The following is a 57,671-nucleotide window of genomic DNA, read 5'->3' on the forward strand; positions in this document are numbered from 1 at the left end:
GGCAGGCTTTCTGCGCAACGCGCTGCACATTTATACCGATGAGTTTCCGCTCGGCCAGGTACAGAACCAGGCCTACGGTTACCTCTTCCCCCAGGGCCCGTTCTTCTTGCTGGCGGACTGGCTGCACGTGCCGGATTGGGTCGCGCAACGCATCTGGTGGGCGCTGCTGTTATCCATCGCATATTCCGGCCCGCTGGTCTTGGCTCGGCGCATCGGGATCACCGCGACACTGCCGGCCGTTACCGCCGCGGTGCTCTATGCGCTGTCGCCGCGCATTCTGACCACGCTCACTGCGATCTCGTCGGAGGCGTGGCCGGTGGCGCTGGTGCCCTGGACGCTGGTGCCGTTGGTGGGTAAGCGCCCGAACGTTGCCGCGGCTGTAGTTCCGGTCGCGCTGATGGGCGGGGTGAACGCCACCGCCACTATCGCGGCGTGCGCGCCGGCGGCGGTGTATCTGCTCGCGCGGGGGAAGTTTGGCAAGCTGTGTTGGTTCACCGCTGGAGCGATGGTCGTGTCCGCGTGGTGGATCGGGCCGCTGTTCGTGCTCGGCGCATATTCGGCGCCATTTTTGGATTACATCGAGTCCGCCACCGTCACCACCACCTGGCTCAACTCCGTGGAGATCCTGCGCGGCACCACCAGCTGGGCACCGTTCGTGGAAACGGAGCGTCTCGCCGGTTTCCTGCTCGTGGCGGAGCCGACGTTCATCATCGCTACCTGCGTCGTCGCCGCGCTCGGGCTGGCTGGCCTCTCCCGCGCCGACTTTCCGCAGCGCCGCGCCTTCATATCCATCTTCGCGGTCGGGTTCGCGCTGCTGGCCAGCGCGCATTTCCTGGTCCCGCTCTACGACACCCTGCTCGCGCCGTTTCGCAACCTGCACAAATTCGATCCCTTGGTGCGCCTACCGCTGGTGCTCGGCGTCGGGTGGCTGCTTAGCGTCAAGCACGCCGCGCCGAAAACCACCGCCGCCCTGCTCGCCGCGGCCATTGCGATCGCCCCCGCGTGGTCGCTGCGGCTTCTACCCCAGGGCACTTGGGACGAGATCAGCGACGATTGGATCGCCGCAGGCGAGTGGCTCGACGAGCACGCCGCAGGTACCCGCACCCTCGTCGTCCCGGCTGCCCCTTTCGCCCGCCAGGAGTGGGGGTGGACCCGCGACGAGCCGATTCAGGCCCTCACCAGTTCCCGCTTCGCCTTCCGCGACGCGATCCCGCTGGTGAATCCTGAAGCGATTCGGGGTCTGGATGGGCAGGTGGAAGTCGTCGATAAGCAAGCCCTGCTTTCGATCGGTGTGGGGGCGGTCGTGGTGCGCCGCGACCTCGAGCACCAGACCCCCACGCCGAGCCTGGGCAAGCCGACCGCGAGCTTCGGCGACGTCGACATCTTCATGCTGGATACGAACCGCGACATGATGATCACCGCCGATGAACCGCTGCGCGCCCAGGTCGGCGGGGAGGGACTGCCGCTGCTGTGGCGCGAACTGGGCTATTTCCCGGTGATGCTGGACCGCCGCGATGAAAACCCGCGCCACACGATCGTCACCGATACCCCGGCGCTGGCCAACCGTAACTACGGCAACGGCGCGCAGTCCGCGCACCTGGCCACGCCCGAGGAAGACGAGAGCGTGCACAACGCGGCGAAGGACTACGTCTCCCAGAGCCGTCGCACCAAGGTGCATATGGAGGGCGAGGCGCGCGCGTCCTCCTCCGCCGCCGACTCAGGCACCTTCCGCACCGATGCATCGAAATCTCTCACCGCCGCGTTCGACGGACTCGAGGACACCGCATGGTGGCCCGCCCCCGGCGACACGGACACCTACATTGAGTTCACGCCGCAAACCGACACCTTTTCCATCACCGCCACCGCGAACACCGAGGTCATCATCTCCGGCGATGGCCCGGATCGCACCGTCTCGCTCGTCGGCGGGCAGCCGCGCACGCTGGCGACCAACGGCGCGCGCCGCATCACGCTCACCGAACCCGTCGGCATCACCGAAATCGACGCGGGCATCTCCCGCATCGTCGATGTCGACCGCCCCGGCGACGCCTACTTCTTCCAGCGCATCTTCCCCGCGACCGAGGTGCTGCAGCGCCGCTTCGTCACCGACATCGACGCCGAATGGACACTCTCCGCCCCGGCGCGCATCGACGGCCGCGAGGTCGAAGGCACCGTCTTCCTCCCCGCAGGCCAGCACGAACTGGTCACCAGCGCCGAAACCATCATGCTCACCCACGCCCCACTCGTCCTGCCGAGCTGGGAGCCGTTCGCTGGTCAAGCACAAGCAGCCGACACCGACCGCATCATCCTCACCACCCGCGCGTTCAACAACGGTTTGCGGGCAAGTGTCGGCAGCACGGAGCTCGAGCCTCTGCTTATCGACGCCGGCGCCCAGGCGTTTCGCCTCCCCGCCGGAACCAGCGGCGAGTTCACCATGTGGCACGAAGGAGACCAGCTTTACCGGCGCACCCTCTTCTTTGGCGGCGTGTTCTCGCTGCTCGTGCTGGCTGCGTGTTTGTGGCTGCCACGGCGCCGACACGAGCGATACGAATCTGCGACATCAACATTTGCAGCCTTGCCACTGCTCGTCGTGGTTGTTGCGAATCCGTTGATTGGCGCCGCGTCCGTCGCGCTTGCCTGGACCGTGCGCCGGTTCACACTGATTCCGAGTAGTTGGCTGGCCGGCGGCGCGATGACGTTTGCTGGGCTGTGGCTGGCGCGCGCCCCGTGGCCGAACCCGAACTACGCAGGCGATACGTGGCTGCTCGCGCTCGCCGGTTGCTTTGCCGTTGCGTGCCTCGCTTTTCCAGACCAGCCGGATAGCACCAACCGAGCCCCCGGCACCTCCACCAACTCATAAGAGACGTAGCCGACCGCCGCGCTGACTACAGCTGTGAAAACCCAAGTCGGGATAAAGGGGGCGTCGAAAAGCGAAAGCCCCAAGACTGGAAACGCGAAGTAGAGCACGGACATGTGCCACAGGAATATGGAGTAGGACCAGCGACCGAGGGTGACCATGGGGCGCGAGGAGAGGAACGTGCCGCTGAGGCGCGGGCCGAGTGCGAACGGCGCGACGAAGCACGCGGCGAAGATGGTGCCGCAGATGACGCGGGCGTTGAATTCTTGCGGGGTGGGATGGACAAGTCCCGGCGGGCCGATGAGGCCCGCGAACCAGGCGACGCCCAGTCCGATGAGCGGGAACGGCCAGCGGGGGCCGGTGTAGCGCACGTTTAATTGTTCAAGTTCGGCGAGGACGAGGCCGACGGCGAACCAAGGGGCGAACGACGGCGGCCAGATCTGAAGGTTGAGGACGGCGGGGTCGTAGAACGGCCAGACGAGCCAGGGCCAGCAAAGGCCGAGCGGGACCGCCGCCATAATCGTGGCCCAGCGCCCGCGCTGCCCGAGTTTCAAGTACAGCGGCAGGACCAGGTAGAACGCGACTTCGACGCAGAGCGACCAGATGTGGGTGAGGCCGTCGATGAGCCCTCCCGGCACGTAGATCTGCACCATGGCGAGGTTGGCTGCGGCTTGGCTTGCTGTGACCGTGCTCAGCGACGGCAGCGTCACTAGCACCACAGCGACGCAGACCAGGTACGCGGGCGCGATGCGGGCGACGCGACGGCGGTAATAGCCCGGGCGCTGGCCGCCGCGTGCGAGGAGGAACGCGGAGAGGGCATAGAAAACGGGTACGAAGAAATCGAAGCGCTCCAAGAACGGCGAGCCGGTGCCGGCCTGAAACGCGACGTGCGTGGTCAGGATCCCGAACGCCGCGACGGCGCGCAGCCCGTCCAGCTCAGGGAGCACAGGGAGCACAGGGGGCGTGTGGGTCTTTCCGTTAGTCTTTCCGATGTGGTCAGTATACGAGCCGTTGTGGGCGTAGACGCAGGGCTCAAGGCCTATGGCGCGCTGCTCGTGCTGGCTGTTACCTGGCCGTTTCTGGTCCCGGCGGGCGTTGGCGAGGCGTTCGCGCTGCGCGACATGCTGGTGTTTGACCAGATGGCGCTCACGCGGGCATCGTTAGGCTACGGCGATCTGGCCGCCCGCAACGTCCCGCAGGACGCGCTGCTCGGGATCGTGCCGTGGCCGATGCTCGCGCTGCGCATGATCATGGTTGGCGCAGCTATCGCCGCGGCTGTGAGCGCGTACCGGCTCGGCCGGTCTTCTCTGGGCAAAGCAGCCGCGATGACGGTGCTGCTGTGGAACCCGTTCGTTATCGAGCGCCTGCTTCAAGGCCACTGGTCGCTCGTCGCCGCCGCTTGGCTGCTGCCCGCGGTCGCGCTCGCGCCGCCCGCCCAAGCCACGTTGGCGCACTGGCTCGCCTCGCTCACACCCACCGGCGCGATCGCCGCCGCTACCTTTGCGCGCGGGTGGCGCGGCCTCCTCACGACGACGCTGACCTGCGCACCATGGGTGGTTGCCGGCCTATTAACCCCAGCCGCCGCCACCTCGAGCGCCGCCTCTGCCGCCCTGTTCGCCCCCCGCGCGGAGACATTCGTGGGCACCCTCGGCGCGCTGCTCGGCCTCGGCGGGATCTGGAACGCAGACGCCGTGCCGGAGTCGCGCAACCTCGGTTTCGCTCTGTTCGGCATCGGACTCTTCGCCATCTTGGCACTCGGCTGGCGCGCCGTGAACACCCGCTGGCTTGTGCTCGCCGGCATCGGCTTTGCCATCGCGCTCGCGTCGTGGGCGGGCCTGCTCGCCCCCCTCATCGAGACCGTCCCCGGCGCCGGCCTGCTTCGCGACTCCCAAAAGTGGCTCATCCTCACCCTCCCCGCCTGCACCGCCGCCGCCGGCGCGCTCACCCCAAAACTCGCTGGCACTGCGCTGTTAATGGCGCTCCTCCAGGTCCCTGACGCACCGCTCGCGCTGCGCGCCCTCACCCCCACTGCCATCGAGTTCCCTGCAATTGATCACCGCGGCCGGGACGTCTTCTTCGCCGATCGCCCAGCGCTGATTGACATCGGCGGCAGAGTGGTCGTCGACCCCGCCCCCAAAGTCATGAACGCGGTCGAATCGGGGCTTTTGCTTGTCGACGGCACCGTTGCCGATCCTCCCTCGCCCCGGTGGCTCGCGGCGCAGCGGGCGCAAAACGATCTCGAAGCACTCAAATCCTTGGGCATTGGAGTGGTGGTGTACCCGGATGGAGATCTTCTAGAAACCGGTGCCGAACAACGGGGTTTACCACCCCTCGGCATCGCGCTTTTCGCCCTCTGGTGCGCCGCCCCGCTTTTTGGTGTGACGAGGATCACTCTTAGGAAATATTAAGTCTTTTAGGCCTCTGACCTGCACGTTCATGCAACTTAGTTGCTTTTAACCCATTAATGGCGAGGTCCAATGATGGACGCCCTTGCATGGCCCACCTGCCACTTCTAAAGTGAACTCCAGATGAACACAAGGTTACGCAATTGAGCGTAGCCGCAGTTAGAGAAAGGAGGCCACCCCGATGCAATTCGACGCAGACAAGTTTGATGACGATCGCCTTGAAGAAATGGCGCTCGCATACTTCCTGGCCTTCGGCAGGTCAGATCGCTAAACATCACCGAACATCACTGAACATCACCGAAAGGAAACAACACCATGCGCAGCTACACCGACATAAATAACATTGACTTCTCCATCATCCGCGAGCGCGTCCTGCGCAACATCCGCCAGGATCTGTACCAGGAGCACGGCTACAAGTTCGACGAGGTCGAATTCCACGACGCGTTCGATGCCGTCGTGCGCAAGCACAACGCCAACGCCGTGATCGAGGATTTCGTTCCCCTGCTCGTTGAGGCAGAGATGAAGGACCGCCTGGCCAAGGGCGAGCTCTTCCCCAACCAGGCCGCTTAAGCCCTGCCTGGTATCTTTACCCGTTAGTCGGTAACGCGCGAACTTAGCGAACGTCAACCCCGCCCCGAGGGTAAGAGGGGCTCATGGCGCCCTGGTGGTCGCTCGGGGCAGAGAGGTTCGAGACCTACTTCTGCACAGAAAGCGACCGGCACGGAGCACATCAGCACAGCGCAAACCCCAACCAACTCTCTGAAGTGGTGGGGTGCACAGTGCACTACCGCGACGTTGGAAGTTCCGCGCGTGAGGGTGGGCTCGGGGACTGATACCAAGGAGGTTGTGCCATGTTGTTGGCGGAAGCGCTCGCGCGCCGTTCTGAAGCGCAGGACCGGCTGAACAAGCTGCAGGGCCGACTCAACGCAGTCGCGCGCGTCCAGGAAGGGGATACCCCGTCAGAAGACCCCCAAGCATTGCTCAGAGAAGCAGAACAACTCCTCGAAGAGATCGAAATCTTGGTTCGCCGGATCAACCACACCAACGCGAACACTCCATTCGACGAGGGTATGACGCTTACCGACGCCATTGCGCGACGCGACGGGTTCTTGCGCGCTCGCCGGATATACACCTCCGTTGCCGATGCCGCCGCCATCCGCGGCGATCGCTACAACCGAAGCGAGATCAAGTTCGTGCCCACGCTTGATGTCGGGGAGCTGCGCCGCAGCGCCGATCAGATGAGCAAGGATTTCCGCGCGTTGGATATGAAGATCCAGCAGCTCAACTGGACCACCGAGCTGCTTTAAGCACGCTCAAGAACTTCCGGCCGGTCGCTTCCCAGGAGAACTGCGCCGCAAACGCGCGCGCCGCGTCTGCCATGTCAGCGCCAAGCGTCTCGCGCACCACGGCCGCGAAGTCCTCGTCAGCGCGCACCAGTCTGCCGGTCTCTCCGTCCCGGATCGACTCGTTCACCCCGCCGGCATCAGCAAACCCCACGGTAGGCACCCCGTGCTGAGCCGCCTCAATTACCGCGATCCCCCAGCCCTCCTTCGCCGACGGCAAGAGGTGCACCCGGGCGCGTTCGAGCAGCGCGTGCTTGTGCGCCTCTGAGACATGCCCGTGGAAGACCACTTTGTCGGACGGGTACCGCGCCGCGTACTCGCGCAGGTTGTCCTCCCACCAGCCGGAACCCACCACATCCAGCACCGCGCCGTCGATCTGCGCCGCGGCATCGATAGCCAGCTCGATCCGCTTGTGCGGAACGAGTCGGGACAAGGTGATGAGGTGGACACGTCCGTCGTCGTGAAGCAATGGCCCGTCAAGTGGCACCTCGTCGACTCCATTTTCCACGATTTCAATGTCGCGCCCGCGCACGCCCAGCGCAACCAGGTCGCGCTTCGAGGCCTGCGAGACCGTCACGTACTGGGCGCCTCGGTACACGCGCGGCGCGACCCGCGATTCCAGGAACCAACCCAACCGCCCGATGATCGGGCCTGCCACCGGCCACTGCTCGCGGTGGCAGTGGTGCGTAAGCAGCACCACCGGCCGGCGTGTGAAGAGCCTCGCAAAGAACGGGATGCCGTTTTGCGTATCCACGATAATGTCTGGCCGGTTGCGCCAGATCGACAGCGGCGCCAGCACGTACACGCCGTATTTCCCGCCGGCGCGCTCGTAGCGCACGCCATTTCGGCGCGAGCGCCGCGGCGCATCCGTGTGCTTCGCCGTCCGGTAAATAACCTCGTGGCCCTCGCGCGCCAAGTACTCGCCGACGCGCTCGAGGTAGCGCTCCGAGCCACCGCCTTGCGGGTGGGTGGTGTCGCGCCAGCACATCAGCAGTATCTTCATCGCTATGTACCGTACCCGCCGCCTTGCCACGCTTCGCCGTTCGCTGCGCTTGCTCCGCTCGTTCGGCTACGAGCAGTTCCGGCCGCGCATTTTTTACGAAGGTTTGGCGCGGGACACACATTTGCTTATCGACGCCCTGTTGCGCGACCTTACCGGCACCCCTCTCCGCGGCCGCAGCGTGCTCGATGTCGGGGGCGGCCCCGGGTATTTCGCCGAAGCATTCGCAGACACTGCCTATATCGGCCTCGAGCCCGACGTGTCCGAGATGTCCGCGGCCGGCATCACCGGCTACGGCGCGGTGCGCGGCGACGCTCGTGCGCTGCCGTTCGCCGACAGTGCCTTCGATATCGTGTATTCCTCAAACGTCGCGGAGCACATCCCTGGCTGGGAGCAGATGGGCGACGAGATGCTGCGCGTGGCCAGGCCCGGTGGGTTGATTGTCCTGAGCTACACCGTGTGGCTCGGGCCGTTCGGCGGACACGAGACTGGGGTGCTCCCCCACTACATTGGCGGTAATTTCGCCCGCCGCCGCTACGAGCGCATCCACGGCCGCCCGCCGAAGAACGTCTTCGGCGAATCGCTGTTCAACGTGTCCGCCGCGGAAGGGCTGCGCTGGGCTGAATCCACCGGCCAGTTTGCGTTCGCGTTCCCGCGCTACCACCCACACTGGGCATGGTGGCTCACTCGCGTACCTGTTCTCCGCGAGTTCGCTGTCTCCAACCTCGTGTTAGTGCTGGTCAAGCACTAGTTCGCGCTGGCACCCTTCGCTGCGGAACGTGCGCTGCGCTCATCGGAGATCGCGGCGGATACTGCCTCGGCGATCTGGTCTTCCATTTCGCGGCGAACGCGGGTAGCCACTTTGATGCGGCCGGACAGGAGGTCGAGTTCGTCGAAAATCTCCTGCGGTACGCGGGCACCCAGCTCCTCGAGGTACTGACGCGAGTCGCGGAGATCCTCACGCCACAGCGCCGGCTCTGCAGTGAGCGCCTCCCGCACGTCCTCGATCGGCGTATCAAGGCCCTCAAGATCAAGGTCCTCAGCGCGGGCGGTGTGGCCCACGACAGTCTCGGTTGCGCCTACGCGGCCCTCGATGCGGTCCACGATCCACTTCAGCACGCGCGAGTTCTCGCCGAAGCCCGGCCACAGGAAGCGGCCGTCGTCGCCACGGCGGAACCAGTTCACAAGGAACACGGCCGGCATGCGGTCGCCACCGCGGCGACCCATGTCGATCCAGTGCTGAAAGTAGTCGCCCACGTTGTAGCCGATGAACGGCAGCATCGCCATCGGGTCATGGCGCAGGGTTCCCACCTTCGCCTCCACAGACGCCGCAGTCTGCCCAGAGGACAGCATCGCACCGATCATGGTGCCGTGCTCCCAGTCGTAAGCCTCAGTCACCAGCGGGACGGTGTCCGGGCGGCGCCCACCGAACAGGATGGCGTCGATCTTCACGCCCTGCCAGTCGTTGAACTCGGGAGCAGCGTTCGGGCACTGTGCAATCGGCACGCAGTACCGGGAGTTCGGATGGGCCGCCTTGCGTTCGTCGTCAGGCGTCCACTCCTTGCCGCGCCAGTCGATGAGGTGCTCCGGAGCGTCGCCGTCCATGCCCTCCCACCAGACGTCGCCGTCATCGGTCAGCGCAACGTTGGTGAACAGGGTGTTGCCCGGCTCCATGGCACGCATCGCGATCGGGTTGGACGCGTAGTTCGTGCCCGGCGCGACACCGAAGAAACCGTTCTCCGGGTTCACGGCGTACAGGCCGTCGTCGCGAAGCTTGAGCCATGCGATGTCGTCGCCGACGACCTCTGCCGACCAGCCCTCGAGGGTCGGGGTGATCATGGCGAGGTTGGTCTTGCCACACGCGGACGGGAACGCGCCGGCGATGTGGTAGGCCTTGCCCTCCGGAGAGGTGAGCTTGAGGATGAGCATGTGCTCCGCCATCCAGCCCTCTTCCTTGGCCATCACGGAAGCGATGCGCAGTGCGTAGCACTTCTTCGCCAAGATCGCGTTGCCGCCGTAGCCCGAGCCGTAGGACCAAATTTCCTTGGTCTCCGGGAAGTGGGAGATGTACTTCGTCTCGTTGCACGGCCACGCGACATCTTCTTCGCCCTCTTCAAGCGGCGCGCCCACCGAGTGCAGGCACGGCACGAAGTTGTCGCCCTGGATCTTGTTCAGTGCCTCGGTGCCCATGCGCGTCATCACACGCATGGACATAACCACGTACTCGGAATCGGTCAGCTGTACACCCAGCTTCGGGTCCGGATCGTCGATCGGGCCCATGCAGAACGGCACGACGTACATCGTGCGGCCCTTCATTGCGCCGTCGAAGTGCTCGAGCATCTCTTCTTTCAGCGCGTCCGGGCGCATCCAATTGTTCGTGGGACCCGCGTCCGCCTGCTTGTGGGTGGAGATAAAGGTGCGCGATTCCACGCGAGCCACATCCGACGGGTTCGAACGGGCCAGGAAGGAGTTCGGGCGCTTTTCCTCATTGAGGCGGATCAGCGTACCTTTTTCCACGAGGTCGGCGGCCATGCGATCCCACTCCTCGTCGGAGCCGTCCGCAAACACCACACGGTCCGGGTTGAAAATGTCCACGGCGTTGTTGATCCATTTGATCAGCGCCTCATTGTCGGTGGGCAGCTCGCCTTCGAGTCGCTGGACGGTGGTGCTCTCGGTCACTGTGTCTCCTTGTGCCAGGGCTAGGCCAATTTGTGCGTCGGCCCCAGCCTAACCAACTCCACCCACACCGGGCAGGAAGTTGCATCACCCCAGCACAAACCTGTGAACAAATGGGGGTACGCACCAAAATTCCAACGCGGCGCAAGAGGCGCGCCCATTTGGCATCCGCGCACGTCACGTGCACAATTGTCGCAATGAATAATCCTGATTCCCCAATTCAACGCCCGGGCACCGGCGAATTGCCGCATGGTCGCCCACTCCAAACGGAGTTCGACACCGGGCTCGACTACCCCCGCCTCGGTTCCGTCACCTTCCGCCGCGGCACGCTCACCGACAACCAGGAGGCCCTCTTCGAAGAGCATTGGCCCAAGTTAGGGCTAGTGCTTAACGACGAACAGTTAGACGTCGATTCCTGGTTCGGACGCCACGCAAAGACGGTCTTGGAGATCGGCTCCGGTACCGGCACATCCACCGCGGCCATGGCACCGCTTGAACCGGACACCAACATTATCGCCGTGGAGCTGTACAAACCCGGCCTTGCCAAGCTGCTCGGATCGGTAGTGCGCGCCAACATCGACAACATCCGCATGATCCGCGGCGACGGCGTCGAAGTGCTCGCCCGCATGATCGCGCCCGAATCCCTTGACGGCGTACGCATCTTCTTCCCGGACCCGTGGCCGAAGGCGCGCCACCACAAACGCCGCATCATCCAGTCCGGCACGTTGAACCTGATTGCGACCAGGTTGAAGCCGGGCGGAGTGCTACACGTGGCCACCGACCACGCCGACTACGCCGAGTGGATCGACGAGCTGGTCAACGTTGAGCCACAACTCACCTACAAGGGCTGGCCGTGGGAAGACGCGCCGTTGCTCACGGACCGCCAGGTGATCACTAAGTTCGAGGGCAAAGGCATGGATAAGGACCACGTGATCCGCGAGTACCTGTGGGAGAAGAAATAGGGATGGATCTGCACGAAATGACGCACCCGTACACCCCCGGGGCGACGCCTGGCCCGGCCAGCTACCTGCTGGTGTGGGACGCGCCGAACCTGGATATGGGCCTGGGCGCCATCTTGGGCGGTCGCCCTACCGCCGCCTACCGTCCGCGTTTCGACGCAATCGGCCGTTGGCTCCTCGGCCAGGCGAGCGAACTCAGCGAGACCACCGGCGAGCGCGTTGAACCGGAAGCCACGGTGTTCACCAACGTCTCCCCCGCCGGCGCCGACGCAGTTCGCCCCTGGGTCGAAGCGCTGCGCAACGTCGGATTCGCGGTCTTCGCCAAACCGAAGAGCGACGAAGATTCCGACGTTGATCAGGACATGCTCGCCCACATCGAACGCCGGTCTACCGAAGGCGTGCTTCGCGGCGTCGTTGTGGCATCCGCCGACGGGCAGAACTTTCTGGAGCCAATCGAGGAGTTAGCTGCGCAGGGCATCCCGGTCACGGTGCTCGGTTTCCACGAGCACGCCTCTTGGGCCGTGAACTCGGAGTGCGTCACGTTCGTCGACCTCGAGGACATCCCCGGGGTGTTCCGCGAACCACTGCCGCGTATCAACCTCGACCAGCTTCCCGAAGGCGGCGCCTGGCTGCAGCCGTTCCGCCCGCTTGCAGCGCTGCTCAACAACACCCGAGGAGAGTAAGTGTTCTACAGGTGGGGCCACTTCGCCTTCCGCCACCGCAAGATCATTCCTGTCGTGGTGGTGGCGATCATCATCATCTTGCAGGTGCTCTTCGGCTCGAAGCTCGGTGAGCGGCTCTCCCAGGAAGGCTGGGAAGACCCGGGCGCGGAATCAACCGCTGCAGCCGTCATCGAGCAGCAGACCTTCGGCCGCGACAACTCCGGCGATGTCGTGCTCATGGTCACCGCCGACAACGTCAACGACCCGGCAGTGTTCCACGCTGCGAACGAGCAGATTAACGCGCTCAAGACCAACCACCCCAACGAGGTCGACGCGATCCGCAGCTACTTCGCAGCGCCGAATTCGCAGCAAATGAGCCCGGACGGCACTAAAGCCTTCGCCGCGATTGGCCTAGTCGGCGACGGCGAGCAAACGCTCAAAGACTTCCGCACCATTAAGCCCGCGCTTGAAGCGATCGACATCCCGAACGCAACCGTCCAGATCGCCGGTGCCACGGCAGTCGCCGACGCGCTGGATACCGGCATGGCGAACGACATCGCCCGCGCTGAGCGCATCGGCCTCGTGTTCGTCGCCATCATCTTGCTCTTCGTCTTCGGCGGTGTGGTCGCCGCGGCAATGCCTTTAATCGTGGGCATCCTGTCCATCGTCGGTTCGCTGTCGCTGCTGGCAATCCTTGCCCAGTTCCAGCAGGTCAACATCTTCTCCCAGTCCATCATCACCCTGCTGGGCCTGGGTCTAGCCATCGACTACGGCCTGTTCATGGTCTCGCGGTTCCGCGAGGAGCTGGACCGGGGACTCGATACGCGCGAGGCAGTTGCAGTCACCACGACCACCGCCGGCAAGACCGTGTTCTTCTCCGCGCTCATGGTTGGTGTGGCCCTCTCCGGCCTGTTGATGTTCCCGCAGGCCTTCCTGAAGTCGGTGGCCTACGGCGCGATCAGTGCGGTGGTCCTCGCAGCGATCATCTCCGTTGCGGTGCTGCCGGCGCTGTTCGGCATGCTGGGGCGGAACATCGACAAGTGGTCCGTGCGCAGAACACGCCGCACCGCACGCCGGATCGAGGACACCATCTGGTTCCGCATCCCGGCCTGGGCAATGCGCCACGCGAAGACCGTTGTCGTCGGTGTCTCAGCGCTGCTCCTGCTCATTACCGCGCCAATGGTCGGCATCACCTTCGGTGGCATCAACGAGACGTACCTACCGCCTAACCAGGAGACCCGCCAGGCGCAGGACAACTTCAATGAGACCTTCCCCGCGTTCCGCACCGACCCCGTAAAGTTCGTCGTCACCGGCGCGGACAGCCAGCAGCTTGTAGACATTGTGATGCAGACCCGCTCCGTCGAAGACCTCGCCGCCCCGCTTGCGCCTGCGCACCCGACCGAAAACGGCACCACCGTGCTGTCCGCGCCGCTCTCGGACCGCAACGAGGGCCAGATGGTCATCGACCAGTTGCGCGCGATTGAGACGCCGGAAGGCGTGGAAACCTACGTCGCCGGTACCCCTGCCATGGAGGTCGAATCCATCGAGGCGCTCCTCCAGCGCCTGCCGTGGATGGCGCTGTATATGGTCCTGGCCACGTTCCTGCTCATGGCGTTGCTCTTCGGCTCGATCATCCTGCCGGCGAAGGCCGTGATCATGAACATCCTGGGCATCGGTGCCACGCTCGGTTTCCTCACCCTCGTGTTCGTGGACGGCATCGGCAGCGGGTTGCTCAACTTCACCCCGGGCCCGCTCATGAGCCCCGTGCTGGTGCTCATCATTTCCATCCTTTACGGCCTGTCAACGGACTACGAGGTCTTCCTGGTCTCGCGCATGGTGGAGGCCCGGCACAACGGCGCCTCCACGGACCAGGCCATCAAGTACGGCACCGCGCACACCGGCGGCATCATCACGGCCGCAGCAGCGATCATGATCGTCGTCGCCGCCGCCTTCGCCATGAGCGACATCGTGATGATGAAGTACATCGCCTACGGCATGATCTTCTCGCTCGCCCTCGACGCGACAATCATCCGCCTCCTCCTCGTACCTGCGGTTATGCACCTGCTTCACGAGGACAACTGGTGGGCGCCGCCGTTAATCAAGCGCGCCTACGCAACGCTTGGCGAAGGTTCGAGTGAGAAATACGTTGGGCAGGTCGTCGATAAGCAAAATGCTTTTGGTGGTGAGATCCGGGTGCGGGATACCGTCGTGGACACCCAGCCGTACCGCTCCGGGGTGAGTGTGAACGATGACGAGCGACTGGTGCCATTCAACGAGCTGATGACCCAGCTGAGGCAGCGTGAACGGTTCCGTGAGCTCGAGCGCTAAGCAGTGGCTGCGATGGCTGGCGCCGGTCGCGCTGATTGCCATTCTGCTCCTGGTTTTTCGCGACGAGCTGCCGTTTCTCGGCCAAGCCTGGGAGGCGCTCGGGAGCTCCGAGCCTTGGCCGCTTCTGGCTGCAGTTTGTACAGCCAATCTCGCGCTCGCGGCGATGTCCGGGGTGATGCAGATTCTGCTGAACACTGGGCAGAAAATTGCGAACCCGGCCAACACCAACGCGATTGTTTACGCCTCGAATGCCTGGTCAACGACGGTGCCCGGCGGCCCGGCGATCTCGGCGTGGCTGACGTTTCATGTGCACCGCTCGTGGGGCGCTTCGGTGGGGCTGTGCGGCTGGTTCTTCGTCATCTCCGGCGCGCTGTCGACGGTGTGGATGGGCATCATCGGCCTCGTCGCCGTGCTGTTTTTGGGTGCGGACCTTTCGGTGCGGACGCTGCTGGCAAGCTTCGCCATCGCCGCCACCACTATCGCCGCGGTGTTCTGGGCGACCCGCAACCCCGCCGTGCTGAAGCGCTGGGTTGGGTTCCTCCCCGACAAGGTGCGGGTGCGGATTGAAACGGTGGTCGACCAAGTCGCGGCAATTCGCATGGGCGCTGGTTCATTCGTCGCCGCGGCTACGTTGTCGCTGCTCAACCGGCTGTTCGATCTCTGCACCATGCTGCTCGCCGTTCATGCAGTCGGCGGGCAAGGCGACATTTCCGTGATGGGGGTCGCGCTCGCGTACATCGTGACCAAGCTCGCCGGCGCCGCCCAAATCACGCCCGGCGGAGTGGGCACGGTCGAGCCGGTCCTGGCAGGCATGCTCGTCGCCGGGGGGCTATCGCTTGTCGACGCCACCGCCGCCACCGTCATCTACCGCGCCATCTCCTTCGCACTGATCACCCTGATCGGCTGGATCGTCTACGCGCTGGTCTACGCCGGGCACGGTTTCATGTTGGGTCGGAAATAGAATGCAGGCATGAGCAATCGCTTATCGACGAAACCTTCCACCCGTAAATTTCTTTCCACCCCTGCCGCGATCGGTGCCGACCTTGTGGCAATCGCGGTTTTTGCATTGCTGGCGCGCATGGCACACCAATCCGAGGACATGCCGTTCAACTTCACCGGGTGGCTGTCCACCGTGTGGCCGTTTGCGCTCGGCGTACTGCTCGGATGGCTGATCGTGCGGGAGAACCGCGGCGGCATCATCTGGGCAGTCACCGCGATTACCGGTCTGGTGATTTGGGGTTTCCGCAATCAGTCAGTACCACACTGGTCCTTCGTCATCGTCGCGACCGTGATGAGCGCGCTGCTGATGCTGGGCTGGCGCGCGGTGGCGCGGAAACTCTAGCCGTTTTCGGACCATTTTCGTATGCTTTGCTTGCGGGTTGATCCGCTCATTTTTGCTGTTTGGTGAATATTTGCCATGCTAGCCAGATTCCTCGAGGTTTGCCCCTTGCGTGTCGTACACATATTCGATATGATAGGCGGTAACAAAGGGGGATCAAATGAAAACTACCGAAATGGTTGCGCCACGCTTCCGCACCCAGCGTCCTGGGGATCTGCAAAGCGCTGCAGCCCAGCATGTGCGGGAAGCGTATTGGTCCCTCTTTTCGGTGTACGCCGAACCCGGTGCTTCGGTCGAGGATTTCCACCTCGAAGCTGAGCAGATCAAGGTGGCAACTGGGTGGTCCAAAGGATTCGTCGAAAACGCGATCTTTGCCCACGCGCGATTGCAGCAGCTCCCCACGCTTCGGGCCCTACAGGCTGAGACGCACCTGCTGGACATGAGCCACCTATCAGCCATCGACTCGGTGCTCGACGAGCTCGGCCCTGACATTGCACCGGAAATCTTCGCTGAGTTCGATGAGCTGCTTGCAGATATCTTCACTCCCAGCCGAGTCGACCAGCAGATTCCACACAGGACCCTGGTCACGCGGCGCATGCGCGAGTTGATCAAGCGAATTGACCCAGCCCGTGCCTACGATCCGAAGAAGCGGAAGGCCCGCAGCCAGGACACCGCAGATTCCGTGAACTTTGAGACGTTTTCCAACGCAGGCGTCGTCAAGGGTGCGATGGAACTGGTGACCGATACTGTGACTGCTTACCGCATCCGCCTGCACCTTCTTGCCACGGCTCGGGAACACTCGATGCAAATGGTGGACGCGGCGGTCAAACTCCTTACCGGAGAGATCGAGCCAAGCGCGAAGCCTACGCTCAACATTTTCGCTCCGCGCGACCGCCAGGCCGGTGAGCCTGCGTATATCCCCGGGTTCGGTTGGACTGGGCCGGAGGACACCGTTGCGCTGGACGACTGGCTCGAGAAAGTTTCGCCGAAAGTTCTAGATCTTGACGACGCTGCCACAGTGAGCACAAGCAGCTACACTCCCACCGCCGGCATGCGTGCGTTCGTAACAGCGCGTGATGGGACCTGCATTTTCCCGGGTTGTACAAGACCTGCTGAGCGGTGTCAGCTCGACCACCGGGTGCCATTCGACGAGGGTGGCCCCACCACCGCGTCAAACCTATTCTCGCTCTGTCAACACCACCACAACATGAAGACAGATAAACGCGCCTTTTACGTCCACGACCCCGATACCAACACCATTATCTGGTTATTCGCGGACGGAACATATGAGCTTTCCGCGTGCGAGGGCATTCTTTTCGACGAGCTCACGCCCACCTGCCCCCGCTGGCGCTCAAGCTTGGAATCCATCAGCCGGACCAAAGCCATCGCCGCTGAGTTCTACGCCAAGGGGCACAAAATCCTCGACGATTTCGACAAAGACAAAGACCTCGAAACTGCGGAACACAGAATCGAGGCCTTAGAGCAGGAATACGGCATGGAGTTCCCCATCAAGGCGGCGCTCCCAGATCCTGGCCCGCCTCCGACGGAACCAGACCATCGAGAGCCCCCGTTCCCCGACCCGCTGGAGTGCGGGTATGAATATAGCCCCGTCGAGCGGCACCTGATTGCGCTGCTCGCCGCGGCTTAAGCGAAGAAAACTCGCGAGAAAACTAGAAAGAGGAACCCCAGGCGTAAAGCGGGTTGCCAGAAAGCAAGCCGTTGATGAACCAAACGGTCATGCTGAGGAGGTCACCGGAGATATCAAGCATCGAGGAGATCATGAAACTGAGCCTATCGTGAGAATCTAAAGGGGGGAAATCGTGTGCTTCTTCGGGAGATCAAACTCGCGCTTGGTCTCCAGCTGACGCAGGGCACGGCGCAGCATCACACGCGTTTCGCTCGGTTGGATCATTGCGTCGATGAACCCGCGCTCGGCTGCAACATACGGTGATGTCATGTTCTCGTCGTAAAAATCCATGAACATTTTCTTCATGGCTTCGCGTTTCACAGGATCATCGATAGCGTCGAGCTGCTTGCCCTGCAGCGTGATCGCCGCAGCCGCGGCACCCATCACCGCGATCTGCGCCGTCGGCCACGCAAAGTTCAGGTCGCCGTTGAGGTTCTTGGACCCCATCACCGCATACGCGCCGCCATATGCTTTCCGCACAATCAGCGTGACCTTCGGCACGGTAGCCTCAACGCCGGCGAACGCGAACTTCGCCCCGCGGTGAATCAGCCCTCGACGCTCCTGCTCTACACCCGGCATGTAGCCAGGAGTATCCACCACGTACACAATCGGGATGTTGTACGCGTCGCAGGTGCGAATGAACCGCGCGCCCTTATCGGCAGCGTCGGCGTCAATGCACCCCGCCAGGTACATCGGGTTGTTGGCTACAAAACCCACCGGCTTGCCGTCGATGCGCCCGAAAGCGCAAATCAAGTTCTCGGCGTACCCGGACTGGATCTCCACGAGTTCCTCGTCGTCGCCAAGCTGGACTAGGAGATCCATCATGTCGTAGCCGGCGTTAGTGTCGTCGGGCAGAAACGCATCCAGCTCAGAGTCGTCGAGCTCATCGTCGGCGGGCGCGTCAAGGGTCGGCACCTCGTCGAAAGCAGAGGTCGGCAAGTGGTCAAGCAAGTCGCGCACAAAGTCGAAAGCTTCGTCTTCACTCTTGACGACGGCCGATATGTTGCCGGCGAGCTCTTGTACCCGGGCCCCACCGAGCTCGGCTGAAGTGATGTCTTCGCCGGTGACCTCCCGGATCACGTTCGGTCCGGTAACGTACATCTCGGTTTGCCCTTCAACAGCAATGACGAAGTCGGTAGTCACAGGCGCGTACACGGCACCGCCGGCGGACTTGCCCAGCATGATCGAGATCTGTGGCGAGCGGCCCGACAACGGCAGCTGGCGCTTCGCGATCTCCGAATACATGGCCAGCGAGGTCACGGCGTCCTGGATGCGCGCGCCGCCGGAGTCCTGGATACCGATGACGGGGCAGCCGATCTTAATGGCGAACTCCATCACTTCCACGACCTTGCGGCCGAACGTCACGCCGACGGAGCCGCCGTAGACGGTCTTGTCGTGGGCGTAAATGGCGACCGGGCGGCCATCAATGCGCCCGTAGCCTGTCACCACGCCGTCGGAGTACACGGCCTTCTCATCGCCCGGGGTGCGGGCAAGGGCGCCGATCTCCACGAACGTGCCTTCGTCGAGAAGCGCTGCGATGCGCTGACGAGGGGTGGTGAGGCCGGCGGCGTCGCGCTTTGCGCGCGAGCGTTCCGAGCCGGGGTCCTGGGCTTTTTCGAGCCGGGCGCGCAGGTCTGCGAGCTTATCGGCAGTGGTCACGTTAGAGTCCCATCCATTCGTTCATGTGCTTGCCAACGATGCCAATCGCTGGCTCGTCCACTACCGCTAGATGGTCGCCCGGCAGGTGCACGATGGTCAAATCGGTGACGATAGCGCCCCAGCCGCCGTCCTCATCAATGTGCGCGTAGTTCGGCTCCAGGGTGATCGCGCCCTCGTGCATCCGCTCGGAGCGGAAGAGCAGCACAGGGACATTGACATCGGCCCACCGGGAGAAGTCCAGGTGGTTGAGAATCTGGTTGTCCACAAACGACGCCCGCTGGTGCTCGAGCACACCGGCAGCGAGCCCGTGTTCGGAGGCGTCGGTGTTCGCCAGGAACTCGGTGAGCATGGTGAGCAGCGCATCCTCGCCCGCGGTTTCCAGCAATTCGTACGGCACGTCGAATTCGAGACCGTAGGTGTCCTTCGCAAACTGGGCGTAGCGACCCCAGCGCGCTTTCGTCTCCTCCATGGTGTCCGGAATCGGCTCCGACGGCTGGGTGGTGTCCAGCAGTGCGATGTACTTCACCTTGTCGTTGCCAAGCTGGTGCGCAACCTCGTACGCCAACGCGCCACCGAAGGACCAGCCGGCCAGCACAACCTGGCGGTCACCGGCGATGCGCTGAATGTCCTCGACGTACTCCGCCGCGCGCTCCTCCAGCGAGCCTTCGCGGCGCTCGACACCGTAGACCGGCGTGCGCTCATCTAGGCGGCGAGCCAGCGGCGCGTACACCGCCGAGGATCCGCCCGCTGGGTGGAAGACGAACACCGGCTCTTTCGTTCCTTCGCGGAAGACGCGGATGTTGCCCTCGACCTCGGTTTCCAGGCCCTCGCGCACACGGTTCGCTAGCGGCTCGAGGGTCTCAGCGCCTTGGACTTCTTCCGCAGTGATCTCAATGCCGGAGCGCTCCGTCAGGTGCGCCGCGATCTCGGCGGCGACCTCGTCGGAGACAGCAGGCAGCTCCGAGGTCACGCCTGCAGCCGCCGCTCCCGAGTACTTCGCCCACGCTCCGAACACCATGCGCTCGGACGCGTCGCGCGGCGCGACACCAACGCCTTGGCCTGTGGGTTTAGCGCCCTTTTGCTCAGGCTCAGTTTCGATCGACCCAGCAGTTTCCCGCCCAGCAACTGCGTCCTCGACGGTCTGGATCACGTCGGCCACGGAGGCGTCGCGAAGCGTCTGCACCTGCAGCGGCGGGATCTGGAAGTCGTTCTCAATGCGGTTCTTAATGCGCATGCCCATCAACGAGTCCAGCCCCAGATCAATCAGCGGCAGCTCATCAGGCAAGTCTTCCGCATCAAAGCCCATGGACTCGGACACGATCGCGCGCAGGCGCTCGGCCACGGTCTCGGTCGCCGGATCCCAGCGGAACGCTTCGATTGCGTCGTCCGGTTCGTCGACAAGCGATGAAGGCTCGACCTCCGCAACTCCTGCGACTACCTGCTTCGCGTCGAAGTCGAGGATGGAGGCGAAACCCTCCGCAACCAGTACGTCCGTGTTGTACACGCGGATAGACAGCCCGCCCAAGGTCGGGGTGACCAGCGTGGTCACGGTGCCGTCCGCGGGCAAGTAACCGTGCTCCTCGGTCGCCACGACGCTCGAGCCCGGCGCGATCTCCGCCGCCGCAGCCTCGATCAGCTGGTACGGGCTGAACACCGCATCCGCACGCGTCGCGTACGCGACCTGGCCATCAGGCAGGTTCACGCGCGTGCCAAGCAGGGAGCTTTCGCTTGACGACGGCCTGGCCGACGTCCACAGCTCATTCCGGGCGAAGTCGATCCCCGGCGTCTCAATGCGCGGCTGGCTGCCGTAGAACCCGGTGAAGTCGACTTTGACGCCCTGGACGTAGAGGCGGGCGGCGAGGTCGAGCAGCGTTTCCACCTCGTCGAGCTTGCGTTTCGTGGTGAACAGCAGCTGCGCGTCCGGTTTGCCTGAGGCAAAGGCGGTGTTCATCATGCCCATGAGCGCGACGGGGTTCGGCGTGATCTCGATGAGCGTGGTGTGGCCGGCGGCGAACGCGGCCTCGGTGGCGTCCTGGAAGTACACCGGCTGGCGGGTCATGCGCAGGAAGTATTCGTCGGTGTGAACGACGCTGCCGGCGGGGTAGGTTTCCCGGTCGACGGAGCTGAACAGCGGGACGGTCAGCGGCTGCGCGTTGATGCCGGCGATCTCGGCGGCGAGGTCGCCCATGATCGGGTCGAGCATCGAGGTGTGGCCGGCGCCGCGCACGTTGAGCTTGCGGGCGAATTTCTCTTGCGCCTCGAGCTGCTCGACGATGTTGTCGATGGCGGTGGCGGGCCCGCCGACGGTAGTCATGCCGGGGCCGGCGTACACGGCTGGTTCGACACCGGGGTAGTCCGCGAGCTGGTCGGGGCCGAGCTCGACCACGGCCATCGCGCCCTCGCCTGAGGTGCCGGCGATTTGGGCCTCGCCCTCGCTCATCAGCCGCGCGCGCTGGCAAGCGATGAGCATCGCGTCCTTGTCGCTGATGCCGCCAGCGGCGTACGCGGCGGCAATCTCACCCATGGACATGCCCATCACGCCTGCTGGGTAAATGCCCATCGAGGCGAGCAGGTCGGTCTGCGCGATCTGGATCGCGGTGATGGTGACCTGGCCGGTCTGGGTGTCGTAGGTCTGGTCGTCGTCGTTGATGATGTCCAGCATCGACCAGCCGCCCTCGAACTTGACCAGCTCGTCGAGCTCGCGCATCCGGGCGGCGAAGAGTTCGCTCGACGCCATGAGTTTCTTGCCCATGAACCTGTGCTGCGAGCCGAAGCCGGAGTACACAAATACCGGGCCGGTCACGCTCGGGGCGTCGGCGGCAACGATGCCTGGGCCGATCTTGCCCTCGGCAACCTGACGCAGGCGCGCCACGGCCTCTTCGGTGGTCGTGGCTTGGATTACCGCAGCAGAACGGCCGTGGTTGCGGCGTGCGAGCGAGCGCGCGACGGGGATCAGGTCGGAGTCAGGTCGGGACTCAAGGAAGTCCGCAAGCTGGGCAGCAGCAGCTTTACGACGGCTTACGAGCAGCCCAGATACCGGCAGCGCCGCAACGTTGAGACCGGTGAAGGCGGTGTTCGGTGCGGTGGTTTCGCCCTCGTACTCTTCTGCTTCGAAATCCGCGAGCACCACGTGCGCGTTCGTGCCGCCGAAGCCGAAGCCGGAAACGCCGGCGACGCGGCGACCGGAGTAGCGCGGCCACTCGCGCGGGTCTTGCACGACCTCGATGTGCTCGGCGTCGAAGTCGACGAAGTGGTTTGGAGCGGTGAAGTTCGCCGAGGCCGGGATGGTGTCGTGCTCGAGCGCCTCGAGCACCTTGATCAGCGCCACCACGCCCGCGGCAGATTCAGAGTGGCCGATGGAGGACTTCACCGAGCCCAGCAGCAGTGGCGCGGCGTTGGAGCGCTCGCGTCCCAGCACGGTGCCAAGGGCGGTTGCCTCGATCGGGTCGCCGAGGATAGTGCCGGTGCCGTGCGCCTCGACCAGGTCCACCTCGGTCGGGTCGATGCCTGCGTCTGCATAGGCGCGCTCGAGCACGTCGACCTGGGCATCCGGGTTCGGGGCGGTGAGGCCGTTGGAATGGCCGTCGGAATTGGTGGCGGAGCCCTTGATCACGGCGAGGATCTGGTCGCCGCCCTTAATCGCGTCCCCGACGCGCTTGAGCACCACAAAACCTGCGGCCTCAGATCGCACGATGCCGTCGGCGTCGTCGGAGAACGCCTTGATGCTGCCGGTCGGCGAGATCACGCCGAGCTCGGAGAACATCAGCGAGGCGAACGGGTTCGCCAGGATATTCACACCACCCGCAAGCGCCACGTCGCACTCGCCGTCGCGCAGCGCACGCACCGCGTGGTGCACACTGACCAACGAGGACGAGCACGCCGTGTCCACGTTCATCGACGGGCCGCGGAAGTCGTACGCGTAAGAAATACGGTTCGGGATGATCGAGCTCGAGCTGCCGGTCAGTGCGTACGGGTGCGCCTGCGCAGGATCGGCGCCCATGAGCATCCCGTAGTCGTTCGAAGAGGAACCCACGAAGACGCCGACCGCCGCGCCACGCAGCGTGTCCGCCGGGATGTGCGCGTGCTCGAGCGCCTCCCACGCAACCTCGAGCATGATGCGCTGCTGCGGGTCCATGTTCTGCGCCTCGAGCGGGGAGATGCCGAAGAACTCGTTGTCGAAGCTCGCGATGTCGTCGAGGTAGCCGCCGTCGGTCGACTCCTCCGCCATCTTGGTGCGAAGGTACGGGTCGCCCGCGTACTCAGACCAGCGGCCGGCAGGCAGGGGTCCCGTTGCAACCTGGCCGTCGATAAGCAATTGCCAAAGCTCCGCCGACGAGTTCGCGCCCGGGAAGCGGCCGGCGTGCCCGACGATTGCGATGTCGCGCTCGTCAGGGGAAGAGCTGATTGCTTGTCGACGCCCCTTTGCCGCGCGTTTCGGCTCCGCCACCAGGGCGGCAGCAAGCGCATCGATGGTCGGGTACTGGTACGCGATGGTTGGGTCGAGCTTGCGGTTGAGCAGGCCTTCCAGCTCGCCCGAGAGCACTACCGCGTCGCGAGACGACAGCCCGTACGCCTCGAGCGGCTTGGCGGTGTCGATGCCGGTTTCCCCCGTTGCCTTCGACACCCACTGCTCGAGCCAAAGGCGCAAATCGTTCTCAGTCATAACGTAAGACCTTATCGGCCGCCGTGGCCGAATTGTTATCTACTCCCGCTCGGCGAACTGCTTGGCATTGACGCGGCGCGCGATCTTGCCTGAGGACGAGCGCGCGATCCCGTTCGGCGGGTAGAACTCAATGACCGCCGGGGAGATGCCGTGGTTGGTGGTGACCGCGGCGCGGATTGCGTCCTCTGCAGCCGGATCGCCGTCCTCGGAGGCGCCGTCGGCGCGCTCCACCATGAGTACGAGCTGCTCGACGTCCTCGCCCGGGACCGCGAACGCCGCGACCGAGTCGGCCCGGACGTGGTCGGAAGCCTCCATGACGGTGGCTTCGATGTCCTGCGGGTAGTGGTTGCGGCCAGCCACGACCACGAGGTCCTTGACGCGGCCGGTGATGTACAGGTGGCCGTCGACAAGCGTGCCCAGATCGCCGGTGTTCAGCCAGTTGTCCTTGGGCAGGCCCTCCTGGAGGGTCTCGCCGATGACGTTGCGGAAAGTCTCGTTGGTTTCGTCTTCGCGGTCGAGGTAGCCGGCGGCGGTGTTGGGTCCGTGGACCCACATCTCGCCGACTTCGCCTTCGGGCAGCTCGTTCTTGGTTTCGGGATCAACGATGGCGAAGTGCTGCCACTGCACCGGCTGGCCGTTGGAGGCGAAGGCAACGCCCGCATCCTCGCCGACTTCGACTGCTTTACCGTTCGCAAGCTCGTTGCGGTCGAAGAACGCGAAGCGTGGGCGGTCCTTGTTTTGTGGGGTAGACACAATGAGCGTGGCCTCGGCGAGACCGTAGGACGGGCGCAGGGTGAGCCGGTCGAAGCCGGAGGGCTCGAAGGCTTCCAGGAACGCATCGACGGAAGGCTTGGTCACTGGCTCGGAGCCGATGATGATGCCCTCGACCAGGGAAAGGTCGTAGTCCTCTGGGTTCTCCGGAGTGGCGTAGCGGGCGGCGAGCTCGAGGGCGAAGTTCGGCGTCACGGTGTAGACGTGCATCTTGTCCGAGTCGTCCTCGCGGCGCGTGAGGCGATCAAGCCAGCGCTTCGGCTGCTGGATAAAGTCGCGCGGGGTGAAGATCTCGAGCTCGTTGCCCAGAATCACCAGCAGAGTCGTGAGGATGATGCCCATGTCGTGGTGCATCGGCAGCCAAGACGGGATGCGCAGCGGCTGCTTCACGCGCGCGCCCATGTAGATCTGGATGACGTTGGACACGATCGACTCGTTGGTGATGATCACGCCGGCCGGGTTGCGAGTCGAGCCGGAGGTGTACTGCAGGAAAGACACGTCCTGCGAGGTATCCACCCCTGCCTCGACCTCGATCGGCTGCCAGGTCTCCGCGAGCGAATCCGGCAGGGAGTCCACCGCGAGGATGCGGGGGCGTTCCGCAGCGGGCAGATCGGCGAAGAACGCGCGCACCGCAGGGGCGTCCTGGGTATTGGTGAGCACCGTCTTCGCACCGGAATCGGCGAGGACGGCGCGCAGGTGGTCTTCGTGGCCCGGCTCGTTCGGGTCGTAGAGCGGGATCGGCACCTGGCCGGAGTACATCGCGCCCATGAAGCCGAAGATGTACTCGGGCGAGTTGCCGGCAAGGATGGCCACACGGTCGCCCGGCTGCCCCACCTGCATCAGCCGCGCGGAGACGGCCTTGATGCGCGTGTTCACCTCGCGGCGGGTGTAGTCGGTGGCTTCGCCCTCGGTGTCCTGGGAGTAGTCCCAGAAGCGGATGTTGACCGCGTCGGCCTGTCCCATCTGGACGGCGCCCATGAAGAGAATTTCGTTGAGCGCCGGGATCGTGAAGTTCGGCGGGAGGACGATGTCTCCGTCCTCGTTGATGAACCGCTTGATGATGACTTCGAGATCCATGGGGCTCCTTCGCTAGTCCCTAAATAAGTGCGAGTAAATAGTTAGTTCGACTGAACTTCCAAGGTGTCGATGCTAGTCCGCGCCCAATCTACCGTCCATTGCGACGCGGTCGTTCCGGGAATGACGTCCGGGTTCGTGGCGTACATCGCGTGATTGCCGTTGGCCAGGAGCAGGTCTGCCGCCCGGTCGAAGGCGTTTTTGATCGCAAGCGGCGCATCGCACACGGAGTCGTTCGGTGCGCAAATTTCAAACGCGCGGTCTGCCACCGCTCCGAATTTGCCGGGGCGCGGGCCGGTCATGGTCGCACCCGGGGTCGCCATATCGACCACGCGCTGCAGCGGCTGCAGCGTGATTTCGGCGCCCTGGCCAGAAAGTTCCGCGCCAGGGTGCACGCCCACACCGTTCTCGCGGCGCCCGTCCGCGATCATCACTGCGCCGAGCAAACGATCTGGCGGGATTGCGCCCGAGTTGGTGCCGATCGCGTCCGCCGCGTCGCCCACAATCACGGCACCCTGGGAGAAACCGGCAATGATGAACTTCGTGGAGTGGCACTGCTCGGCCACGTAAGCAAGCTCGCCGTTGAGCTTCGCCAATCCTTCCGCGCGCGAGTCGTCATAGGTCATCTCCTCGCGCCCGTGGGCGGTCTGGATGTTCCGGAACTGCGCGGTGTACGGCACGGTGAATACGCGCACGTGCCCGATGTCGTAGGCCTCCTGCAGCGGCTGCGTAATCGAAAGCATGAAGCTGTACGGGTTGGCCTGCGGGTTGAAGGGGTCGTCGTCAGCCGAGGACTCCCAGGTGCCGGGCACGGAGACGAACTCCACCGCAGGGCACCACTCGGGTTCCTGTGGGGTGGGAGGGGCAGGCTCGGCTTCGGTGGTTTCTGTGGGTTCGAGCGGCGGGATCGGTTCGCCGTTTCGCCACTGGAAAATGCCCAGGCCGATAAGGGCGACAACAAGGATTACACCCGCAACGACAAAGACGTTGCGGGTGGCACTACGTTCACGCACGGTGTGGTTCCTAGTGGTTCCTAGCAGAGGTTGGCGCGAGCGGCGTCGGTCACCAGCTGCCCAACCGCCTCCGGAGTCATGTCCGTGCGGCGTTGCTCGACAAGCTGACCGGCCACCACATCGCGGGTGATGGTCTCATCCGAGCACACACTATGCCCCGTCACTGTGAGTTCATCCTCAACTCCCTCGACGTTCACCCCGTTTTCTCTGAGCTGGTTCAGATAGCCCGTTTCCTCGGCGGTGAAGGGGTCCGCCTGCTCGGGCACCGAGTCAAGCTCGCGGGCAGGCTGGTCCACCGGACCGGCGGGGGCCGCAGGTTGCCGAGTCGAGGTTTGGGTCACCGTCGCAGTGCTCGAGGAGCTTTCGCTTGACGACGCAGCAGTTGCCACCGTCGTCGACGTTTCTGTGCTGTCCTCGGAATCGACGGTCGCCGAACCGCCGCAGGCGGTGAGGGTGAACGCGGCTGCCAGCGTGGCCGTCGTTAAGCAAAGTGCTCTTTTCATCGCTTCTTCTCAACAACCTTGCCGTTGACCTGGCTGAGGGTGCCGTTCTGGAAGTCGATGGTGAGGCCGCCAGCCGGGATTTCCTTCATGTCGGAGGTCGGCCAGCCGAGCTTGCCTTGCTCGTAGCCCTGCTTGCCCCACTCGTTGAAGATGTCACCGTAGAAGATCACGCGGGCGCCGGACTGCGGCGACCAGTAGATGTTGCCGCGGTCGAACTCCTGGAAGAAGCCGCCGTTGACCTTCTTCTCGTTGGACTTCGGGAAGCCCAGGCCGGAGGTGGCAGTGCCGACCTCGCCGTACTTCTTACCGATCTCGCCGAAGACCATGTAGTGGGAGGTCTTGCCGTCCTGCTCCGGGTTGCGGGTGAGGTAGCCATTCTCAAACTGCTGGACGTATCCCTTGCCAACCTGGGTCGCCTCGGCCACCGGGTAGCCCAGCGGTCCGGTCTCGTAGCCGGCTTCGCCCCACGCCTTCATCATGTCGCCCGGGATGGCGTACGCGCCGTTCTGCGGGGTCCAGTAGATGGAGCCGTGTTCGAAGTGGACGAAGCGGCCGCGGCCGTCCGGGGTCTTGGTCTCGCCCGTGGTTGGGAAGCCGAGCCAGCCGGACGGGCCGCCGAGCCCGTTGTACTTGGCCAAGATCGCACCGAAGATGGCGTGGGCTCCGGTGTCCGGGGACCAGAATGCGGTGCCGCCGCGGAAGTCCTGTGCGCGACCCTTGCCGTTTTCACCGGTGACGTACTCGTCGTTCACGCAGGATCCGATGACGCCGGACTTGGTGGCCTCGGCGATCAGACCGATCGGGGTGCACTGCGCGCCGCGGTCCGCCTCGGGAACGTTGAGCGCGTTCGCGATGTACGGCCACGCCTGGGCCATCTCGAACTGCCAGTACTCCCAGGAGTGCACGCCAGACGGGCGGAAGCGCACGACCGGCTTGACGTTGGTGCGGCTTGCGTAGTCCACGAACGTCTGGGTGGACATGCGGGAGATGACCTCCAGACCCTTGCCTGCGTAGTTCGCAGCGCCCTTGGCCACGGAGTCGGGGTTGCCGTAGTCGTCGCGGCCGGAACCTGCGGAGACGTACACGGTCATGCCCTCGAGGTTCTCGATACCGGTCTTCGGGTCGTGGTCGATCCAGCCCTGGGAGCCCTGCGGACCCCACATCGCGTCAGAGTTGTAGCCGCCGGCGTCCAGCTGCGCTGCCTTGATGGCGGTGGGCATGCCGGTGGTCGTGGTATCCAGGTAGCCGGAGAAGGAACCGACAAAGTTGAACAGGTGCGGGTTGCGCTCAGCCAGGTTGACCGCGGCGGTACCGCCCATGGACAGGCCGACGACGGCGCGCTTGCCGTTGGAGCGGAACTCGTTGCTCATGATTGGGACCAGCTCCTTGGTCAGGAACGTCTCCCACTTGTAGTGCTTGCCGTTGTCCGGACGCTGCCAGTCAGCGTAGAAGGAGGACTCGCCGCCGACCGGAAGGATGACGTTGACGTTTTTGTCGGCGTAGAACTGCTCGATGTTGGTCTCGATAGTCCAGCCGTTCTCGTCGTCGCGGGCGCGCAGGCCGTCAAGCGCCCACACCTCCGGGAATTTCGCGTTCGGGTTGGAGTGCCAGTCGCGAGCCAGCAAGATCTGCACCTGGATGAGCTCCTGCGGCATCGCCGCAGACTTGATAAACACCGCCACGCGACGGTTGGTCAGCCACTCAATGCGGTCAACTTCAACCCCGGCCGGCAGGCCCGGAACTTCGACATCGCGGTCCACCTCGATCGGGGTGCGCTGTGGCGGATCCGAAGGGCGGATCGCGTCCGAGAAGCCGCGGTTGGAGCTCAGGTTGCTAGACAGGTCCGGCGACTGTGCATTAGCAACCTGCGCCGGTGCCAGGCCAGCGGCCAAGACCGTCATGGAGGAGATGGCTGCCAACAACAGCTTCTGGTTACGGGATTCACGCATTGCAATCAGCCTTTTCATGAAGTTGATCGGAGGGGCGGGCATTCAGCCCAAAGGTTAAGTTTCGCTTGAGACTTTAGTCGCCTGACACGCCGGTGATTTTTGAGGTGATTTGTACCCGGCGTGTCAGATGTGAAAGTTGTGGCAATTTACCAGGCGTTCATCACGTCAAGGATGCGCGACTTGGTGCGGTGCAACTCTGCATCCCACTGGCTGAAGTTGTGCAGGCCAGTCGGGGTGGTGACGGCGGTGTGCTCAACACCAGATGCTCGCGCCTTCGCGGACCACAGCTGGGTAGTGAAGTTGGAGATCACTTCAAGCGCCATACCGGCCGCGCGGTGCTCCGGAAGGTAGCGCTCATCCACCGGGCCTGGGGTGCCGCTGCCGGCGGAGACGTAGACGTCCTTTCCGCGCAGGTTGCCCATGTTCAGGAACGGGTCGTTCTCGTAGCGGCGCGGGTTCAGGATGGAGCCCCACATCGCGTTGAGGTTGTACAGGCCGCCGTCAAGCAGCGCGAGGCGCAACGCGGTCTGGCCGCCCGGAATCGTGGTGGTGAGGTAACCGGAGTAGGACAGGACCTGGCGGAACTGGTTCGGGTGCAGCGCCGCGAGGTTCAGCGCCGCGGTACCGCCCATGGAGATGCCGAGGATGGAGTTGTTCGTCGGCGAGACACCGAAGTGCTGTTGCAAGTACGGCGGCAGCTCCTGGGACAGGAACGTGTCCCACTTGTAGGTCACCGGGTGGTTGAAGTCGTACGTCGCCGGCGCGTTCCAGTCGGTATAGAACGAGGACTGGCCACCCACCGGCATCACCAGGGTGATGTTGCTGTCCACGAACGTTGCGGCGGCATTGGTGTCCACCAACCAGGCGTTTGACCACTCGGTCGCACGCAGGCCGTCGAGCATGTACAGGCCGGCGTTGCCGCCGCGCTGAGCCGGCTGAATCTGGACGGTGATGTGGCGGTCCATGGAAGGCGACCACACCGTGCAACGCTGCACCCAGAATCCAACCCCGTCCCACTCACAGCTGCCAGTGGAGTCGGGGCGCAGCCAGTCGCGATTCGCTGCCTGCGCCTGGGGTGCCGCCGCGATGCCGCCAATCATGGTGAATAGCGCTACGAGCAGGGCAATCAGGCCGCGGCGCTTGTGGGTTGTCTGCATACGGAAACTCCTTCTTTACCTGCCCTATCGGGCGGATGTTACCGTAACGTTACCAATCCCCACCGTGTCGGGCCAGTTAGTCCACAGGCCAGGCAATACGCGGACTAAGGTCCTTCCCAGGGTCACGGCCATCGCGGATCTCCCTGACGGTGGCGGGGTCGAGGTACACAGAGGGGTCGTCGTCAAGCGAAAGTGTGCGACCTTTGCCCAGCGAGTACCTGAAGTTTGCCTTGAACCGCTCCCAGCTCATCGGCTCGCGGGAGGTGGCGAGCAACTCCGCAATCTCTTCGCTGCGCAGGGCAGCGCGGGCTTCTTTGGCGGTTTCGATGTCGAACCAGTCGGGGAGATCATCCAGGTCAACGGCGGAATCGGCGACCTGCCACTCCTGCGAGAGCTGCTTGTCGTGGCCGATACGGCCGTCTTCCATGCGCGGCATGCGCGCCGCAAGCGGTGTGGACAGTCCGACGGTGTCCAGGATGCGCACGTCCAGCGGGGCGTTCATGCTGGTCATGCCCAAGTTGATCCAGTATGCCGTGAGCGGCAGGTCCTGCAGGTCCGAGGGACCCTCGAAGCGCTCGCGCGGGTACCAACGGAACTGCTCCCCGTCGTCGTAGTCGATGCCGATGGCGATCTGCGCGGCGTTATTTTCTCGCGCTTCCGGCAGCTCCTGGTCCCAGCCACGCATCATCGGCATGGCCAGGAAGTCCTCGGCGTACATTGGCGCGTCGCCAGGTTCGCGGCCGAGCGCAGTGGTCCAGAAATCGCGCTCGTCGACAATGTTCAGCTCTTGGTCTTCGTACTGGTAGGCGTGCTCATCGGTGGGGTTTGAGTGCACCACAATCACACCCGCCCACACCACAATCGCGGCGGTAATCGCCGCGGTGACGCGCGTCAGCGGCACCGCCATCACCGGCAGCAGCAGCGCGAACAGCGGCAGCAAAAGCATGCGGCCGTGCATGAAGTCGCCGCCCACTCGCAGCACGTACAGCACGTGGGCGAGTGCACATCCGGTGGTCAAAAGAACAATTGCTAATCGACGCCCCCTCGCACCCCCCACGAGCACCACACCCGTGATCAACGCTGCGGCCACCGGAAGGTAGAGCCAGTAGAAGCCTGCGAAGTTCCAGAGGTAGCTGAGGCCTTGCGACCACTCCGAATCCGAAGCGGACTTGGCCACCGCCGTGTGCGGGGTGATCAGCCCGTAATAGCCCATGCGGAAGATCTGGTACGCCGCCGGGACCGGGAGCGCGGCGAGCAGAATGCCGGGGGTCTTGCGGAAGCTGGTGGCAATGAGCACGATGCCGGTCACGCCACCGTAGAGCGCGAGCTCTGGGCGCACGAGCCAAGACAGGCCGCACCAGAAGGCGAGGAAGTACCCCACCGAAGGGATCGCGCGACGCGCGGGCGTCGCCCACGTGACCAAAAGCGCCCACCAGACCGCGAACCAAAGCAGCGCCAGGCCCCACTCCAGGCCGGAGGTGGCGAAGTCGCGCGCCGGCGGCAGGGCAAGGTAGATGATCACGCCGAACGGGATGACCGCTACGGTCTGCTGGGCGCTCAGCTGCCAGTACCGTCCCGTGGCGTGGGTGGCCGACGCCGCGGCGACGACCGTGAATGTGAGCGCCAGCCACGTCGCAATGTCTTCCAGGCGCGCATCCGTCACCCAGGCAACTGCCGTGATCAGGTACTGCCAGAGCGTGGAGGTGTTTGCCTCGACGCGCTCGCCGACGTTGAACACTGGGCCGTTGCCGGCGAGCAGGTTGCGCACTGTGCGCAGGACGATCAGCCCGTCGTCGGACATCCACCGTCGCGTCCACCCGCCCCAAAATGCGAACACGCCTGCCACAAGCGTTGTAGCAAGCAGTGAGAGGCGGGCGTGTCTGTGCATCAATGGGATTCTAGTTACCCGGAAACGGCGGGCACGATGTAGACGGCCATAGCGATGCAGAACAGCCACGCGACAGCGAGAAGTTGCAGGACGCGGTCTTCCAACGCGATCTCATCCGGGGCGCCGCCGCGGCCGCCGTCGACCTCAGCGGCGTAACGCAGGATCGCGATGACGAACGGCACCATGGAGATCTGGTACCAGATCGCGGCGTTGCCAGACACGGCGTCGGAAAGCTCAAAGCCCCAAAGTGCGTAGAAAATCACCACCGCGGTGGCGGAGACCGTCCAGACAAAGCGCAGGTAAGTGCCGGTGTATCCCTCGAGCGCCTTGCGAATTTTCGCGCCAGTCTGCTCCGCAAGGATCAGCTCCGCGTAGCGCTTGCCAGAGGCCATGAACAGCGAGCCGAACGCCGCGACCAGTAGGAACCACTGGGAGAGCTCGATGCCCGCTGCCACACCACCGGCCATCGTGCGCAGCATGAAGCCGGAGGACACCAGCGCGATGTCGATCACCGGGATGTGCTTCCAGCCGAAGCAGTACCCCAGCTGCAGCGCGATGTACACGCCGATGACCAGCGCCAACGAGGTGCCGTCGGTAGCCACCAACGAAAGGCCGATTGCGGCGACGATGAGGATGACCGCCATCGCGTACGCCAGGTTGATCGGCAGCATGCCGGAGGCGATCGGGCGGAATTTCTTGGTCGGGTGCTGGCGGTCAGATTCCACATCGCGGGCGTCGTTGATCAGGTAGATCGAGGACGCGCCGAAGCAGAACACGACGAACGCAATGAGGATGTCAATCGCGGTGCGGCTGGTAAACGCCTCCAGGCCCGCGGCCAGCGGCGCCGCGAGGACCAGGACGTTTTTGACCCACTGCTTCGGGCGGAGACCCTTGATCATCGCGTCCGGCAGGTTCTTCGGCGGGTTCTTCTTCATCACCACGTCGACGCCGGCGGTGTGCGGCTCGGGACGCAGCAGCGGTTCTTTCACTGGCTCATTAACTGGCTCATTAACTGGCTGAGTCATGCTAGATCCGCCTTTCCGCCTCAATCGCAAGCTTGGCAATAGCCGCGCCGAGCGCCGCACCGGCAAGCGTGTCGGTCGGGTAGTGCACGCCGAGCACGTTACGGGAGGCCATCATCACCGGAACGAGCGCGTAGGGCCACTTCGACCCGGTGATGTCGTGCAGGTGGACGGCCGCTGCCGCGGTGTTCGTCGCGTGCGAAGAAGGGAAACTCAGCTTCGACGGGGTGCGCACACCAACCGTGATCCGCTCATCGTCCGGTCGGGGTCGGCGCACCACACGCTTCAGCACCACAGATGCCGCGTGCGCCACAAAGGTCCCAGCCCCCAGGGCAAGCCACTTCCTGCGCCTTTGCTTATCGACGATTGCGCCCACCGCAGCAACGCCCACCCAGCCCAAATCGTGTTCCCCGAAGTGGCTAAGCGTGCGGGCTGTCTTGACCGTCGCCGGCGCGTAGATGACATCCTGCAGCTGGACGAGGAAGTCTGCTTCTTTACTGCTCATCGAAAATCTTCCCCCAGTTCTCGTGGCTAGTTAGCTCGCCACGGGCATCGCGGTACGCGTGCTTGAGTTCCGGCCAGCGCTTACTGATCTCCGCGCGCAGTTCCTTCTGCTGCGCCACCAGGTCGTCGGCAAGCTTCTTGTCCCGCTTGCGGAAGGCGACGCCCGTGCCACCTGCCGTGGAAACCGTCGCAGAATCCAAGCGGGCGAGTGTGTACCAGCGTGCTTCTTCCGTGGTGAGGTTGAGCTGCGGGGCGTTCCAGTGGTCGCGGTTCTCCGGCTTGCGCAGGTGCATTAGCGCCTTCGCCGCCCACGGGAATTTCTTGACCTTGGCCAGGCGGCCGCCGATCGTACGGGTGGGCACGCCCGGCGCGCCCGTGGGCGCCGGAAGGTCCGCAGCTGACTCGACAACCTGCGCGTCGGCAAAGTCCTTCCGGATCGCCTGGATTCGCGGCAGCGCAGACTCCAGGATGTCGAAGAGCTGGTCCGGGCCGGCGAGGAAGTCCTTCATCGCCTCGTTTTGGATGGCGATCGTCGAATACTCCATGCACATGTAGTGCTTGGAGGTGGACTTCGACATGTTCTTCAGCATCGCGGTTGGGTCTTCGGGGCCGTAGATGCTGGCCACGATGAGGCGGTTGCGCATGTGGAAGTACGCCTGCCAGTCAATCGCGTCGTCCTTGTCGGCCCAGGCCATGTGCCAGATCGCGACGCCAGGCCAGGTGACCGTCGGGAAGCCGGCTTCCTTTGCGCGCAGGGCGTACTCGTTGTCGTCCCACTTGATGAACAGCGGCAGCGGCAGCCCGAGCTGCTCCGCGACCACGCGGGGAAACAGGTTCATCCACCAGCCGTTGTAGTCCACATCGACGCGGCGGTGCAGCGCCCGCGACGTGGTCTTGCGCGGATCCAGATCTTCCTGCTCGGTGCCCACGTAGCCCAGCGGGTACTTGGAAAAGTCGTGGTCGTAGACGGCGTGTTCCGCGGCGCGGAACATGAAGATGTCCTTGTCCACCGCCTCGCCGGTGGTGCGCAGCTGCGCGCGGTCCTGCAGGTTGAGCATCTGCCCGCCGACCAGGATGGGTTGGTTGGCATACCGCGCCGCCTGCACCGCGCGCACAATCGAGTCCGGCTCGATCGCGATGTCATCGTCCATGTACAGAATGAACGGCGCATCGGTGGAGTTCAGCGCCTCGTACATGATTCGCGAGTACCCGCCCGAACCACCGAGGTTGCCCTGCGAGAAAATCCGCAGCTTACCGCCCAGATTCTTCTCCGCATCCTCAAAGTCAGGTTCGTCGGCAGGGTGCTGGTTGCCCTGGTCCGGCATGAGCACATGGCTTATCGACGCCTCGACATACGCGTCTTCGGCCAAAGCATGCAGCGCATTGACGGCGTCTCGAGGACGGTTGAAAGTAGGGATGCCTACGGCCACCTGCTTGGGCTGGGGTGGGACAACGGTGCCGTCGTCAAGCACCTGCTCCTTGGGGTCCTGGGGCGCGACCCAGGCCGCATTGCGTACCTGCGCATCGGTTTCTGCGGTGATGTCGAACCAGAGCCAGCCGCCGTCTTCGAAGTTGCGCAGCTCGAGCGGGATTTCGATGTGCTCGTCGGCGGCTTCGGTGTTGATGACGGAGATGCGTGTGCCGTCGTGCTTCGAGCGGTAGACGGAGATGGTGGCGCGGCCCTCGACATCCATCGCGAGTAGGACGGAGCTGAGCTGCGACCAACGGCGCCAGTAGCTTGCCGGGAAGGCGTTGAAGTAGGTTTCGAAGCTGGCCTCGTTGCCGGCGGGGATGGTGAAGCTCGTGCGGTCGGACCAGCTCAGACGCTGTTTATTGTGCTCGTCTTCGATGAGGTAGAGCATGCGGACGTCGCGCGGTTCGCCCTTTTTCGGCATCAGCACACGCGCGAGCACGCGGTCGGTCTGGGCGGCGTTCGTGGTCTTTTCCACAAGTCTCACTTTCCGTTTCCGGCTCTTTTGGTCCGGCCCTGAAACATTCGTGGATAAGCGTAACGGTTCGGGCACGGAAACTTCGACTGGCTCACGGTTGGGTGGGGTTAACCGGAGAAGAGGAGGCGCAGGCCTTCGCGGAGGTCGGCCACGATGCGGTCGGCCTCCGATTCGGGTACGCGCAGGTTGTCCAGCGTTAGGCCGTTGATCAGCGCGGTTACTAGTCGCGCTTTCGGCTTTGCTTGATCACTGCCGCCGAGCGCCAGGACCACGCTGTTCTGGAAATCCTCGAGCACCTCGGTGTAGAGCTTCGCGATCCACTCGCGGGTCGCCGAAGCTGAGCCGTAGGTGACCCAGATTGCGGCGTCTTCAGAACGAACGCCGCCGATGGGGAGGAGCTCTGCGAGCCGTGCCACCCAAGTCTCAAGCACGTCGTCTTCGTCGGCGATAGCGTCGACGCGCTCCCCTTGCCGTTGGATAGAGCGGATGAACGCGTGCGCGAGCAGCGTGTCCTTGTTCGGAGCGTGGTACTGCACCGACCCGGCGGCGAACCCGGATTCCTTCGCCACCTCCCGCACGCTCACGGCATCGAGGCCGCGCGACGCAATGATGCGGATGGTCGCGTCGGCGATGGTCGCGGCCGATTCCGAAAACTGATGATCCAGGGAAAAGTCGTTCATGGTTGCGCACCAGTCTAGTTTCTCGTACGTTCGTAAGGCGTAATACGTTCGTACGAGAGAATCGGAGCGTCCTATGGGTTCGGCCATTCCCGTTATTGGCTTGGCGCTGCTCGACAGCCTGAGCCTGGGCACCCTTGTCATCCCCCTTGCACTCATCGTCCATTGGCGCGCCGTTAGAGTGCCGGCACTGACCGCGTACCTGTTCACCGTTGCCGCGGTGTATTTCTTCCTCGGGCTGGGAATGCTCCTCGGGTTCGCCGGCCTGGGCTCGGTCGCCGAACGGGTCACGCGGGCCGATGTTTTCCCGTGGATCACGTTGACGCTGGGCGCGGTCCTTGCGATCTTCGGCATCTTCGGCCCCAACCCCACCAAGCCCGAACCCGGCCAGTTACCAAAACGCGCAGCCGGAGCGACAAGCAATGTGCCGAGCATGGTGGCCCTCGGCCTCGGTGCATCCCTCACCGAGGCGGCGACCATGCTGCCGTACATCGCCGCCATGGGCATCATTGGCAGCTGGGACATCCCCTCCGCGGCAAAGGCCGGGGCGGTGGGCATCTACTGCCTCATCATGATCGTGCCCACGGTCGTCTTGGCCACTTTCGCGCTGCTTTTCGGCCCAAAGTTCTTCCCGCGTCTCGAGCGCCTCATCCCCCGCCTCGAGTACGAGGCGAAAGTGACGCTTCTGTGGATTGCAGCCATCGTCGGCATCTACATGGTTGCCCATAGCGTTGCGACGATCCGCGGCGACCTCTAAGGCCCGCTAGACTCCGAAACCATGCGATCTCCCGCAATGGATTACATCCTCGGCACGCTGCTCATCCTCCTGGCGGCAGCCTCGTTCACCTTCCTCAGCGGTTCGACGGCCGTGTTCATCGGCATCTTCGGCGCAGTAGCGGGGGCGGTGTTCATCGTGCGCGGCATCCAGGCCAACGACACCCCGCAAGATCCGCGCCAGATCGAACTCGACTCACTGAATGAGCAGTTCGATGCACAGTACGGCGGCGAGATGAGCCAAGACTACGACTGGGACGCCCACTACCAACGCAACTTTGGGCAAGGGAACGCGGATGGCGTGGAAGGCGGGCGTCGTTAAGCTTCTCTTTTCCTTTCGATGACCTGGCGGGGGCTGGCGAGCGCTGACCGTTCGTTGCCGATCACGATGCGGTCGATGTCATCCAGCACCGCGTCCACATCGGCGGGGTTGTAGCGGCGCTCGGTGCGAGCTTTTTGCAGCTCAGCGGTGGCAGCTTCGAGCGCAATCTTCTGCATCTCAGCCGCCGCGAATCGAGCTCGAGCCAGTGCTTCACGACGTTCTTTCGCGCCCTCAGGATCAGCCGTACGCCGATCTGCGAGCGTAGCCAGCCAATCCTGAATCATGGCGTAAGACTCGGGAGCAAGCTCCTGCCCGTGCTCCTGCACCGCCCGGCGCGCAGCCGCATAAGCACGGTCATTGAGCTCGGCGTTGGCCTTGTCGCCGCGGGCATCGGGGCCGGCATCGAGGTTCATCTTGCCAACCAGCCACGGCAGGAGCAGACCCGGGATCACCATGGTGAACATGAGCACGCTCAGCGCGATGACGGAGAACTCGTGGTGGTAATCAGTCGTACCAGCTGGAATCGAAAGCACGAGCGCCAAGGTCACCAGGCCGCGCATGCCGGCCCAGGTCATGAGCAGCACTTCTTGCATGCGCAGCGGCGCCACGTCCGTGCGGTTCATCCGCTTCTTGAACATGTAAAGCACCCACATGCAGGCGAAACGCACCGCGAACGCGACGATTGAGAGCACGAGTCCGATGCCAATTGCCTCCAGGACCATGGTCCCGGCATCATCTATCGCCTCGCGCACGCTCATGCCAATCAGGCCGAACGCGAGTCCGGTGAACAGCAGTTCAACCGTTTCCCAGAACGAGTGGCCGGAGAGGCGGTCTTCGGCGGTGAACGACGCGCGTGAGGACATTTCAACGGCCGCGATCACGATCGCGATGACACCCGACGCGTGGATTTCCTCCGCTGCGACAAAGATCGCGAAAGGCAAGACCCAGGTGAACGCAGTACGGGTGACGGAATCATGCACCGAGTTGACGAACAGCGCCGCTAAACGGCCAACGATCAGGCCAATAATCACCGCGACGACAGCGGAGTATAGGAAGTTCAGCGCGCCTTCGCTGAAGTCGACCTCCCCGTCGGCGACGAGTGCGGCCAACGCCACGTTGAACGCGACGATGGACGCCGCGTCGTTGAACAGGCCCTCGGTCTGCAGCGTTCCGGTGATGCGCTTCGGAATGCCGGCGGGTCCTGCGACCGCGTCCACAGCCACCGGATCCGGCGGGGCAATCGCCGCAGCAAGCACCATCGCCGCTGCGAGACCGATACCCGGCATGAGCCACATTGCCGTTGCCGTCAACGCCGCGATGGTGAGAAATACCAGCGCCACGGACATGACGAGCACCACGTGCATTTGCGCGCGGATCATGCCCCAGCTCGTGCGGCGGGCCAGGGACCACAAAAGCGGTGGAATGAAGATCGGCAGGATGAGGTCCGTGTCGAGACTGACCGTCTCAATGCCTGGGATGAAGAGCACCGGGGCGACAGCGACGGTCAGTAGCGCTGGCCACGGCAGGCCGGTGCGCTCACCGATTTCAGCGACGAAGACGGTAGCGAGCAGCAGGCCGATGATTGAGAGGAAGACTGTCACGGCGTGCAATCGTAATTGAACAGGTAGCGCGGGGTACGCGCGAGTGTTCACGCCGAGGTAAGCGGCCCTTGCCCTTGAGGTCTACTTTCGAGACCCTCCGTTGTAGACCTCAAGCTGGTCAGCGGCCCCGGTGGCCAGCTCAACCCCCTAGTGGCCGCGGGCCTGGTGAATCGGCTCGCCGGATTCGAAGTACGGGCGCAGGTGGTTGTCGAACAGCGACAGCGCCGCACCGATCGCCATGTGCATGTCCAGGTACTGGTAGGTGCCCAGGCGTCCGCCGAAGAGCACCTTGTTCTCGCGGGACTCCTCGGCGGCCAGCTCGCGGTACTTCAACAGCTTCTCGCGGTCCTCCGGGGTGTTGATCGGGTAATACACCTCGTCGTTGTCCTCGGCGAAGCGGGAGTATTCCTTCACAATCACCGTCTTGTCGTCCGGGTATTCGGAGCGCTCCGGGTGGAAGTGGCGGAACTCGTGGATGCGGGTGTACGGCACGTCGGCGTCGTTGTAGTTCATCACCGGAGTGCCCTGGAAATCGCCGGTCTCCAGCACTTCCTTCTCAAAGTCCAGTGTGCGCCAGCCGAGGCGCCCCTCGACGTAGTCGAAGTAGCGGTCCACCGGGCCGGTGTACACCACTGGTGCGTCGGAGGAATCTGCGCGGACCTCGTCCCGGATATCGAACCAGTCGGTGTTCACGCGGACATCGATAAGCTCATGCTCTGCCATCTTCTCAAGCCAGGCTGCGTAACCGTCGACCGGAAGGCCCTCGTACTTGTCGTTGAAGTAGCGGTTGTTGAAGGTGTAGCGGACCGGGAGGCGGGAGATGATCTCCGGTGGCAGGTCGGTCGGGTCGGTCTGCCACTGCTTTGCGGTGTAGTGCTTCACAAACGCGTCGTAGAGCGGCTTGCCAATCAGCGCAATGCCGCGCTCCTCCAGGTTCGTCGCCTCGGCCGGATCCTTGCCTTCGCGCTGCTCCTCGATGAGAGCCTTGGCCTCGTCGGGGGTGTAGTAGCGGCCGAAGAACTGGTTGATCAGGCCCAGTCCCATAGGGAACTGGTAGGCGGTGCCGTCGTGCATCGCGAAGACGCGGTGCTGGTAGTCGGTGAAATCGGTGAAACGGTTGACGTACTCCCACACGCGGTCGTTCGAGGTGTGGAACAGGTGCGCGCCGTATTTGTGCACCTCGATGCCGGTCTCCGGGTCGGCTTCGGAGTAGGCGTTGCCGCCGATGTGCTCGCGCTTTTCCACCACTAGCACGCGTTTACCCAGCTCACTGGCGGCCTGTTCCGCCACGGTGAGCCCGAAAAATCCAGATCCAACAACGATGAGGTCATAAGCCATGGGCTCAAGTCTCGCATACATGGGCAAGGACCGCGACACGCCAAGTCTCAACATGTGCTTGAGAGTTCAACGTGGTTTATAGTGCACATTGATTAACTAACCTCACATCAGTCACAGGAGTAATACCGTGCACCAACGCCGAAGCCTCAACCGTGCGTCCCGCCGGATGCACCCCGCATGGGCGGCCATTAGCGCAGCCACCGTCGCCGTGGCCATGGTCGCCACCGCAGCATTCGGCGGCGGCAACATCCTCCAGGTTCAATCCGTCGCACCCGCGAATATCGAGGTCTACTCCGACACCGACACGTTCGCCGGCGGCGACAGCATCGTCGTCGACGACGCCGCCGTGCGCACCCAGGGTGGCGAAGACACCGAGGTCCGCCGCGTGGTCAAAGAGTTCCAGCGCGAGCGCGAGTTCTCCATCTTCGCGCTGACCTGGACCGGCGATCGCGACATCGTCGCCTACGTCCGCGCCGAGCGTGCCGACGGCACGTGGTCCGAGTGGTACGAAATGGAACCGGCAAGTTTGCCGGCTGGCGCGCTCAAGGCCGGCACCGACCCGATCTTCATCGAGCCGACCAAGCGCGTCCAGGTCTCCACCGGCAACGTCGACATGCTTGAAGACGGCCGCGCGGATTCCGAGGCCCCCACCACCGCCAACGACCTCGAAGCCGTGTTCATCGACGGCGGTACCGGCACCGCCGAAGGCGACGTCAACATGGTCGCCGACTCGTACACCGCGGGTATGCCGAAGGTGGTCTCCCGCGCATCGTGGGGCGCAGGTTCGAGCAGCAACCCGACCTACACCGAGCCCGTCACGGCCGCGACAGTGCACCACACCGCCGGCTCCAACAACTACACCGAGGCCCAGGCCCCCGGCATCGTTCGAGGCATCTGGCACTACCACGCTGTGACTCAGGGATGGGGCGACATGGGCTACAACGCCCTCGTCGATAAGTACGGCAACATCTACGAGGGCCGAGCTGGCGGCCTGGACCGTGCCGTGCAGGGCGCGCACGTCGGCGGCTTCAACGCCAACACCTGGGGCGTTTCCGTGCTGGGCGACTACCAGCAGACCTCGCCGTCGCAGCAGGCGATCCAGTCCTTGGGCGAGATCATTGGATGGAAGGCCGCCGTTGCCGGCTTCGACCCGATGGGCCAGAGCTACCACGCCGCGGACTTCAATTTCCGCGGCTCCCGCTACGGTCAGGGGCAAGGCGCGATGTTCCCGAACATCAACGCGCACCGCGACTTCCACTACAACCAGTGCCCGGGTGACAACCTGTACGCACGGATGGACGACATCCGCCGCATCGCCGCGGTGAAGTACAACGCGCTGAAGACCTCCGACGCCAACCCGTCCACTACTGCGACCACCACACCGAGCCAGAAACAGAGCCAGAAGCAGAACCAGAACCAGAACCAGAACCAGAACCAGACCCGCACTGAGACGGTGACCAACCAAAACGGCTCGAAGACCACGGTCACCAACAACAGCGACAGCGAGACCAGCTCCGCCGATTCCCAGCTGCTCTCCGACCTGCTCGCCGGCGACGCCACCGCCATCGCCACCGCTGCGGGCACGGTCGCAGGAGTCATCCTCGTCTACGCGGCCAAGCAGGGTTTGCTTGACGACGCCATCAAGAACGTCGCAGGCCAAGAACTGATCGCCGGCCTGACAGTGAAGGATGCCGCCCCATACATCGGCCCGGCGTTGAAGTTCGTCGGCAGCTCCGAGGTGGCGGACGTGTGGTACCAGTTCGAACCAGCGCTGGGCAATATCGTCGGCACGGGAGCCGGCATCGGTGGCTCGGAGATGGTGTTCTACGAGAGCGGCATCGGCGTGCAGAACAACTCCGGCGAGATCTTCACCATGGTCGGCGAGATCGCCGATGCGTGGCTGCAGCAGGGCCTCGACCTCGGCCCGCTGGGCCTGCCTACCTCGCAGATCATCAGCACCGGTAACGCAGGCGACCTGGATGAAGTGAAGATGGAGTTCGAAGGCGGCGCGATCGTCTACACCCCGTCCGAGAACACGGTGAACATCATCACTGATTAGACCTGACCGTAGGAGCGCTCTACCGCGTCCTCCCACTGCGCAATGAGCCGGTCCCGATCGGGGCCGGCCATTTCGCTTTCAAACGTTGTGATCGGGCCCAGCGGCAAAGGGGCGTCGATAAGCTTGGCTCCCATCCCTGCCGCCGAGGCCGCACCCATCACTGTCGTCTCAATGTTTTCGGGCCGCGCCACATCGACGCCCAGGATGTCCGCCTGCATCTGCATGAGCAGGTCATTGTCGGTCATCCCACCGTCCACCTTCAGCTCGCTCGGGTCGCCACCCATCGCCCGCACCACCTCGAACGTCTGCAGGCAGGTCGCCTCCAGCGCCGCACGAACAATGTGTCGCTTATCGACGTAGCGTGTCAGCCCACAAATGATCCCCCTCGCATCCGGACGCCACCGCGGGGCAAACAGCCCAGAAAACGCCGGCACGATGGTGACGCCGCCGGAGTCCTCTACCTGCGCTGCGAGCGTTTCCGTCTCCGCCGCTGTCTTGATGATGCCGAGCTGGTCGCGCAGCCACTGAATCAGCGAACCACCGACCGCGACTGAGCCCTCCTGCGCGTACACCGCGGGTTGGTCTTCGATTTGGTACGCCACCGTGGTGAGCATGCCCGTCTCCGAATGCACCGGTGTTTGACCCGTGTTGAGCAGCATGAACAGGCCAGTGCCGTAGGTCATCTTCGCGTCGTTCTGCGTGAGGCAGTTTTGGCCGAACAGCGCTGCCTGTTGGTCGCCGAGCACACCGGTGATGGGGACCCCTGCCAGAGGCCCGCGGCTTCGCACGGCGCCGAACCTGCCTATCGAGGGCCTGATCTGGGGCAAGATTTCTTGGGGTACGCGCAGGTCGTCGCAAAGCGAACTGCTCCACTCGAGTGATTTGAGATCCATGAGCAGGGTGCGGCTGGCGTTGGTGACATCCGTGAGGTGCAGCGCGTTGTGCGGCTCGCGCGCGCCGCCGGTGAGATTCCAGATCAGCCACGTGTCGATCGTGCCGGCGAGGAGTTCGCCGTTTGCGGCGCGCTCACGGGCGCCGTCGACGTGGTCGAGGATCCATGCCCACTTCGGTCCGGCCGGGTATGAGTTGTGCAGCAGACCGGTTTGCTCATGGTATCTGTACTGGTCGCGCGAGTCGGGCGGGTTCGTGCGAGTGTCCTGCCAGACGATCGCGTTGTAGATCGGCCGGCCCGTTGCTTTTTCCCAGATCACCGCGGTTTCGCGCTGGTTGGTGATGCCGAGCGCGCTGATGTCCTCGTCCGCGAGGTCGATGTCCGCGAGCGCCTCGACGATCGCGCGGCGGGTGTTGCGCCAAATCTCCACCGGATCGTGCTCCAGCCAGCCCTGGCGAGGCAGGTGCTGGCGATGCTCGAACTGCGCGTGCGAGACGACGTTGCCGTCCGTGTCCGTGATGAACACGCGCGTCGACGTCGTGCCCTGGTCAATCGCGGCGATGTACTTCGCGCCGTTGTGCTTGGCTTGTGGCTTCGCTTGCGACTTCGCGGCGTTTTGCTGCATGTCGCGATTGTATTCAGCGCGTTCTCCTGTGCTCAGATCCCCTCTTGTAGAAGGGTCGAAGTACCGCCAGAACTCGACCTGGGGTTTTCCACGGTCATTCTTCGACCCTTCTACATTGGTTGTAGAGGGGTCGATGGATAGCGGCGAGGCGACCTGGGCTTTCACCTTCCACAGTTTCGGACCCCTCTACAACCGGGTTATCCACCGGGCTATCCGCAGCGCTGACACAGGGGCTTCCATTTCCGACAAAACTAGTCCATCATCGCGCTATGACATCTACTTCGAAAATAGCGAAACGTAAACAACAGGAACTCAAGCTCATCGATCGGGTCGCCATTGCAACAAGAAAAGCTGTGATTACCGGCCCAGCGGGGGCGAGACTCTTAGGACTATCCACCTATTCCTGGATAGAGCAGGTCGACCTCGTACTACCGGGCTGCTCGAATTCATGGGGCACACAGCGGCCTTACCCCGACCGCGTCTACCGCAGCGCAAAAATTACCGAACAGGAAGTGAGCGACTACCACGGGTTTCGCGTGGCTAGCCTTGCGCGGTGCCTATTCGACTCGTACCGGTACCACGGACGCACCGAGGCGCTCGTGCAGATCGAGTCCGCCCGTTGGAAGCACAAAGACCTCTCGGTGAAAGAGTTACTTTCCCGCACCTCAAACATCACCCGCGGCAATGGAATTCGAGAGTTCGAAGCTCTCATCCGCTACTCCTGCGACACCTGCCAAAGCCCGCTCGAAACGCTCGTGCGCGACGCGATCTTGCAGGCTATGCAGGACGGCACGCTCACCGGCATCCAATCCATCGAGCACCAGGTCGCCTTCACCATCACCGATCAGTACGGGGAGCAGACCAGAGCTATTGTCGACGTCCTGTTGAACGGCTTCATCGCCATCGAGGCGGATGGAGCCGTGAAGACGAGCGGCGAGTACGGGGACGAGGACACGATCACCCGCTCGGAACGCCACCGGGAGCGCGAACTGCAGAACCGCGGCTTTGTGGTGCTGCGAGTGACCTGGAAGGACGTGACGTCGGGTGTGTTCATCCAAAAACTCAAGCGACTGCTCGAGATGTACCCCGTGCCGGCGACGCGCCCGGCGTAAGCACCGCACTACCATCGCAGCTATGAGTGCAACCAACGCAGCGGAAAAGACGCTCGCGGTGATCTCCGTGATCTCCGTCGCTGGAGCAGCGGTCGCGGTCACGTACGTCGTCGTGTCGATGGCATGGTCGTTGGCAACTGGAACCTATATCGACCTGGACGAGAAGTTCTCCATCTTTTATCTCATCCCAGGCATAGCGTTCATGGTGGCGGCATTGGTCGGCGCGGTGATTGGGCTGGGCATGCGCGGCATTGCTAGAAGCTGGAGCCACCCAGCGAAACTCATGACTTTCGGCCACGTCGCATCCTGGGCACTGGGGACAGGGTTCTACCTGTTCGTTCGGTTCTTTTGGCCCAACCCGTGGCTAATGATCTTTATCTTCGCCGTCGCCGCGCTCGGCCAGCTCCTCACGCTCATTGGCCTGGTACAGCTCAGAACCAGTGCTCGAGCACAGCCGTCACGCCATCCTCGTCGTTCGACACCGTGACGTGATCAGCGGCGTCCAGCAGCACCGGCGAAGCATTCGCCATCGCCACGCCCATGCCCACCCACGCGAGCATCTCCAGGTCATTCGGCATATCCCCGAACGCCACAATCTCCTCCGGCGCAACCCCGTACTGCGCCGCCAGCACCGACACCCCGGTCGCCTTGTTCACACCGGGCTGCGAGAACTCGAGCAGCCCCTCATCCATCGAGTACGTCACGTGCGCCTCATCCGGATCAACCACCGGCGCGACCAGCTCAAACATCTCCGCAGAAGTCATCGCCGGGCAGCGCACCAGTAGTTTTGCCGCAGGCACAGACACCAGCTCCTGCACCGTCACCACCCCGAATCGCGAATCCCACGCGTCGCGGTTGTAGCTCGGCGTGATCAGGAAACACTCGTCCTCCGGATCCAGCGCACTCTGCCCCACTCGCTCCACCCCGTAGCCATGCTCCACGCCGCGCAGCACCCGCTCCACCTCACTGACCACCGACGCCATCGTGTCCGGCGCCAGCTCAAACGCTCGCAGCACGGTGTCGCTCCCCGGGTCGTACACCACCGCGCCGTTCGCGCACACGCACGGCGGGGCAAACGGCAGCTGGTCCAGCACCGGCAGCAGCCATCGATGCGGCCTACCCGTCGCTAAGCCGAAAAAAGCTCCAGCTCGCACAGCCCGCGCAACCACGTCGCGCAGCCGCGGGGTGACGCGACCTTGGGAGTTCAGGAAGGTTCCATCAATGTCGCTGATGATCAGTTTCGGGGGCATTTCGCTTATCGACGCCCCTTCCGACGCGCCTTCTTCGCCTTCTTCTCTTCCCGAGCCGCGCGCTCAAGGCGGTAGATCTCGTCCGCCTCCTCGACGGTCGGGGCGGTGCCTCCAAGCGCGACCGGCATCCACGCCTCGCCCTCGCCGGAGCCGTGGGCCTCGGCGTACTCGGCTCGGGTGGTGTCCAGAAGCGCCTGCATGTCGGCTTTCAAGCGCGCGGTATCGGCCTCGGCGTCCCCGGTGAGCTCCACGGGCGCGCCATAGCGGATGATCACCGGCACGTTGCGGAAGCGTTTCGGCAGGTCCTTCGTCCACAGACGCTGCGAGCCCCAGATGACACACGGGACGAGCGGCGCGTCGGCGGCGTACGCGATGCGCGCGGCGCCGGTTTTGAAGTTCGCGAGCTCGAAGGAGCGCGAGATCGTCGCCTCCGGGAAGATGCCCACGAGCATGCCGTCTTGAAGCTCGTGCACGGCAGCGTCGATGGAGGAGCCGCCGCGCTTGCGATCCACCGGCACGTGGCGCATCCTGCGCAAGATCGGACCGAGAAGCTTGACGTCGAAGACGCTCTTCTTCGCCATGTAGCGCACGAGGCGCTGCCCGCGCAGGTGCGGTCCGACGGCGGCGAGGATGAAGTCGTAGTAGCCGGTGTGGTTACCGGCGAGCAGCGCGCCGCCGGTTGCCGGGATGTGCTCGGTGCCGTACACCGTAACGTCGATGTTGGATACGTGCAGAAAACGCCGCGCCATGCGCACCGTGGCCGGGTAGAGCCCTTCGCGCGATTCGCTCGGGTGGTCCGGGACCGGCTCGAAGTCGTCCGGGACGTGGAAGCCCAGGTAGGTTTTCACGGTGTCAGCACGTCCTTGCCCACCCACGGACGCAGCGCCTCGGGCACGACGACGGAGCCGTCGGCCTGCTGGTGGTTCTCCAGGATGGCCACCAGCCAGCGCGTGGTGGCCAGGGTGCCGTTGAGCGTCGCCGCGGTCTGCGTCTTGCCGTCCGCGTCGCGGTAGCGGGTATTCAGGCGGCGCGCCTGGAACGTGGTGCAGTTCGAGGTCGAGGTCAGCTCGCGGTAGGTGTTCTGAGACGGCACCCACGCCTCGGTGTCGAATTTCCGCGCCGCGGAAGATCCGAGATCGCCGGCCGCGACGTCGATAATGCGATACGGCACCTCGACCTGCTCGAGCATTTCGCGCTCGAGGCCGAGCAGCTTTTGGTGCATCTCCTCGGCATCTTCGGGCTTGCAGTAAACGAACATCTCCAGCTTGTCGAACTGGTGGACACGCAGAATGCCCTTCGTGTCCTTGCCGTAAGAGCCAGCTTCTCGACGGAAGCAGCTCGACCACCCGGCGTAAAGCAGAGGACCATCTGAGAGATCGATGATCTCGTCTCGGTGGTAACCGGCAAGCGCCACCTCGGACGTGCCCACGAGGTAGAGCTCATCGCGCTCGAGGTAGTAAATCTCCTCGTCGTGCTCGTCGAGGAAGCCGGTGCCGGCCATGATCTCCGGGCGCACGAGCACCGGCGGGACGATGACCTTGAATCCTGCTTCACGCGCCTTCTGAGCTGCGAGCATGAGCATGCCCAGCTGCATCCAGGCCCCGTCGCCGACCAGGTAGTAGAAGCGCGCGCCGCCGACCTTTGCGCCACGGGCCATGTCGATGATGCCAAGCGCCTCGCCCAGGTCGAGGTGGTCTTTGACCTCAAAGTCGAATTCGGGAACCTCGCCGACGTGCTCGAGGACCTCGAAGTCCTCCTCGCCGCCGGCCGGCGCGCCTTGGATCGGGTTCGGGATAGCCACCTGCAGTCGCGCGACCGCTTCAGCGGCTTCAGCCTCGGCGGCTTCGGCTTCCTTGACGCGGTGCTTCAGCTCGTTCGATCCCTCGAGCAGCGCAGGACGATCCTCGGGTGCCGCCTGGCCGATCTTCTTGCCAAACGCCTTCTGCTCTCCGCGCAGCTCATCAGCCGTCTGGATGGCGGCACGGCGGGCTTCGTCGGCGGCCAGCAGCTGATCTACCAAGCCCGGGTCTTCGCCTCGGGCGACCTGGGATTGGCGAACGTGGTCAGGGTTTTCGCGCACACTCTTAAGATCGATCACGCCTTGAGACTCTACCGTGTTCACGTTCACCTTTACTGGTAATAACCAGCTCCATAAAATGGAGCGCATGATCACCGACGGGCCCACCCCGAAGCACGCGCAGCTGCGCCAAATCCTCGAGCGCCGCATCGGAGATGAGCTCAAACCCGGCGACCCCCTGCCGGGCGAGCGCGCGCTGGAGGACGAGTTCGGGGTTTCGCGGATTACGGTGCGCCGCGCGATTGGGGATCTCGTCGCCGCAGGCAAGCTCAAGCGTGTCCGGGGCAAGGGCACCTTCGTCGCACCCAGCCAGCTGGTTAGCCGCACCCACCTGGCCAGCCTGTCGGATGAGATGCGGCACCTGAACGTTGCCGCGTCGTCGAGGATCCTCACGTCAGACATTGCCGTGCCGCCAGAGGAAGTGGCCGAATTCTTCGGCACGGACGCAGAAACGCCACACGTGCGCCTGCGCCGCTTGCGCCTCGGCGACAACGAGCCCTACGCCATCGACGACGCCTGGTACAACGCCGACCACGTACCCGACCTGCTCGACCACGACGTCGACCAGTCCGTCTACAACGTGCTGGAGGAAATATACGAGATTGTGGTCACCGAAGCCGAACAGATCGTCTCCGCCGTCCCAGCCGGCAATACCAACGCCAGCCTCTTGGACACCACCGCGACTACTCCCCTGTTGCACGTTATCCGCCGCGCAGTGAGCGAGACCTCGGGCGGGGCCACGCCGATCGAGTACTGCACCTCCGTCTACCGCACCGACCGCTACCGCCTTCGCACCCGCGTCGTCCGAGCGCTCGATTAAGGGATCAGTCAGCCACGTAGACTACGCTTAAAAGCTATGGCTTCACCAGTTTCACGCACCTTGGCGGGACGCGCGTTCACCATCGCGGCCCTCGCCGGCGCTGTGGGCATCGGGTCGTACTCGATGGTCGCGGAAAATGGCACCCGGGAGCAACCGCAGGCGGAATCGTCGACGACGGCTACCAAGGAGACGTCGATAAGCGAAACTCCGACGACCTTTACCACTGCCGACCAGGGCTCTTGCCTGACCTGGGAGGTGAAGGACGATGGCTCGATCAGCAACTTCGAGCAGGCCGACTGCGAGGGCCCGCACCGCTTCGAGGTGGCCCTGCGCGAGGACCTGGGCACCTACCCGACTTCCGAGTTCGGCCCGGACGCGGCGATGCCGAGCCAGACGCGGCAGGCGCAGCTGCGCGAAGAGCTGTGCGGCGCGGCGACCGTGCGCTACCTCGACGGCAAGTACGACCCGAACGGGCGCTACTCCATCGCGCCGATTCTGCCGCCGGCATCCGCGTGGGAGAAGGGCGACCGCACGATGCTGTGCGGTTTGCAGGAGACCGACCGCAACGGCGAACTCGTCTTCACCTCGGGATACGTCGCGGATCAGGATCAGGCGCGCGTGTTTGAGACCGGCGAGTGCCTGACCATCGACGCCGCGAACACGCTCACACCAGTCGAGTGCGCCGAGCCGCACCAGCTGGAAATCACAGCGACGGTTGACCTAAAGCCGGTTTTCGCCGACCACACGCCGAATGTGGACGAGCAGGACGCGCACCTCGGTGATGTGTGCACCGCGGCCGCGCAGGACTACCTCGGCGGCGAAGAGAACCTGTACCAAATCGGGCTCGACCCGTTCTGGACCACGCAGCGCACAGAGGCGTGGGAAGGCGGCTCGCGCTCGGTGAACTGCGCGTTGGTCGCCCCGCGTGAAGGTGGGCAGTTCGCGGAGCTCGTTGGCTCAGCAGTCGACGGTCGGGAGCATTTGCTTATCGACGGCGCCGCCCCGCCCGAGCAACCCGATCGCCGACCCCTGCGCGAAGCTTCCGAGCAACCGCCCGCCGCAGCGCAGTAACGGGAGAATGTGCGCATGGCGATGATGCCAGTGACCCAGGCGGAGTTCGAGGAAATGATCAACGACGCCCTGGACACCATCCCCGAGGAGTTCGCGCGCCACATGACAAACATGGTCGTGCTCGCGCGCGACTTCAACTACGACAACCCGACGCTGCTTGGGCTGTTCGAGGGCGTGCCGCTGCCGGAGAAGCAGGCGAACCACACGGGATTTTTGCCCGATGCGGTGTTTGTCTACAAAGACGCGCTTGAGGCGATGTGCTCGAATGAAGAGGAGCTGCGCCGCGAGGTGCGCGTGACCGTACTGCACGAGGTGGGCCACTACTTCGGGCTCGAGGAGCACGAGCTGCACGAACTCGGCTGGGGGTGATGCCACCCCAGGTGGTAGTGCCACCATGGGCGGCACTAGGGAGAGAGCTAAGGAAGTGCGTGGTCAGCCCACTTGCGCACGTGCCAGTGGCCGAACTCGCCCTCGGTGTCGAGGACCACGTAGGAGCAGTTGGGCAGGTAGGAACGCTCGGCATACTCAGGGGTGATTCCCCTGCCGTGGGTGGCGTTCGCCGCAAATGCGCGGATCGCGCCACCGTGCGAGACCACGACAGTGGTTCCGCCTTGTTCAACGTAGGGCATGACCGCGCCCGTATAGCGCTCCATGAAGTACGCGAACGTCTCGCCGTCTTCGATGGAGGCCTCCGGCTCGCGGCGGTAGAATCCGCGGAAGCACTGCAGGTACGCCTCGTGCGCTTCGTGGGAGTTATGCATCTCCCAGCGGCCGGCATCGACTTCTTTGATCCCGGGCACCGCGGGAATCACGTCGAAGTGCTCGCCGAATGCCAGTGCCGCGGTCTGACGCGCGCGCAGCGCTTCGGAGGAAATCACCCGGTCAACGGTGTAGTTCGCGAGAATCTCGCGGCCCGCCGCACGCGCCTGCTCCTCCCCGAGTTCGGTGAGCGCCGCGCCCGGCAGCTGCGTGTCCAGCATGCGGTCGACGTTCGAGGTGGTCTGCCCGTGGCGCATCAAGATCAGCATCAGCGTTCCCCTTCCGTCTGCGTCTGGCCCTCGCGGGCGGCGCGCACCCAAGCCTCAGCGTCGGCGATGCGGGTCTGATCCACCGGCGCCAGCGCCCCGGACGCCTTCGGCCAGGAGCCGAGGAATCTAACCCAGCTCGCGCGCAGATACACGCCGCGCATCGCTTCGGCGACGGGCGCGTCGTCGACGTGGCCGACCAGGTCAACGAAGAAGTTGTACGTGTTCGGCTCCTGGCGCGTCGGGCGCGACTCAATGCGGGACATGTCCACCCCGCGGTACGCGAACTCCTGCAGGATTGCCACAAGCGTGCCGGGCTCGTTCGGGGTCTGGAACACGATCGAGGTGCGGTCGTTGCCGGTGCGCGCCGGGGGCACACGAACCGGCCCGACCAGCACGAAACGGGTGCGCGCGGAATCCATATCCGCTACTCCGCGCGCGTGGATCTCAAGGTCGAAGAGCTCCGCGGCGCGCTCCGGGGCGGCTGCGACATCGGCCTCACCGTCCGCCACCATCCGCGCGGCGGCCGCGTTCGAGGACGCCGAGACGAACTCCACCCCCGGCAAATGCTCCGAAATCCAGCCCTTGACCTGCTGGTAGGCCACTGGGTGGGTCGTCAGCGACGAGGCGTCGTCAAGCGAAAAGCCCCTCCGGCTCATGATCGCAAAGGCGATGTCCAGCTCCGTCTCCGCGAGAATCTGCACGCCGGCCTCGACGAGCGCGTCGGAGGTCGAGGTCACAGCGCCGTCGACTGAGTTCTCGATCGCCACCACCGCGAATTCCGCCTCCCCGGCGCGCACCGCATCGAGCGCGGCCGCTGGCGAATCCACCGGCACGAAGTCCGGGTCGGGCAGGTCGAAGCGGCGCGCGGCGGCTTCGGTGAACGTGCCGGCAGGTCCGAGGTACGCGATGCGTGTCACGGCGCTAAAGTTACCGCATGCGCAGGCGCTTGGGACTCGAAGTCGTGCTGGTCCTTGTGATCACTTTCGGCACCTCAGGCCTGCGCGCGGCGTTGCGCTTGGTGGACTCGTTGCTCACCGCGCCGCTCAATGAGCAAAAGACAGTGCTTGTCGACGCCCAGTCCAGCGTCTCCTGGCTCGACCTCGCGCTCCAACTCACATCCGCCTTTGTGTTGGTGGGTTGGGGCGGCCTGGCCTGGTATCTGCTGGGAGAGCGTTGGCGCTGGCCAACGTGGCGCGATCTGGGACGCGGTGCCGGGTTCGCCGCGTTGATAGGGTTGCCCGGGCTGGCGCTGTATGTTTCGGCGGTGCACCTGGGGTTGAGCAAGGTCGTAGTGCCGGCTACGGATGCGGTGCAGATTCCGACGTCGCTGCTGTGGGCGTTTGCGAACGGCTTCGGCGAGGAAGTCGTGGTGGTGATGTACCTGCTCACGCGCCTCGGCCAATTGGGGTGGAAGCCGTGGCAGGCGATCGCGGCTTCGGCGGCGCTGCGCGGCTCCTACCACCTGTACCAGGGCTTCTCCGCAGGGTTTGGCAACCTGGTCATGGGCGTGGTGTTCGCGTGGTACTTCCACAAGACGGGGCGGGTCTGGCCGCTGGTGCTCGCGCACTTTCTTATCGACGCCGTTGCGTTTGTCGCCTACCCGCTACTTGATTTGTCCTGGCTTGGAATTTAGGGGTCTACACTGTCCCCATGTCAACGACCGGACATTCACCCCACTCCAACGACCCCCGGGACAACCTTGGCGACTACGTGCTGGGGAAAGACGGTCGTCCAATCGTGGACCGGTACGGGCGTCCGGTGCGTCGTCGCGAAGCAAGCGCCAAACAGCCTGAGCGCCCCCGCGGCGAGTATGAACCGCGGCGCACGCCGCACCAGCAGCGCCAGGAGCAGCAACGGCAAGCGGCCCGAGAACAGACGCGGGTCGTGCCGCAGCAGGAAGCGCGGCCGCGCCCGCGGCAGCAGATGCCGAGCCCGGCCACGCAGCAGCGGCCTGTGCAGCAACGGGTGCGCGCCCAACAGCGCCAAGTGCAGCACTCCCCGCACGTGTACGACGCCTATCACGACGAGCCTGCCGTGGACGTGCCGATGCACGTCGAAAGTGGTGGGCGCTCGCAGGTGTCGAGGCGTTCAAGGAGGCGTCGAAAAGCAAAAGCTCCTGGGTGCTTTGCGATCCTTGCCACCCTCCTGGTCCTGACCTTGGTGGGGGGCTTGTTGCTGGATGCCCGCATGTCCCGCATCCAGGCGATGCCGGCGGACCGGGTGGCGAATACTTCGGGGACGAACTGGCTGCTGGTGGGTTCGGATTCTCGGACCGGCCTGACTGAGAACGATGTGGAGCGGCTGGGAACGGGCGGCGACATCGGCTCGACGCGCACGGACACCGTAATGCTGCTGCACATTCCGCGCTCGGGGAAGGCGACGTTGGTGTCGCTGCCGCGTGACAGCTACGTGGAGATCCCGGGGTACGGCTACGACAAGCTCAATGCCGCGTTTGCGTATGGTGGCGCGCCGCTGCTGGTGAACACGGTGGAGCAAGCGACGGGGTTGCGGGTGCACCGCTACGCGGAGATTGGCATGGGCGGCCTGGCGAACGTGGTGGACGCAGTCGGCGGCGTGGAAATCTGCGTGGCCGAGCCGATTGACGACCCGCTGGCCAACATCAACCTCCAGCCCGGCTGTCAGAACATGGATGGCGCAACCGGCCTGGGCTACGTGCGTACGCGTGCGACGGCGCAGGGCGATCTCGATCGCGTGGCCCGCCAGCGCGAGTTCCTCGGCGCGCTGATGAGCAAGGTCATGTCGCCGGGCGTGCTGCTCAACCCGTTCCGCCTGATCCCGCTTGCGTGGACGGTGCCGTCGATGTTCGTGGTGAACCAGGGCGACCACATCTGGAACCTCGCGCGCATCCCGCTGGCCATGCGCGGCGGCCTGGAGACGGAGACCATTCCGCTCGGCGGGTTCATGGACACCGAAGTGGGCAACGTGGTGCTCTGGGACGAGGCCGCGGCCGCCGAGCTGTTCAACTCACTGCGCTAAGAATCGATCCGCGCGGGAGGTACCGGCGCACCGACTGGCGGCGCAATCTTCGGGTACTTGCGGGTAGTCACGTTGCTGGCGGTGGCTTCTGCGCCAGTCACACCGATTGCTTCTGCAGTTGAACTCACCGGGGTCCGGTGCGGTGTCGGGTCCCAGTTGCCCTCAACAAGGCGCTTCTGAGAGAACAGACCGATGCCGAACACAGCAAGACCAAGGACGGCCACCACGATGATGCCGATTACGCCCGGCGCGCGCGTGGCTAGGCCAAGCAGAATTCCGAACCAGCCAAAGTCCGCGTCGCCGAAGGTCGTGTTCTCCGAGCCGAATGCGCCGAGTACTTGGAGCAAGAACGCGGGCAGGAAGGTGATGAGCAGGCCGTTCACAAACGCGCCAAAGACCGCGCCGCGCCTTCCACCCGTTGCGTTGCCGTAGACGCCAGCGGCGCCACCGGTGAAAAAGTGGGGAACGAGGCCGGGCAGGATGAGTGCGATGCCGAACGCGGGGTTCAGCCACGCAGCCAGCACGGCAAGACCCAGCAGGCCACCGACGAACGATGAAATGAAGCCGATGAGCACCGCATTCTGCGCGTAAGGGAAGACGATCGGCGCATCCAGCGCAGGAATCGCACCGGGAACCACCTTCGCGGCGATGCCCTGGAAGGCGGGAATGAGCTCGCCCAAGATGGTTCGCACACCGAAGAGGATCACGGCGACAGCCACACCGAAAGACAGACCCTGCGTTACTGCCTGCATGTAGTAATTGCCCACATTTGCCGCACCATCGGGGAAGGCCTCAAAAGCCTCCGCACTGCCCACACGCGCGTGGAGCAACGCAGCGATGATGACGTACATGAGCACCATCGACAGCGCAGTAGCCACCATAGAGTCACGGAGGAACCGCAGGCCTTCTGGAAGTTTCAAGTCCTCCGTGGAGCGTGACATCTTCTCGCCTTTACCGCCCACCAATTTGCCGGTTGCGCCGGCCGCAACATAACCGGCGGTGCCGAAGTGGCCGATGGCGATACTGTCATCACCTGTCACTCGCCGTGTCCAAGGGTGCGCGATCGCTGGCAGGGACACCATCAGCACGCCCAGCAGCGCTGCACCTAAGAGCACGACAACCCACGAGTTGTATCCGGCTGTGGCCAGGATGATCGTGATCATGGTGGCCATAAACAGGACGTGGTGACCGGTGAGGAACACGTACCGCAACGGGGTGATTCGAGCGAGAACGAGCGAGATAGCGAAGCCGAGAATCATCAGCCAAGCGACCTGTGCACCATACTGTTGTTGAGCGATACCGGCGATCGCTTCATTGGTGGGGATCACACCCTGTGCACCGGTCGCCCCCTGAATCATCACGCCGAGCGGCTCGAGAGATGCGACAACGAGGGTTGCTCCCGCACCGATCAGCAGGAAGCCGAGGGTTGCTTTAATCGCCCCGCCGATGACTTGACCGGCGGACTTCCGTAGCGCAGCGAGACCGACCGCAGTGATGATGCCAATCAGGAAGGCTGGCACCGCCAAAATCTCGTTCACAATGAACTGCGCAAATCCAATCAGCGGATTCATGACTGCATCCCTTCAATGTCGTAGAGCTCGCGGAGCGCGGAGTCAACTTCAGCGTTTGAGGTGAAGTCTTGGATCACATGCACCGGCACTCCGAGGTCACCAAGAGTGCGCGCGATCTCACCGGAGGTGAGAATTAGGTCTGCCTCTTTGGCCTTACCTTTCGCCGAGATGGTGTCCGTAGCTTCGACGGTGATGTACGGGGCCCAGCCCCATTGGCTAAGCACGCTCTCCAGCGTGTTCTTGAGAAACAGGGAGGTCCCAAGGCCGTTGCCGCAAACGGTGAGGATCTTGTTCTTCGTCGTGCCAGACGCACCCGATCCAGACTGGGTGGAACGCGTGTGCGGCGCGCCACCTCCGGTGAGCACCTCTCTGAGTTCATCGGGTGTGCGCGCAGCATTCAGCTCGCTGCGGCGCCTCGCTAGCAAATTGGCGATTTCCCCCATTGCCCTCTGGTGCGACTTTGAGTCCACCGCGGCAAGTGCAACAACGAGGTCGACCGGGTCATTCTTCGAGTGCCCAAATTCAACCGGCCGATCCAGTCGGAGCCACGACATGGTGGTTTCATGCACTGCCTCCGAGGGGCGGGCGTGCGCAAAAGCAAAACCAGGGGCCACGACAATGTATGGCCCGTTTTCTTCCACACTGCGGATCATCGACTCGGTGTAGGCGGAACCTACCTTTCCGGTGGCTTCGAGCAACTCTCCTGCACGCCGCACCGCATCCGACCATGTGGATGCCGATCCCGCAAGATCGATCGACTCATCCGCGAGTAGTTTATTGATCTCTGACATGATTGAATATTACAACCAATGGCGGCGGTCGAAGTACCCGTTTGACATGGGATTATTTTCACAAGCATGCAGCTTTTCGACGCCCACTTCCGCATCATCTCCCCCGACCATCCGTCGGTGCCGTCGATGTTCGTGGTGGACTAGCGCGACCACATCTGGAACCTCGCGCGCATCCCGCTGGCGATGCGCGGCGGCCGAGAAACGGTGACCATCCGGTTCGGCGGGTTCATGGACACCGATGTGGGCAACCAGGTGGGCAACCAGGTGGGCAACGTGGTGCTGTGAGTGTCTCGAATCCGAGACTTCAAGTGTAATTTGCATCTTGATTGTCTCTCAGTGTGACTTAAGCTACTTCCAAACTCGAATAGGACGTTTCGTGATGGGAGGATGCACATGGCTGGCCGTTACCCGAATGGCGATTTCTACGATTTCGAAGGGGAGCTTTCGACCGAAGAGAAAGACATTCTCTACAAGGTCCGCGATTGGACGCAGCGCTCCGTGCTGCCGATCGCAGTGGATCACTGGAACCGGGCGGAATTTCCCCACCAACTCCTGCCGGAGATTGCGGAGCTGAACATCATCAGCCTGGTCCGGGGACAGGGACGCTCTCGCTTGCTGGCTGGGTTGGTAGCAGCAGAAATCCACCGCGCAGATGGTTCCGTGGGAACCTTCTTCTCTGGCCAAGACGGGCTGTTCACCGGCTCGATTGAGTTGCTCGGCTCCGACGAGCAAAAGGAGCGTTGGCTCAGTGACCTGTACGCGGTGCGCAAGACCGGTGTGCTCGCCATTACCGAGCCGGAGGCGGGCTCCGACGTGGCCCAAGGCATGCGAACCACGGCGCAGAAGGTCGACGGTGGTTGGGTACTCAACGGCGCGAAACGCTGGATTGGCAACGCGACGTTTTCTGATTACGTGGCCGTGTACGCGCGAGACCCCGAAGACGAGCAGGTCAAGGGCTTCATCGTAGAAACTGATTCCGAGGGCTACACCGCAACTCTGATGGAAAACCGCATTGCGATTCGTGCGGTGCAAAACGCCGACATCACCTTGGACAACGTGTTCGTGCCCGACGAGAACAAGCTGGCCAACGCGAACTCCTTCAAAGACATCAACAAGGTGTTCAAATCCGCACGTTCCACGGTGGGTTGGCAAGCCGTCGGCACACAAATGGGCGCGCTCGATGTTGCGCTGAACTACGCCGACGAGCGCCTGCAATTCGGCAAGAAAATCTCTTCCTTCCAGCTGAATCAGAACAAACTTG

The 57,671-nt window shown here is 63.9% G+C and carries 47 protein-coding genes (2 of these 47 running past the window's edge); 22 read left to right on the forward strand and 25 right to left on the reverse strand.

Features of this window, described 5'->3' with window-relative positions:
- Positions 1 to 2,857 carry the 3' portion of an alpha-(1->3)-arabinofuranosyltransferase domain-containing protein gene (locus CGLAU_RS11280; RefSeq protein WP_157731378.1) on the forward strand. Its footprint begins 104 nt before the window's first position, so 2,857 of the gene's 2,961 nt are visible here — the last part of the coding sequence; its start codon lies off the left edge, out of view; its stop codon occupies positions 2,855 to 2,857.
- On the opposite strand, the gene CGLAU_RS11285 is transcribed toward CGLAU_RS11280, so the two are convergent.
- Entirely contained in the window at positions 2,740 to 3,810 is a 1,071-nt protein-coding gene (locus CGLAU_RS11285) for an acyltransferase family protein (RefSeq protein WP_198304937.1), read from the reverse strand. The genes CGLAU_RS11280 and CGLAU_RS11285 overlap by 118 nt on opposite strands.
- 57 nt (positions 3,811 to 3,867) lie before the next feature.
- Here CGLAU_RS11285 and CGLAU_RS11290 point away from each other — a divergent pair, with 57 nt between their 5' ends.
- The 3 genes from CGLAU_RS11290 (at position 3,868) to CGLAU_RS11300 (ending at position 6,566) form a co-directional block, all read left to right on the forward strand.
- Entirely contained in the window at positions 3,868 to 5,262 is a 1,395-nt protein-coding gene (locus CGLAU_RS11290; RefSeq protein ID WP_095660790.1) for an MmpA family trehalose lipid delivery protein, read from the forward strand.
- Between the two features lie 312 nt (positions 5,263 to 5,574).
- A complete protein-coding gene (locus tag CGLAU_RS11295) occupies positions 5,575 to 5,829 on the forward strand; it encodes a three-helix bundle dimerization domain-containing protein (protein ID WP_095660791.1) in 255 nt (84 codons plus the stop codon).
- A 281-nt stretch (positions 5,830 to 6,110) separates the two neighbouring features.
- The gene (locus tag CGLAU_RS11300) at positions 6,111 to 6,566 is read left to right on the forward strand and encodes a DIP1984 family protein (protein WP_095660792.1); all 456 of its coding nucleotides are present in this window, start codon (positions 6,111 to 6,113) and stop codon (positions 6,564 to 6,566) included.
- Here the strand turns inward: CGLAU_RS11300 and CGLAU_RS11305 are convergent.
- On the reverse strand, positions 6,541 to 7,605 hold the full coding sequence (locus CGLAU_RS11305; protein ID WP_095660793.1) for a glycosyltransferase family 4 protein: 1,065 nt from the start codon (positions 7,603 to 7,605) through the stop codon (positions 6,541 to 6,543). The genes CGLAU_RS11300 and CGLAU_RS11305 overlap by 26 nt on opposite strands.
- Before the next feature lie 4 nt (positions 7,606 to 7,609).
- Here CGLAU_RS11305 and CGLAU_RS11310 point away from each other — a divergent pair, with 4 nt between their 5' ends.
- Positions 7,610 to 8,353, forward strand: a complete 744-nt coding sequence (locus tag CGLAU_RS11310) for a class I SAM-dependent methyltransferase (RefSeq protein ID WP_095660794.1) — start codon at positions 7,610 to 7,612, stop codon at positions 8,351 to 8,353.
- On the opposite strand, the gene CGLAU_RS11315 is transcribed toward CGLAU_RS11310, so the two are convergent.
- The gene (locus CGLAU_RS11315; RefSeq protein ID WP_095660795.1) at positions 8,350 to 10,281 is read right to left on the reverse strand and encodes a phosphoenolpyruvate carboxykinase (GTP); all 1,932 of its coding nucleotides are present in this window, start codon (positions 10,279 to 10,281) and stop codon (positions 8,350 to 8,352) included. The genes CGLAU_RS11310 and CGLAU_RS11315 overlap by 4 nt on opposite strands.
- Before the next feature lie 194 nt (positions 10,282 to 10,475).
- On the opposite strand from CGLAU_RS11315, the gene trmB reads away from it, so the two are divergent.
- The 6 genes from trmB (at position 10,476) to CGLAU_RS11345 (ending at position 17,214) form a co-directional block, all read left to right on the forward strand.
- Positions 10,476 to 11,240, forward strand: a complete 765-nt coding sequence (gene trmB, locus CGLAU_RS11320; protein ID WP_095661192.1) for a tRNA (guanosine(46)-N7)-methyltransferase TrmB — start codon at positions 10,476 to 10,478, stop codon at positions 11,238 to 11,240.
- A gap of 2 nt (positions 11,241 to 11,242) precedes the next feature.
- On the forward strand, positions 11,243 to 11,920 hold the full coding sequence (locus CGLAU_RS11325; RefSeq protein WP_095660796.1) for an NYN domain-containing protein: 678 nt from the start codon (positions 11,243 to 11,245) through the stop codon (positions 11,918 to 11,920).
- Complete coding sequence (locus CGLAU_RS11330) at positions 11,921 to 14,227, forward strand: MMPL family transporter (RefSeq protein WP_095660797.1); 2,307 nt, start codon at positions 11,921 to 11,923, stop codon at positions 14,225 to 14,227.
- Entirely contained in the window at positions 14,211 to 15,188 is a 978-nt protein-coding gene (locus CGLAU_RS11335; RefSeq protein ID WP_095661193.1) for a lysylphosphatidylglycerol synthase transmembrane domain-containing protein, read from the forward strand. The genes CGLAU_RS11330 and CGLAU_RS11335 overlap by 17 nt, the downstream gene beginning before the upstream one ends.
- 9 nt (positions 15,189 to 15,197) lie before the next feature.
- Positions 15,198 to 15,569 (forward strand): DUF3054 domain-containing protein, encoded by a 372-nt coding sequence (locus CGLAU_RS11340; protein ID WP_095660798.1) that lies wholly within the window; start codon positions 15,198 to 15,200, stop codon positions 15,567 to 15,569.
- A gap of 157 nt (positions 15,570 to 15,726) precedes the next feature.
- The gene (locus tag CGLAU_RS11345) at positions 15,727 to 17,214 is read left to right on the forward strand and encodes an HNH endonuclease signature motif containing protein (protein ID WP_095660799.1); all 1,488 of its coding nucleotides are present in this window, start codon (positions 15,727 to 15,729) and stop codon (positions 17,212 to 17,214) included.
- A gap of 156 nt (positions 17,215 to 17,370) precedes the next feature.
- Here the strand turns inward: CGLAU_RS11345 and CGLAU_RS11350 are convergent, their stop codons facing one another.
- The 12 genes from CGLAU_RS11350 to CGLAU_RS11405 form a co-directional block, all read right to left on the reverse strand.
- Positions 17,371 to 18,912, reverse strand: coding sequence for an acyl-CoA carboxylase subunit beta (locus CGLAU_RS11350; protein WP_095660800.1), 1,542 nt, complete (start codon positions 18,910 to 18,912; stop codon positions 17,371 to 17,373).
- A gap of 1 nt (position 18,913) precedes the next feature.
- Positions 18,914 to 23,575: a polyketide synthase Pks13 gene (gene pks13 / locus CGLAU_RS11355; RefSeq protein WP_095660801.1), complete on the reverse strand. Its 4,662-nt coding sequence runs from the start codon at positions 23,573 to 23,575 to the stop codon at positions 18,914 to 18,916.
- Positions 23,576 to 23,614: 39 nt separating this feature from the next.
- The gene (locus CGLAU_RS11360; RefSeq protein WP_095660802.1) at positions 23,615 to 25,423 is read right to left on the reverse strand and encodes a FadD32-like long-chain-fatty-acid--AMP ligase; all 1,809 of its coding nucleotides are present in this window, start codon (positions 25,421 to 25,423) and stop codon (positions 23,615 to 23,617) included.
- A 41-nt stretch (positions 25,424 to 25,464) separates the two neighbouring features.
- Entirely contained in the window at positions 25,465 to 26,433 is a 969-nt protein-coding gene (locus tag CGLAU_RS11365) for a cutinase family protein (protein ID WP_095660803.1), read from the reverse strand.
- Between the two features lie 20 nt (positions 26,434 to 26,453).
- Positions 26,454 to 26,936, reverse strand: a complete 483-nt coding sequence (locus CGLAU_RS11370) for a DUF732 domain-containing protein (protein WP_095660804.1) — start codon at positions 26,934 to 26,936, stop codon at positions 26,454 to 26,456.
- Entirely contained in the window at positions 26,933 to 28,885 is a 1,953-nt protein-coding gene (locus CGLAU_RS11375; protein ID WP_232507117.1) for an alpha/beta hydrolase-fold protein, read from the reverse strand. Before CGLAU_RS11375 ends, CGLAU_RS11370 begins: the two co-directional genes overlap by 4 nt.
- Positions 28,886 to 29,031: 146 nt before the next feature.
- Positions 29,032 to 30,042, reverse strand: coding sequence for an alpha/beta hydrolase (locus CGLAU_RS11380; RefSeq protein WP_095660805.1), 1,011 nt, complete (start codon positions 30,040 to 30,042; stop codon positions 29,032 to 29,034).
- A 76-nt stretch (positions 30,043 to 30,118) separates the two neighbouring features.
- Complete coding sequence (locus CGLAU_RS11385) at positions 30,119 to 31,930, reverse strand: hypothetical protein (protein WP_095660806.1); 1,812 nt, start codon at positions 31,928 to 31,930, stop codon at positions 30,119 to 30,121.
- A 14-nt stretch (positions 31,931 to 31,944) separates the two neighbouring features.
- Positions 31,945 to 32,955, reverse strand: a complete 1,011-nt coding sequence (locus CGLAU_RS11390) for a decaprenyl-phosphate phosphoribosyltransferase (protein WP_095660807.1) — start codon at positions 32,953 to 32,955, stop codon at positions 31,945 to 31,947.
- Between the two features lies 1 nt (position 32,956).
- Positions 32,957 to 33,457: a phosphatase PAP2 family protein gene (locus CGLAU_RS11395; protein ID WP_095660808.1), complete on the reverse strand. Its 501-nt coding sequence runs from the start codon at positions 33,455 to 33,457 to the stop codon at positions 32,957 to 32,959.
- On the reverse strand, positions 33,447 to 35,405 hold the full coding sequence (locus CGLAU_RS11400; RefSeq protein ID WP_269768545.1) for a glycosyltransferase: 1,959 nt from the start codon (positions 35,403 to 35,405) through the stop codon (positions 33,447 to 33,449). The genes CGLAU_RS11395 and CGLAU_RS11400 overlap by 11 nt, the downstream gene beginning before the upstream one ends.
- A 107-nt stretch (positions 35,406 to 35,512) precedes the next feature.
- The gene (locus tag CGLAU_RS11405; RefSeq protein ID WP_095660809.1) at positions 35,513 to 36,085 is read right to left on the reverse strand and encodes a TetR/AcrR family transcriptional regulator; all 573 of its coding nucleotides are present in this window, start codon (positions 36,083 to 36,085) and stop codon (positions 35,513 to 35,515) included.
- A 73-nt stretch (positions 36,086 to 36,158) separates the two neighbouring features.
- Here CGLAU_RS11405 and CGLAU_RS11410 point away from each other — a divergent pair, with 73 nt between their 5' ends.
- Positions 36,159 to 36,839, forward strand: coding sequence for a GAP family protein (locus tag CGLAU_RS11410; protein WP_095660810.1), 681 nt, complete (start codon positions 36,159 to 36,161; stop codon positions 36,837 to 36,839).
- A 21-nt stretch (positions 36,840 to 36,860) separates the two neighbouring features.
- The gene (locus CGLAU_RS11415; RefSeq protein WP_157731380.1) at positions 36,861 to 37,178 is read left to right on the forward strand and encodes a hypothetical protein; all 318 of its coding nucleotides are present in this window, start codon (positions 36,861 to 36,863) and stop codon (positions 37,176 to 37,178) included.
- Here the strand turns inward: CGLAU_RS11415 and CGLAU_RS11420 are convergent.
- On the reverse strand, positions 37,175 to 38,779 hold the full coding sequence (locus CGLAU_RS11420) for a cation:proton antiporter (RefSeq protein ID WP_095660812.1): 1,605 nt from the start codon (positions 38,777 to 38,779) through the stop codon (positions 37,175 to 37,177). The two genes, CGLAU_RS11415 and CGLAU_RS11420, sit on opposite strands and share 4 nt — an antisense overlap.
- Positions 38,780 to 38,926: 147 nt before the next feature.
- A complete protein-coding gene (glf, locus tag CGLAU_RS11425; protein WP_095660813.1) occupies positions 38,927 to 40,117 on the reverse strand; it encodes a UDP-galactopyranose mutase in 1,191 nt (396 codons plus the stop codon).
- Between the two features lie 127 nt (positions 40,118 to 40,244).
- Between glf and CGLAU_RS11430 the strand changes: the two genes are divergently transcribed.
- Positions 40,245 to 42,176 carry an N-acetylmuramoyl-L-alanine amidase gene (locus tag CGLAU_RS11430; protein ID WP_232507118.1) on the forward strand — a complete coding sequence of 644 codons (1,932 nt, stop codon included), beginning with the start codon at positions 40,245 to 40,247 and terminating at the stop codon, positions 42,174 to 42,176.
- Here CGLAU_RS11430 and glpK read toward each other — a convergent pair.
- Positions 42,173 to 43,693 (reverse strand): glycerol kinase GlpK, encoded by a 1,521-nt coding sequence (gene glpK, locus CGLAU_RS11435; RefSeq protein WP_095660815.1) that lies wholly within the window; start codon positions 43,691 to 43,693, stop codon positions 42,173 to 42,175. The genes CGLAU_RS11430 and glpK overlap by 4 nt on opposite strands.
- 512 nt (positions 43,694 to 44,205) lie before the next feature.
- On the opposite strand from glpK, the gene CGLAU_RS11440 reads away from it, so the two are divergent.
- Together CGLAU_RS11440 and CGLAU_RS11445 are read left to right on the forward strand one after the other, a co-directional pair.
- The gene (locus tag CGLAU_RS11440) at positions 44,206 to 44,805 is read left to right on the forward strand and encodes a hypothetical protein (protein ID WP_095660816.1); all 600 of its coding nucleotides are present in this window, start codon (positions 44,206 to 44,208) and stop codon (positions 44,803 to 44,805) included.
- A 22-nt stretch (positions 44,806 to 44,827) separates the two neighbouring features.
- On the forward strand, positions 44,828 to 45,292 hold the full coding sequence (locus CGLAU_RS11445; protein ID WP_095660817.1) for a hypothetical protein: 465 nt from the start codon (positions 44,828 to 44,830) through the stop codon (positions 45,290 to 45,292).
- On the opposite strand, the gene CGLAU_RS11450 is transcribed toward CGLAU_RS11445, so the two are convergent.
- Genes CGLAU_RS11450 through serS form a run of 3 tightly spaced genes read right to left on the reverse strand, consistent with a single transcriptional unit; the run spans position 45,237 to position 48,153 of the window.
- Complete coding sequence (locus CGLAU_RS11450) at positions 45,237 to 46,055, reverse strand: HAD family hydrolase (RefSeq protein ID WP_095660818.1); 819 nt, start codon at positions 46,053 to 46,055, stop codon at positions 45,237 to 45,239. The genes CGLAU_RS11445 and CGLAU_RS11450 overlap by 56 nt on opposite strands.
- 5 nt (positions 46,056 to 46,060) lie before the next feature.
- Entirely contained in the window at positions 46,061 to 46,903 is an 843-nt protein-coding gene (locus tag CGLAU_RS11455) for a lysophospholipid acyltransferase family protein (RefSeq protein ID WP_232507119.1), read from the reverse strand.
- Positions 46,900 to 48,153, reverse strand: coding sequence for a serine--tRNA ligase (serS, locus tag CGLAU_RS11460; protein WP_095661197.1), 1,254 nt, complete (start codon positions 48,151 to 48,153; stop codon positions 46,900 to 46,902). Before serS ends, CGLAU_RS11455 begins: the two co-directional genes overlap by 4 nt.
- Before the next feature lie 58 nt (positions 48,154 to 48,211).
- Between serS and CGLAU_RS11465 the strand changes: the two genes are divergently transcribed.
- From CGLAU_RS11465 to CGLAU_RS11475, 3 genes are read left to right on the forward strand one after another with little or no spacing between them, the layout of a single operon-like run.
- Positions 48,212 to 48,952 (forward strand): GntR family transcriptional regulator, encoded by a 741-nt coding sequence (locus tag CGLAU_RS11465; RefSeq protein WP_095660819.1) that lies wholly within the window; start codon positions 48,212 to 48,214, stop codon positions 48,950 to 48,952.
- A gap of 36 nt (positions 48,953 to 48,988) precedes the next feature.
- Entirely contained in the window at positions 48,989 to 50,023 is a 1,035-nt protein-coding gene (locus CGLAU_RS11470; protein WP_095660820.1) for a septum formation family protein, read from the forward strand.
- 21 nt (positions 50,024 to 50,044) lie between these two features.
- Positions 50,045 to 50,392 carry a metallopeptidase family protein gene (locus CGLAU_RS11475; RefSeq protein ID WP_095661198.1) on the forward strand — a complete coding sequence of 116 codons (348 nt, stop codon included), beginning with the start codon at positions 50,045 to 50,047 and terminating at the stop codon, positions 50,390 to 50,392.
- Between the two features lie 47 nt (positions 50,393 to 50,439).
- Here the strand turns inward: CGLAU_RS11475 and CGLAU_RS11480 are convergent, their stop codons facing one another.
- Both CGLAU_RS11480 and pheA read right to left on the reverse strand, forming a co-directional pair.
- The gene (locus CGLAU_RS11480) at positions 50,440 to 51,051 is read right to left on the reverse strand and encodes a histidine phosphatase family protein (RefSeq protein ID WP_095660821.1); all 612 of its coding nucleotides are present in this window, start codon (positions 51,049 to 51,051) and stop codon (positions 50,440 to 50,442) included.
- A complete protein-coding gene (pheA, locus tag CGLAU_RS11485; RefSeq protein ID WP_095660822.1) occupies positions 51,051 to 51,968 on the reverse strand; it encodes a prephenate dehydratase in 918 nt (305 codons plus the stop codon). Before pheA ends, CGLAU_RS11480 begins: the two co-directional genes overlap by 1 nt.
- A 17-nt stretch (positions 51,969 to 51,985) precedes the next feature.
- Here pheA and CGLAU_RS11490 point away from each other — a divergent pair, with 17 nt between their 5' ends.
- Both CGLAU_RS11490 and CGLAU_RS11495 read left to right on the forward strand, forming a co-directional pair.
- Positions 51,986 to 52,684 (forward strand): CPBP family intramembrane glutamic endopeptidase, encoded by a 699-nt coding sequence (locus CGLAU_RS11490; RefSeq protein WP_095660823.1) that lies wholly within the window; start codon positions 51,986 to 51,988, stop codon positions 52,682 to 52,684.
- A gap of 17 nt (positions 52,685 to 52,701) precedes the next feature.
- A complete protein-coding gene (locus CGLAU_RS11495; protein ID WP_095660824.1) occupies positions 52,702 to 54,048 on the forward strand; it encodes an LCP family protein in 1,347 nt (448 codons plus the stop codon).
- Here the strand turns inward: CGLAU_RS11495 and CGLAU_RS11500 are convergent.
- The gene (locus CGLAU_RS11500) at positions 54,045 to 55,619 is read right to left on the reverse strand and encodes a PTS ascorbate transporter subunit IIC (RefSeq protein ID WP_095660825.1); all 1,575 of its coding nucleotides are present in this window, start codon (positions 55,617 to 55,619) and stop codon (positions 54,045 to 54,047) included. The two genes, CGLAU_RS11495 and CGLAU_RS11500, sit on opposite strands and share 4 nt — an antisense overlap.
- Positions 55,616 to 56,410, reverse strand: a complete 795-nt coding sequence (locus CGLAU_RS11505) for a PTS sugar transporter subunit IIA (protein WP_095660826.1) — start codon at positions 56,408 to 56,410, stop codon at positions 55,616 to 55,618. Before CGLAU_RS11505 ends, CGLAU_RS11500 begins: the two co-directional genes overlap by 4 nt.
- A gap of 393 nt (positions 56,411 to 56,803) precedes the next feature.
- On the opposite strand from CGLAU_RS11505, the gene CGLAU_RS11510 reads away from it, so the two are divergent.
- Positions 56,804 to 57,671: the 5' portion of an acyl-CoA dehydrogenase family protein gene (locus tag CGLAU_RS11510; protein WP_095660827.1), read on the forward strand. Its footprint extends 299 nt past the window's final position; the window shows 868 of its 1,167 coding nt (coding positions 1–868); it begins with the start codon at positions 56,804 to 56,806; the stop codon falls past the right edge of the window.

Origin of the sequence: Corynebacterium glaucum (genome assembly GCF_002287505.1) — a bacterium.
Classification (GTDB): domain Bacteria; phylum Actinomycetota; class Actinomycetes; order Mycobacteriales; family Mycobacteriaceae; genus Corynebacterium; species Corynebacterium glaucum.

Bases quoted from the DNA above. Each gene is read 5' to 3' on its own strand.
- CGLAU_RS11325 (WP_095660796.1), top strand. From the start codon at position 11,243: ATGGATCTGCACGAAATGACGCACCCGTACACCCCCGGGGCGACGCCT.
- glf (WP_095660813.1), bottom strand. From the start codon at position 40,117: ATGGCTTATGACCTCATCGTTGTTGGATCTGGATTTTTCGGGCTCACC.
- CGLAU_RS11340 (WP_095660798.1), top strand. From the start codon at position 15,198: ATGAGCAATCGCTTATCGACGAAACCTTCCACCCGTAAATTTCTTTCC.
- glpK (WP_095660815.1), bottom strand. From the start codon at position 43,693: ATGCAGCAAAACGCCGCGAAGTCGCAAGCGAAGCCACAAGCCAAGCAC.
- CGLAU_RS11445 (WP_095660817.1), top strand. From the start codon at position 44,828: ATGAGTGCAACCAACGCAGCGGAAAAGACGCTCGCGGTGATCTCCGTG.
- CGLAU_RS11495 (WP_095660824.1), top strand. From the start codon at position 52,702: ATGTCAACGACCGGACATTCACCCCACTCCAACGACCCCCGGGACAAC.
- trmB (WP_095661192.1), top strand. From the start codon at position 10,476: ATGAATAATCCTGATTCCCCAATTCAACGCCCGGGCACCGGCGAATTG.
- CGLAU_RS11390 (WP_095660807.1), bottom strand. From the start codon at position 32,955: ATGACTCAGCCAGTTAATGAGCCAGTTAATGAGCCAGTGAAAGAACCG.
- CGLAU_RS11310 (WP_095660794.1), top strand. From the start codon at position 7,610: ATGTACCGTACCCGCCGCCTTGCCACGCTTCGCCGTTCGCTGCGCTTG.
- CGLAU_RS11375 (WP_232507117.1), bottom strand. From the start codon at position 28,885: ATGCGTGAATCCCGTAACCAGAAGCTGTTGTTGGCAGCCATCTCCTCC.
- CGLAU_RS11360 (WP_095660802.1), bottom strand. From the start codon at position 25,423: ATGGATCTCGAAGTCATCATCAAGCGGTTCATCAACGAGGACGGAGAC.
- CGLAU_RS11410 (WP_095660810.1), top strand. From the start codon at position 36,159: ATGGGTTCGGCCATTCCCGTTATTGGCTTGGCGCTGCTCGACAGCCTG.
- CGLAU_RS11345 (WP_095660799.1), top strand. From the start codon at position 15,727: ATGAAAACTACCGAAATGGTTGCGCCACGCTTCCGCACCCAGCGTCCT.
- CGLAU_RS11370 (WP_095660804.1), bottom strand. From the start codon at position 26,936: ATGAAAAGAGCACTTTGCTTAACGACGGCCACGCTGGCAGCCGCGTTC.
- CGLAU_RS11405 (WP_095660809.1), bottom strand. From the start codon at position 36,085: ATGAACGACTTTTCCCTGGATCATCAGTTTTCGGAATCGGCCGCGACC.
- CGLAU_RS11415 (WP_157731380.1), top strand. From the start codon at position 36,861: ATGCGATCTCCCGCAATGGATTACATCCTCGGCACGCTGCTCATCCTC.
- CGLAU_RS11450 (WP_095660818.1), bottom strand. From the start codon at position 46,055: ATGCCCCCGAAACTGATCATCAGCGACATTGATGGAACCTTCCTGAAC.
- CGLAU_RS11480 (WP_095660821.1), bottom strand. From the start codon at position 51,051: ATGCTGATCTTGATGCGCCACGGGCAGACCACCTCGAACGTCGACCGC.
- CGLAU_RS11470 (WP_095660820.1), top strand. From the start codon at position 48,989: ATGGCTTCACCAGTTTCACGCACCTTGGCGGGACGCGCGTTCACCATC.
- CGLAU_RS11500 (WP_095660825.1), bottom strand. From the start codon at position 55,619: ATGAATCCGCTGATTGGATTTGCGCAGTTCATTGTGAACGAGATTTTG.
- CGLAU_RS11300 (WP_095660792.1), top strand. From the start codon at position 6,111: ATGTTGTTGGCGGAAGCGCTCGCGCGCCGTTCTGAAGCGCAGGACCGG.
- CGLAU_RS11395 (WP_095660808.1), bottom strand. From the start codon at position 33,457: ATGAGCAGTAAAGAAGCAGACTTCCTCGTCCAGCTGCAGGATGTCATC.
- CGLAU_RS11490 (WP_095660823.1), top strand. From the start codon at position 51,986: ATGCGCAGGCGCTTGGGACTCGAAGTCGTGCTGGTCCTTGTGATCACT.
- CGLAU_RS11385 (WP_095660806.1), bottom strand. From the start codon at position 31,930: ATGCACAGACACGCCCGCCTCTCACTGCTTGCTACAACGCTTGTGGCA.
- CGLAU_RS11475 (WP_095661198.1), top strand. From the start codon at position 50,045: ATGATGCCAGTGACCCAGGCGGAGTTCGAGGAAATGATCAACGACGCC.
- pks13 (WP_095660801.1), bottom strand. From the start codon at position 23,575: ATGACTGAGAACGATTTGCGCCTTTGGCTCGAGCAGTGGGTGTCGAAG.
- CGLAU_RS11305 (WP_095660793.1), bottom strand. From the start codon at position 7,605: ATGAAGATACTGCTGATGTGCTGGCGCGACACCACCCACCCGCAAGGC.
- CGLAU_RS11295 (WP_095660791.1), top strand. From the start codon at position 5,575: ATGCGCAGCTACACCGACATAAATAACATTGACTTCTCCATCATCCGC.
- CGLAU_RS11465 (WP_095660819.1), top strand. From the start codon at position 48,212: ATGGAGCGCATGATCACCGACGGGCCCACCCCGAAGCACGCGCAGCTG.
- CGLAU_RS11505 (WP_095660826.1), bottom strand. From the start codon at position 56,410: ATGTCAGAGATCAATAAACTACTCGCGGATGAGTCGATCGATCTTGCG.
- CGLAU_RS11380 (WP_095660805.1), bottom strand. From the start codon at position 30,042: ATGCAGACAACCCACAAGCGCCGCGGCCTGATTGCCCTGCTCGTAGCG.